This is a genomic window from Microcoleus sp. AT3-D2 (assembly GCF_036705715.1).
GTDB lineage: Bacteria > Cyanobacteriota > Cyanobacteriia > Cyanobacteriales > Microcoleaceae > Microcoleus.
Genome location: NZ_JAUBVE010000011.1, coordinates 1 through 57,671, shown reverse-complemented (window position 1 = coordinate 57,671; position 57,671 = coordinate 1). Strand labels below are relative to the sequence as shown.

Genomic DNA, 57,671 nt, shown 5'->3' with positions numbered 1-57,671 from the left:
ACGCAAACTTTTATTTCTTCTAATTCATCCAAAACATCTAGTTTGGTAATTGCCAGACAGTCAAGGCCGTTGATGCGGACTGCGTAGCGGCCGATTACCGCATCGAACCAGCCGCAGCGGCGTTTGCGACCGGTTGTCGTGCCGAATTCTGCACCTCTATCGCCCAAAATTGCGCCAATTCCATCTACCATTTCGGTAGGGAATGGGCCTTCTCCGACGCGGGTTGTATAAGCTTTTGCTACGCCAATTACGCGATCGATCGCTGTCGGGCCGACTCCGGTTCCAACACAAGCCCCACCAGCGATGGGATTGCTGGAAGTAACGTAAGGATAAGTACCGTGATCTAAGTCTAATAAAGTGCCTTGCGCGCCTTCAAACAGAATATTTTTCCGCTTGTGAAGTCCCTCATAAATCTTCAGGGAACTATCTACTACGTGCGGCCGCAAACGTTCGGCATAAACTCGATATTCATCAATTACATCTTGGGGATTTAGAGGTGGCAAATTGTAGAGTTTTTCGAGAAGGACATTTTTACAATTAATCGTCCATTCCAATTGTTCTTGCAACCCTTCCAAGTCCATTAAATCGAGCATCCGAATGCCAGTGCGTTCGGACTTGTCGGCGTAAGTAGGGCCGATGCCGCGTCCCGTCGTCCCGATTTTATAATTTCCCCGCTGGGTTTCCGATGCTACATCAATTAATCGATGATAGGGCATCGTTACGTGAGCAGTTTCCGAAATCATCAGCGAGGCCGTCGAAATATTCAGTGCCTCTAGCTGGTCTAACTCTGCAATTAAAACTTTGGGGTCAATGACCGTGCCGCAGCCGATGATACACTCTTTATCAGGGTAGAGAATCCCGGACGGAATTAAGTGCAGCTTGAAAGTCTGACCGTTTACTACCACGGTGTGACCGGCGTTGACGCCCCCTTGGTAGCGGACAACGATATCTGCGGATTTGCTGAGCAAATCGGTAATTTTGCCTTTTCCTTCATCGCCCCACTGGGCGCCGATCACAACTACGTTAGCCAAGGGTTTCTCGCGTTCAGTTCAGGTTGACACAATCTCCGATTATGTATGAATGCGTCCTAAATGTCAAATAAATTTTTGTTACAATTGAAAGACTTGAGGCTGTATTGCTCTGATCAACCCACTTCCAGCACTATCGGGGGACTTGGGAAAGGAGAGCCCGATAGGGGGAGAATGGGAGAGGGGAGAATGAGAGAGGATTTGATGAGTTTTTATGGGAATCCAATGTGCAGCTTAAATGTGGAACAGTTTACCTGCTGGAGGTTGTTGGCTGGTATGTGGGAAAACCCGGTTTCTGGCCACTGATGCGTATAGGACTAAATTACAAATTCTTCAATCCTTCAATTCTTCAATCCTTCAATTCTTTCAATCTAAAATCTAAAATCTAAAATCTAAAATCGCATGACTTTACACGCTGAGTTGCACCGCCATCTGGGTGGTTCTGTCGTTCCTAGGGTGCTGTGGCGGTATTTCGATCGCCACAATGCTGAGATGGTTAATCGATTTCAAAAATACTCGGAGTTTGAGGAGTTCTACACTCGTCCGCGCAATACTCTCAATGAGTATTTGGAACTGCACACGCTGGTAGAAAGCGTTCAAACTGTTGAAACTTTGCCTTATTTTATCTATCGGTTGATGCGGGGCGCTTACGTGTTTGAAAATCTGGCTTATTTGGAGTTGCGCTATACGCCTTATTTGCGGACTCCAGAACATTTGGATCAGTCAGAACGCATTGATTTGATGGCAGAAATTGTACAGGTTGTGGGCAAGGCAAGTCAAATTAGCGATTGTCCGATTGTTACTAGCCAAATTTTGTGTATGCACTCGCGTTTACCCTATGAGGTGAATCGGGCGATCGTAGATTTGGCGGCCGGGATGGGAGAATATGTTTGTGCGATCGATATAGCTGGTGGCGATGATTGTATTGGCGAGCGTTTGGAGGAGTTTGTCGGATTGTACCAGTACGCGAGGTCGATCGGCATCAAAACCACCGGACACCTCTACGAAACTACCTCTGGCTGTTATCCCGAACTTCTGCCCTATCTAATGCGTATCGGCCACGGGATTCAAATTCCCTTAAAATATCCCGAATTGCTGCCAGAAGTCGCGCGCAGGGGTCAATGCTTGGAAGTTTGCCCGACTACCTATCTCAAAACGGGGACGTTGCAAGATATGCGCGAATTGAAGGTTGTGTTCGATCGATGTTTTGAAGCTGGTGTCGATATTGCCATTTGTACTGACAACGCCGGATTGCACAACGTGCGATTGCCTTTCGAGTACGAGAATTTGTTAACTTTGGATATCATTGATTTTAGGCAGTTGCAAGCGTGTCAAGAAGCTGCTTTCCGCCATGCTTTCGCGTGGCCCTACGGGGAACGCCCTGTGAAAATGCTGACAGGTTTGTTGCAGCATGAGTCTGTCGGTGCGATCGTGAATTAGCTATCTAAGCTTCTCTCAATGGTTCGTAGTGAGGAATGCAAGTCCTTATTCATAGAGAGGACTTACATTCATTACTATGAACCGACTAATTTTTCAATCAAAAACGGGTGGCCACAAATCAGAAATTGGCAATTCCCAGCCAGGGAAAAACTCTGGAATTGTCAATATGTCTCCATCTCTGAGAACTTCCGGCTCGGCTCCTGTTGTACGATATACTGTGAGAGTTAATCTGTCCGGGTCAATCAATATTCCCACTTCGGTTCCTAGACTCAAAAATGATTGTATTTTTTCTTTGATAAGTTTGATGCGATCGGTTTTAGATTTAATTTCCACCATCAAGTCAGGAACCAATTCTACAAAATCCCGCCGACTCCGCTTCAGCTTTTCTGCTTTGACAAAAGATACATCGGGTGCGCGCAAGTCACTATTTGGTAAAATAAAGCCAGCGCTGGAACCCGTTAATCTACCCAGCTTGCGTGGCAGTACCCAGATTCCCAAAAGAATAATTAACCGAGAACCAATTTCATCTGAGGTGTAATCGCATGGGCCCATTGCAATGATATTCCCCTGTATTAACTCTAGTCGCCATTCAGGATGTTCGGCTTGTACTTTTTCTAAGTCTTTGACAGTTAGTGACATGATCGAGTCTCCGTCTAATACCTAAGTCTATCATAAACTAAGCTTTAATTAAAAGAGCCAAGAGATATTTGTAAAATTATAATAACTGTCGGGCGATCTGCAATCGGTAGCAAGTTATAGTTTGAAGGTAGAATCATCAATATAAAAAGATAAAAAAACAATGACAAATATGGACGCTTACTGGATGCCCTTCACTGCCAACCGACAGTTTAAAGCGAATCCGCGAATATTGGTTTCAGCCAAAGATATGCACTTTACAAGCGATGATAACCGCTCAATTTTAGATGGTACTGCGGGGCTGTGGTGCGTGAATGCAGGACACGCCCGCGAGACAATTGCCGAAGCAGTTAAACAGCAGGTTTTGCGTTTGGATTACTCGCCGGCTTTTCAGATGGGACATCCGGGGGCTTTTGAATTGGCGGAACGTTTGGTAAAGATGATTCCGGGCAATTTCGATCGCGTTTTCTTTACTAATTCTGGTTCGGAATCTGTAGAAACTGCTTTGAAAATTGCGATTGCTTATCACCGGGTGAAAGGTGAAGGAACTCGCCAACGATTAATCGGTAGGGAACGCGGCTATCACGGCGTTGGTTTTGGGGGAATTTCTGTCGGCGGTATCGGTACAAACCGCAAGTTTTTTGGCAGTTTGCTGACGGGAGTAGATCATTTGCCTCACACTCACAATCTCGAACACAATGCTTTCAGTCGCAAACAACCGGAATGGGGAGCGCATTTGGCGGATGAATTGGAGCGGATTGTTGCTTTGCACGATGCGTCTAATATTGCAGCGGTAATTGTGGAACCGGTGGCTGGTTCTACAGGTGTTTTGATTCCCCCGAAAGGTTATTTGGAGAGGCTGCGGGCGATTTGCGACAAATACGGAATTCTGCTAATTTTTGATGAGGTTATTACCGGCTTCGGGCGACTCGGCTCTAGTTTTGCAACGGAATATTTTGGGGTGGTTCCTGATATTGTGACGGCGGCGAAAGGGATAACAAACGGTACGGTGCCGATGGGGGCGGTGTTTGTGAAAGAAGGCATTTATGAGGCTTTTATGAATGCTCCTGAAAATGCGATCGAGCTTTTTCACGGTTATACTTATTCTGGTCATCCTCTGGCTTGTGCGGCTGCTTTGGCGACGCTGGATATTTATGAGGAAGAAAAGCTGTTTGAACGAGCCGATAAGATGGCTGGTTACTGGGAAAATGCAGTGCATTCTTTGAAAGGGGTGCGCCACGTAATTGATGTTCGCAATCTGGGACTTGTGGCAGGTATTGAGTTGGAATCTATTGCTGGGAAGCCGGGGAAACGGGCTTTCGATTGTTTCTTGCAGTGCTATGAAAAAGGGTTGCTAATTCGGACTACGGGTGATATTATTGCTTTGTCGCCACCGCTGATTATTGAGAAGGAACATATCGATCGCATTGTGGAAATTTTGACAGCGGTTTTGCAGGAGATGGAGTAGGATTTAACGAACCGCGAAGGCGCGAAAAACGCGAAGGAATAGCAAAAAAAAGATAGGTAGATGTTTTCAGGTAAAGACTCTAGTTGAGAAGGAGAAAAACCTCTCTCTTTTATTCCTTCGCGCTCTTTGCGTCTTCGCGGTTCGTTCAAAAAATTAAAAAGCGCTATAATAATTGACAACTAACGACGAATGACGAATAACTATGGTGCAATTAACTGCAAAAATCTCTGCTAACGAGTTAGCAAATTTGGCTGTAGATTTGATTCGGGAAACAGGTTGCGAGTACGGTGATGTGCGTTTTTGCAGTTACCGAAGGCAGAATCTTTACGCGCGCGATCGATCTTTAAGTCAACTGTCAGATAATGTAAGTTCCGGTTTTGGCGTGCGAGTGCTTCTAGACGGCGCTTGGGGGTTTGCCGCCAGTCACAGCAAAACACCTGCAGAGGTTGCAAGAATAGTCGCTTTGGCTGTAGAAATCGCTAAAGGCAGCCGCCTAACTCAGAAGGAACCGGTGCGGTTAGTGCCTGTAGAAAAATATGTCGATACCTACATTACTCCGATCGCCATCGATCCTTTTTCTGTACCCGTTGCTGACAAAGCCGAACTGCTGCTAACTATCAACGAGCGGCTGCTAGCACACGGCGCACAAGGCATCAAAAAAGCTTCTTCTTTTTTGCAGTTCAGCCGCGAAGACAAGGTTTTTGCTTCTACAGAAGGCTCGCTAATCGAACAAACAATCTACCGCAGCTATCCGGGTTTTGACTGTACGGCAATTGCGGGCGGCGATGCCCAAAGTCGCAGTTACGAACGCCCGCCGCTGAATATCGGTTACGAACATATTAATCCCGATGATTTGTTGAGTCAAGTCGAAAGAGTTGCGGCCGAAGCTATTGAGAAAGTCCACGCTCCTAAAATCCCTGCTGGTATTTGTAAATCCCTGATTCTTAAGCCGACAAATTTGTATTTGACAATCCACGAATCAGTCGGGCATCCAACTGAATTAGATCGGGTTTACGGCTACGAATCTAATTTTGCTGGCACGAGCTTTGCTACTACTGATAAGTTAAATAAACTGCAATACGCTGCACCTTGGGTGAATTTTAAGTGCGATCGCACTCAACCAGGTGGCCGCGGTACAATGGGTTACGATGATGAGGGCGTAAAATCACAAGAGTGGTACGTTGTCAAGGATGGAATTTTAGTTGATTATCTCACTGACAGAGAGACGGCTTATCGCCTCGGACGCGGTAGCAGCAACGGTTCTGCTTACGCTGACAGTTGGTCGAGCGTGCCGATGGTGAGAATTCCCAATTTGGGATTGGAACCTGGCCCGGATGGCGGCAGCCATACTGCTACTTTGGCAGAGATGATTGCAGATACGGAAGACGGGATTTTAATCGACGGTATGGGTAGTTATTCGATCGACCAGCAGCGGCGCAATTTTCAATTCGGCGGCGATGCTTTTTGGAAGGTGGAAAAAGGTAAAGTTGTCGGTATGTTGAAGGATGTAACTTATCAGGCGATGACTACTGATTTCTGGAATCAAATAGATGCGATCGGGCCGACTTCGGAGCTGGTTCAGTGCGGTACTCATATATGCGGAAAGGGCGAGCCGATGCAGGTTGCTCAGATGACTCACGCTTGTGTGCCGGTGCGAGTGAGGGATATTCAAATTGGGTAATAGGGCATGGGGCATGGGGCATGGGGCATCGGTTCTTAGTTATTAGTTAATTGCTAACAATGCCCAATTCCCAATGCCCAATTCGCAATGCCTAATTACCAATGCCCAATTCGCAATGCCCAATTCGCAATGCCTAATTACTAATCATGATTGTAACAACATCTCCCGCACTTTTAAGTGAAGACCAAGCCTTATCTTTACTAGAAAAAGCAGTCAAACTATCCAAAGCAGAGGAAGTATTTGTCAGTCTCTCTACTGGCGAGGAATCTCTTTCGAGATTCTCGGAAAATCAAATCAGCCAAAATATCAGCAAAACAGTATTTAGCCTGAGCATTACTAGCTATTTCGGCAACAAAAGCGCCTCTGCTGCTGTTACAGAATTTGATGAAGATGCGATCGCCTCTGCAGTCAAGCGATCGGAAGAATTGGCCCGAATTGCGCCGGCAGACCCCGAATGGATGCCGCTGCTGCCGCCTCAAACCTACGATTTGCGATCGCCCGCCTTCGACGCAGCAACGGCAACTGTATCGCCTCTAGCACGGGCCGAAATGGTGCAGCAAGCGTGCGCCAGATCCTCCGAGGGGGGCGCTCATGGTTCGGGCACTTTGAGCACTGAGGCGTCGCTGTACGCGATCGCCTCGTCAACCGGACTCCGCGCCTGCAACCAGTCTACAGACGCGGATTTCAGCTTTACTGCTCGCGTTGAAGACGGTTCTAGTTGGGCTCAGAGCACTGCTTGGAGTATCAACGAATTGCCGATCGCCCAATTAGCAGAACAAGTGCTCGATCGCGCGATCGCATCTCGCAACCCGCGCCCCATCACTCCCGGCGTTTATCCGGTAATCCTTGACGGCGCTGCTTTTGCGGGCTTGCTACCGTGGGTGATTTGGGGGCTGGATGCGAGGGCGGCGGATGAGGGGCGATCGTTTATGTCGATCGCGGATGCAGAGGGAAAACCAGCGGGAAACCGTGCGGGGGAACAACTTTTTAGCCCGTTAGTGCAAGTGCAGCGCGATCCGGCTCATCCTTTGCTGCGATCGAATACTTTTTTCGGCGACGGATTGAGCAATAACTATTTGGAAATCATCAAAGATGGCGTCCCTCAAAGTTTGTCTTATTCCCGCTACTGGGCCGCACAAAAAGGCAAAGAGGCGAAAGGTGCTTATTACCCGATCGTGATGACAGGTTCCGACCAAAGTTTAGCAGATTTAATTGCTCAAACCGAGCGAGGGATTTTTGTCAGTCGAGCTTGGTACGTGCGCTACGTTAATCCGAAAACATTGGAAGTAACGGGGATGACTCGCGACGGTACTTTTTGGATTGAAGATGGCAAAATTGCTTACCCGATTAAAAACCTGCGTTTCAATCAAGTTTTACCTGATATGTTGCGCGATGTGGATGCAGTTAGTGCGGTGAAGCGTTACGGCGGTAGTGTCGTGCCCGGAGTGCGCGTGAAAGCTTTTAATTTCACGAGTATTACTGACAGTTTGTGACTTGCAGCGGTGAGGTGCGCGGAGGCGCACCCTCTGGGCGTTAGTTTTTGTGCCGATAAGGTAGATTGGGCGCGGGTTGGGGCGATCGCCTGTTGACAAAACTGTTCGGAAAATTAGTATTTTTTTTACCGAGACATCTAGCTTAAGGTAGAGTATTGTTTGTGAGAGTTAGGATTTAAACCAGCTACTATCTAAATTTAGAGCGATCGAGAAAAACCAATTCCCAATTACCAATTACCAATTACCAATTACCAATTATCAATGAACCAATATTTTGCTACAGTTGCGCGCGGATTAGAAACTATTGCCGCCCAAGAATTAGAACATTTAGGGGCCCAGGATGTTAAGCCAGATTTTACAGGGGTTTACTTTGCGGGCGATCGCGCTTTATTGTACCGCGTCAATCTTTGGTCGAGAACTATTTTTCGAGTGCTAATGCCGATCGCCGAATTCCGGTGTTACAACTCGGATATGCTCTACCGCGAAGTGCAAAAAATCCCTTGGGACGAATACTTAGATCCCGACAATACTTTAGCAGTAAACTGCACCGGTGGCAACGAAAAGTTGAACCACACTCACTTTACAGCTTTGCAGGTCAAAAATGCGATCGCCGACCAACAGCGCCTTCAATTTAACAAGCGTTCTAATGTCGATGTAGAGCATCCCGATTTGCTAATTAACATTCACATTCATCAAGATAGAGCTATTTTAAGTTTAGACAGTTCGGGCGGCAGTTTACACCGCCGGGGATATCGACCGGCGATGGGGCTTGCTCCCCTCAAAGAAACCCTAGCTGCGGCTTTGTTGGAGATGGCAGAATGGACGCCTGATTTGCCGTTTTTAGACCCGATGTGCGGTTCTGGAACTTTGCCTTTGGAAGCGACTTTAAAGGCATTGAATATTGCACCGGGATTGTTTCGAGAAAAGTTTGGATTTATGACTTGGCGGGATTTTGACGAACCTTTGTGGGATCAATTGTGGGCGGAAGCGGAAAACAGCGAATTACCGGAACTTAAAGAGGTTGTTGCAGGGTGCGATCGCGATTCCGATATGTTAACTCAAGCTCGCACGAACGCGCAGCAAGCTGGTATTTCCGGTAAGATTCAGTTTGCTCAAACCGAGTTATCTCAGTTGGAAGCACCCGCAGACAGAGGCGTTCTGATTTGTAACCCTCCCTACGGAGAGCGCCTGGGAGATGCTAGCGAATTAGGAGATTTGTACAAGATGTTGGGCGATATTTTCAAGAATCGTTTTAAAGGTTGGAATGCGTTTATTTTGACGGGAAATAAGGAGTTGGGTAAAAAGGTGGGACTCAGGACATCGCGGCGAATTCCTGTTTTCAATGGCTCGATTCCGTGTACTTTGCTCAAATATGAACTGTATTAAATATTTAGAGAACATATCTCACTAAACTTGACAAGAGCCAATATTAATTGGAAGAGGCTAGGCTAAATGAAAATCTTTGAAATTGACGACCACCAACTCATCTTAGGAGATGTGTTAGAAGTGCTTGGCAGTGAAATCCAAGACAACTCAATAGATTTAATTTTTGCAGATCCTCCCTATAATATTGGCAAAAATTTCAATGGTTTTAAAGACAAGTGGGAATTTGAAAGCGATTATTTAGAATGGAGTTATAGTTGGTTAAACTTATGTATTAAGAAGCTCAAGCATAACGGCAGTTTGTATCTAATGGCGTCAACTCAAAGTATGCCCTACTTTGATTTATATTTGCGCGATCGTTTAACAATCCTTTCTCGAATAGTGTGGTATTATGACAGTTCGGGCGTACAAGCAAAAAAATTTTACGGCTCTCTTTACGAACCAATTTTATATTGCGTCAAGGACAAACGAAATTATACATTTAATTCCTCAGATATTCTGGTAGAGGCGAAAACCGGAGCTGTTAGAAAACTAATTGACTACCGCAAGGCTACACCATCAGTATATAATTCTAAAAAAGTTCCAGGTAATGTGTGGGAGTTTCCGAGAGTGAGATATCGTATGCCTGAGTATGAGGAACATCCTACCCAAAAACCAACATCATTGTTAGAAAGAATTATCAAAGCCAGTAGTAATGAGGGCGACGTTGTACTAGATATATTTTCGGGAACTTTTACCACATCATTTGTTGCCAAGCAGCTTAACAGAAAGTCAATCGGTATAGAATTACAAGAAAAGTATCTACAAATAGGATTGCGGAGGTTGCAAATTACCCCGGATGAGAGTGAAGAGGCTCTCATGTCTGAAGTCAACTCCGGTGAACTTTCGCCACAGCAGCTAACACTAAACTTACAACTCTAATAAAAATGGAACATGAATTTACAAAAATAATTAAGACCATTTTAGAGGATAAGTTTGGCGACGTGGGGTATCAAATATTGCGTGAAAGCCAGCTAATTTTATATTTGAATATCAAGACTAAATCTTCAAATAAAGGCTCAAAATCAAGAGGAAGTTTTGCCAACTTATACGCAATCTATGTTTTAGTTGAAGATTATTTGGTGAAAAATTTTGATCGGACAGGAATGTATTCAGATTATGAAGGTGCAGTTTATACGAATCTTTTTAAGAGACAGCGTGAATTACCATTCGGGCAAAAGCTTCAAAATCATGGCTTGAACCATAGGATGAATGAAGAATTTAAAAAATATTTTCCCACTTGTGAGTTCATCCCAATTTTGAGAAATCAGAAAAATAACAGGTATTGGTTTAACGAAAATTTATTAAAAGTCACAATCAATGAGAATGAACACAATATAGCAGAAACAGTAATCCACATCATTGATGCTTACGTTGAAGCTAAGAGAGATAGCTTTGAAAAGTTTATTCAAATTTGTAAAGATGCTCAAAGATTGACAGAGGTTCAAGTCAGAGAATTTATAAAACAAATGGTAGCGCCAAATGTAGATGCTCGAATTTTCGAGATAGTCAGCTACAGTATATTAAAATACTACTACAATGACCGAGTTATTTATTGGGGTTATGCACTAGACAGACTCCAGCCAGAAAATTTAAAGCTGTTTAAAACAGGTAGGACAAATGCTAATGATGGGGGAATTGACTTTGTAATGAAACCCCTAGGACGTTTTTTTCAGGTGACTGAAACTGTAGATGTAAATAAATATTTCCTAGACATTGATAAAATTGAAAGGTATCCGATAACATTTGTAGTTAAATCTTTAGATTCAGATAGTGAAATTAAATCAAAGATTGAAGCACAAGCTCAAAAGCTGTATTCAATAAATGCTATAGTATCTCAGTACATGGAATGTATAGAAGAAATAATAAATGTTCCTATTCTGATAGAAAGATTTGAACAAGCTGTTGCGAAAGGGTACTTAAGCAATATATTGAGCGAGATTATTAAGCAGAGCAGATTAGAATTTAATTATGAAGATCAGGATGAAAGTCGGGAAATTGAATTATTAGACGTTGCTCTAGAGGATGAATGATTCAGTCATAAAGTCCGCCTGCTTTAGACAATTATTGTTTCCTTACCTTTAACATCTACACCGGCAACAAAGAAACGTGAGCGGAAACAATCTTCCACCCTTGAGGAAACTTCCGCCACATCTGACTCTGCCGCCCCAGCCGCACCACTCCATCCATTACACGGCGAAATTCCAGCGTCACAACCGCCGTGTCTGCATCGAATGTCACGACTTTGAGGTTGAACATTTCTCGATCGACATTTACAGGCGATCGTCCTTTGCGAAAAGCCCTCACCTCATCACTCCCGTACAGGTTCTCCGTCACCCCAAACCGCACGACTTCCGGCGCATCCCAGAACAAATTATCGAGAGTTTCAATATCATTCGTACAAAGAGCTTTTTCGTATTTTAAATATAGTTCAGTTAACTCAGCCACCACAGCATAATCATTGATAACAGTCATAAATTGTAGATTTTAAAACTCTTAACTTCCACAAGTTGTGTTTGCAATAAGGACTAAAATCCTTACTACAAACACAACTAATTACTGGAAATTAATGCTCAATTTTGAGCGAAATAATCTTGTCACCTTGGCGGATAGCATTGACGACAGACATATCCTCAGTTTTGCCAAAAGTTGTGTGAACTCCATCTAGATGAGACTGAGGAGAATGGCAAATAAAGAATTGGCTGCCACCCGTATCGCGGCCTGCGTGAGCCATCGATAAAGTTCCTGCCAAATGTTTGTGGGAGTTGATTTCGCACTTGATTTTGTAGCCGGGGCCGCCCGTTCCATTGCCTTTTGGACAGCCACCTTGAATCATAAAGTTAGGAATGACTCGGTGAAAGGCTAATCCATCGTAAAAACCTTTTTCCGCCAAGTCAACAAAATTCTTCACTGTGTTAGGCGCATCCGCATCGAACAATTCCAAATTGATTGTGCCTTTGTCGGTTTCCATAATAGCGCGGGTCATGATTTTTCCTTGCTTCCTAAAATGAGTGTGTTGCCTGCGTGTTAATTGCGGACTTCGCTTTTATAGCGACAGATTCAAACTGTCGTTATATTGTGGCTTTCAGAAGTGTAGCATATTCCGGCAACTCTCATAAGACTTATGTGTGCTTTCTGAGGAAACCCGGTTTATTGCGAGATTTCTGGTTAGCAAAGCCAATATTTTCGGAGACACCGGGTTTGTTACCGTCAGTCATATTTTAATCGTTGGTCACTTGCGGGTGCTCGGGTTCTTCCTGAATATCGCTCATATTAAAAATGAAAGGAACCCGACTCGAACCTGCACCCATCACCAACACTTTTGGCATCTGAGCGCCGCCGCTTCTCCAAGCTTCGATCGCCTCTTTTTGCAGCACTAAATCGCCGCCTTGAGCCTTCAAAGTTTCAGCCAAAAGTCTTTGAGCTTCCGCCCTACCTTGAGCGCGGTTAATATCAGCTTGAGCCTGTTGTTCTGCTTCCTGAGCCACATAAACAGCCCTTTGCGCTCGCTGTTCAGCAACCTGTTTCTCCTCAACCGCTTTCGCAAAATCTGTCGAGAATCGAATGTTAACAACGCTCGTATCGAGCACGATTACATCATACTTTGATAGCCTTTCCTTCAGCGCAGTATCAAAGTCTCGCTTCAGTTCACTTCTTTGAGTAATAGATTGTTCGGCGGTTCTCAGTGCAGCCGCTGTTTTAAATGCTTCTTGCGTCTGAGGAGCAATAATTTTTGAAACTATATTCTCCAATGTTCCTTGAGTCCTTCGGACATCAACTATTCTCGCAGGATCGAGGCGAAAGTTGATCGCAAAACTAGCATTTAAATCCTGAAGGTCTTTAGTAGCACTCTGGGCGGGAACTTCAAATTTTTGCACTGTTACATCGTACACATCTACCTTGGAGATCAGCGGGGGTCTGAGGTGAAATCCCTCTAACAATGCTCCATCTCTGGCTTTTCCTAAAACGCTGACAACCCCTGCTTGACCTGGATTGATCACGACAAAAGAGTTTAAGCCTAGGAGTAGCGCGCCTACTAATAGAATCCCAGCGAATGCTGATGATATGCTCTGGAAACTTTGACTTTTCAACTTACACGCTCCTTTGTGATCATTCCATTATAATGGTTAAATGGATTGGGCAGCCTCTAAAGTCTAAAATCTAAAATTAAAGCTAAAATGGATGGGGTCGCCTCTCAAATCTCAAATCTAAAATGGATTGGCTGATGCTCAAAATTGTTAAATATCCTAGAACTTATCACATCGAAGGTTCGCGTTTCCAGCCGGGTGATGAAGACCTCGACAGCGTGCCATTTAGCGCCTTGAGCGATCGCCCGACAGTGATTGAAGAAAAGGTAGACGGCGCTAATACAGGCATCAGCTTCGCACCAGATGGACAAATGCTGCTGCAAAGTCGCGGCCACTATCTCACCGGCGGGCCGAGGGAAAAACATTTTAACTTATTCAAACAGTGGGCTTTCAGTCTCAGCGGGACGCTGGGAGAAGTGCTAGGAAATCGCTACATTCTTTACGGCGAATGGCTTTATGCCAAACACACTGTTTTTTATGATTTTTTGCCGCACTATTTTATGGAATACGATGTGCTGGACTTAGAAACCAGTCAATTTCTGAGTACAGAATCCCGCCGCAAGTTGTTAAGCGGACTGCCGTTAGTGTCCGTTCCCGTGCTGTTTTCGGGAGTGCTGAAATCGCCCAAGCAAATGATGCAGTTTGTGGAAAAATCTAATTTTATTCAACCGGGACATTTGGATCGGTTGCGTTTGTACTGCGGGGAATTGGGATTAGATGAAGAACGATGCTTGAAAGAAACTGACAAGAGCGATCGCATGGAGGGGCTGTACCTTAAAGTCGAAGAAGATGGCATAGTAAAGGCGCGTTACAAATACGTGCGTGCTAGCTTTGTGACGGCTATTAAAAATGCCGAAGGACATTGGCTAAATCGCCCCATTATACCCAATATTCTGCGTCCCGATGTGAATTTATTTAATTTTAGTTAACCAGCAGGTGAATTTATGAATGCACTGTTATCGCCCTCGGCCACTTGGACTTTTCCCTTTTGTCCCGAACCGCCCCATTGGTTTTTGGATTGGGACAGCATTCAAAATCATTTCGATTGGATTCAAAACTTAAAAGGATGTCAGCAAGACCCGATTTATCACGCCGAAGGAGACGTTTTAATTCATACCAGAATGGTCTGCGAAGCATTAATCTCATCCCAAAATTGGCGTCAATTACCCGTGCAAGAACGATCGATACTTTTTGCCGCCGCTTTGCTGCACGATGTCGCCAAACCAGCCTTTACAAAAATAGAAGCCGACGGCAGAATTAGCTCAAAAGGTCACGCACGCCAAGGTGCGAGGATGGTTAGACAAATTTTATCCCAATTCGAGCCGCCTGTGCAGTTTGAGATTCGCGAAACAGTTGTGGCGATCGTCCAATTCGGCAGTTTACCCATCTGGCTGATCGATAAACCCAACCCGCAGCAGTCTGTAATTAAAGTCAGTCAAGTTGTCCGCTGCGATTTCCTCGCACTTTTAGCCGAAGCAGACGTGCGCGGCCGACTGTGTAGCGACAGACAAGAACTGCTCGATAAAATAGAACTATTTCGGGAGTTTTGTCAAGAAAATAATTGTTTGGATTCTCCCCGACAATTCCCATCACCACACAGCCGATTTATCTACTTCCGCAAAGAGAATGGAAACCCGGATTACTTCGCATTTGACGACACTAAATGCGAAGTAATTTTGATGTCGGGCTTGCCAGGAAGCGGTAAAGATTATTGGATTCGGAAAAATCTCCCAGATTTGCCAGTAATCTCGCTGGATGCACTGCGAAAAGAGATGAATGTCCCTCCCGACGAAACCCCTGGAAATGTGGTCACAGCCGCCAAACAAAGAGCGCGCGAATACATAAATGAGGGGCGTTATTTTGTGTGGAACGCCACGAATACCACTAAACAAATGCGGCAGCAATTAATTAATTTTTTTGCTGCTTACCAAACGCGCATTCGCATCGTTTATCTAGAAGTACCTCTAGAAGAAATATTGCAGCGGAATCGATCGCGCACAGCAACTGTACCGGAAGCAGTCATTCGCAAATTAGCTGCGCGGCTGGATATTCCCGATCGCACAGAAGCCCATCAGGTAGAGTGGATTGTGAGCGATCGCGCTTAATAGTGGCAATCCACCCGCTAGCGCCCGTATTACTTCAACGCGCTACTAATTCCGGCGTTGCTGAATACAGCTATGAATTCAAAATTTCCCAATTGCGACAAGCCCTCGGAGTCCGCTACTTTTGCCTGTTAGCTGGAGCGCGTGGTTAGGCATTAGGGGTGGACGATGGAAGTGGACAGACTTCCATAGCTTGAATCAAGTTGTATTCAAGGGTGAATCGATGGCCCACGTGCTCATCGGCAAGAACTGCTCCAGCCAAGTCACGCACGACCTGATGCACATCGACCAAAATGCGCCCGGCCTCCTCCGAGTAAAAGGAAACCGGCTCGACGTGCGGATTGATTTCGCTCCATTGCTCCGTCCAGTAAGCGCGAACTTCTTCAGACCCACGGACAAAACCACCTTTGAACGCTTTCGGCCAAGCCACGTCCGGAGTCATGAGGGCAAGGGCAGCGTCAATGTCTCGCGCGTTAAAGGCTGCGTACGCCGCACGGAGCAGTTCGATTTCTGCTGCAGGTTGATCTGACATAAAAGGTATGGTGAAAGAGATGCAGTAAGGACTAATAATTTAGTGTACAGAGTTTAGGTGATTCGCCCATCTAGACATTGCTAGACAAAGCGCTAAAATTTCAAAAGAAATATTGGCGTTGCTGATTCATCGTATGAATTAACTTTTCGCTTGATGTTACAAAACCCACCCTACTTGGCTTATAGCCATTCCGAAAACTTGAATCCATACCTGTATTCAGCAACGCCCTAATTCCTTTTTCCCTAAAATAGAATCGTCATAATGCGCCAACAAATCAGCAGGGTGATCGTAAATTGCCGCAGCATTTGCCAGCGAAGCATCATCGAAACCTCCGCACCGAAAAGCAATTACTGGCACCCCGCACTTCCCCGCAGCTTCGATATCGTAAGGAGTATCAGCTAACATCACAGTCTGACTCGCTTCCATCTGCAATTTGCTCAAAGCAGCTTCCACAATATCCGGTTCCGGTTTAGAAGCTTCTGCATCGCTAGATGTAGTGGCTTGATCCAATAAATCCTCAACTTGTGCAGCTTTCAGCAAACCGGAAAGTTCTTCAGTGGTAGCTGAAGTAGCAATAATTAGCCGCAATCCTTCTTGCTGCATTTTTAACAGCAAATCCCGCGAACCGCGGGTGGGAGAAAGGTCGGGAGAAAAGCGGTTAATAATCAGTTCTTTGCGCCGCTGTGCAATCTTTTTCCCGTCGCCTGCTTCGTCGGAAAGTTCTGATACCATTTGGGGTATAACTTTGTCGCCTCCCATGCCAATTAGCGGGCGAACTTTCTCGAATGGCACCTCGTAGCCGTAAGCCACAAATGCCTCTACCCATGCTTGAGCGTGGGCGTCATTGCTGAGCGTCAGAGTACCGTCAATATCGAGAATTACTGCTTGCAATTCCATAAGCTATTTGCTGTTAGTTATTAGATTTTTTGCCAAAACTTGGTTTGTAGTAAGGACTAAAGTCCTTAACTAATTAATTAGCCAATCATGTAGTAAATTTCTTACTACGAACTTGTGGCTCGTAGTAAGAACTTTGGTTTTTTCTGAGGTTAGTAGTAAGGACTTTAGTCCTTAATTACTTAATTAGTCAATCGGGGACTGGTCAGCTTACTATTAACTTTTTGATTGGCTATTTCATGCCAGTGCCGTGCAATTTTGGTTCGGGCGGCGGCGGTACTGGTTCTGGCCCTAACGGTTGGGGATTGGCTACATATTCAAACTCGCCTTTGCCGTCCATTGATTTGCCTTTCGCCCAGCGTCCCTCGCTACTTTCGGAACCTTCAGAATGATTCCAAAACTGATAAGCAAATTCTGACTTTTCCAACTCCTGCGGGAAGGAACTCGGAACGGGGGTTGTTTCTATTCCCGAACTTTCTAAATCTTCGATCGCCGCCAGCCACAAATTTTGGTGCATCGTGTCGCGGGCGATCATAAAACTCAGGGTGTCTTTCACGCCCGGATCGTCTGACATTTCATACATCCGCACAGCCTGCAATCTTCCTTGCGATTCGGCGTGCAAATTCGAGCGAAAATCTGCTAAAAGATTGCCACTAGCAACGATATAACGGCCGTTCCAGGGATACCCTACACTGTCGCTAGGAAGTGCGCCCAAACCCGAGACAATTGCGTGCTGCGGATTCATGCTGGCGGCGATCGCATCTCGCGGGCTGTTTCCACCCATCACAGCACCCACCACAGCATCCTTGAAACCTTCTTCTTGCATAGATACAGGAGCTTTATCTAACAAGTGAGCAATCATAGTTGCTAGCATCTCGATATGCCCGATTTCTTCTGTACCGACATCAAGCAGCATATCGCGATATTTCGCTGGGCCTCGGCAGTTCCAACCTTGAAATAGGTACTGCATCATCACGGTCATTTCGCCAAATGTACCGCCAATTAGTTCTTGTATTTTCTTGGCGTAAACGGCATCTGGTTTTTCTGGTCTTTTGTAATACTGTAGTGGCTTCTTATGGTAAAACATGGGGAATTCCTCCCAAGGGGTTTTTGATTAACTTTCATTAGTTTTAACGCTGCCACCGATGGAGGGGAATCAGCTTTTAGTCATAAAGAAATTAAATCCAACCCGGTTATCTTTATCACTTTAGTTTAATGCGGTTTCTCGCGCCCGCGAACTAAAGACTATATTAAATTTGGTCGATCGTACATTCTATTTAAACAAACACAGCGCTGTGTCCTCCGGGTGTCAAAAAACACGTCAAAACCGCCCTCCTGCAGGGGTATCAACCCCTATTGGAGAGCGGTTTTTCGGGTTTAGCGGACACTTATGTGCTGTGTCCATCCCCCTAGCTTCGAGTCCCCCTCTTGTTAAACGGGATGGGGAGAATCAGTGGAATCAATGAGTTTGATAATTTTCCTCAGTCCAACAGCGCGGCAGAGCTTCACCGGAAGGAAACACTAATTTACTTTTTGGAAAAGTTGCTGTCTCTTGCTCTTCTTGACCAGCTTGATTTTTTCCCGGCACTTCATTTTTTGTAGGGCTGATTAAAGCATCTACATCGAGGATTTCAATCAAGTCGCCTGATTCTTTTTCTTGTAAAAGCATAGTTTTTCCGTGAAGGGTAAATGCGAATTAGGGTTTGAGGACAACTTTGATGCAGTTGTCTTTTTTCTGTTTGAAAATATCGTAGGCGTGGGGCGCTTCATCCAATTTCATTCGGTGCGTAATTACGAATGACGGGTCAATTTCGCCTTTTTGAACGCGATCGAGCAAAGGTCGCAAATAGCGGTGAACGTGCGTCTGTCCCATTTTCATGGTCAAGCCTTTGTTGAAAGCTGCACCTAATGGCACTTTGTCAACGAAGCCGCCGTAAACGCCGGGAATTGACACTGTGCCACCCTTGCGACACGCGAGGATCACTTGTCGCAGGGCCGTAGGTCGATCGCTCTCCAACCGCACGGCTTGCTTGGCTTTGTCGTACAAAGCGTCGAGACCGGTGCCGTGGGCTTCCATCCCCACCGCGTCGATGCAAGAGTCGGGCCCGCGTCCCCCGGTCATTTCGGTGACGGCTTCCCCGGCGTCTATTTCTTCGTAATTGATGATTTCAGCTTTGGCCGCGGCCGCCATTTGCAAGCGTTCCGGTACGCGGTCGATCGCAATTACTCGATCGGCCCCCAGCATAAACGCGCTTCTGATTGCAAATTGTCCGACTGGCCCGCATCCCCAAACTGCTACAGTATCCCCCGGCTGAATGTCGCAGTTTTCGGCCGCCATGTAACCAGTAGGAAAGATATCGGTGAGGAACAATACTTGTTCGTCAGAAAGTCCGTCGGGAATTTTTAAAGGGCCGACATCTGCAAACGGAACCCGCGCGTATTCTGCTTGACCTCCTGCATAGCCGCCCGTTAAATGCGAGTAGCCAAACAGTCCCGCCGGCGAATGACCGAACATTTTTTCAGCTAGCCCAGCATTGGGGTTAGAGTTGTCGCACAGCGACCACAAATCGCGGTTGCAAAAGAAGCAACTGCCGCAAGAAATAGTAAAAGGAATGACGACGCGATCGCCCTTTTTTAAGTTCTTGACTTGGCTGCCGAGTTCGACTACTTCCCCCATGAATTCATGCCCCATGATGTCGCCCGATTGCATTGTCGGGATGAAGCCATCGTAGAGGTGTAAATCTGAGCCGCAGATTGCTGTAGACGTGATTTTAACTATTGCATCGCGCGGATTGATAATTGTTGGGTCTGGTACATTATCAACTCGCACATCATTTGCTCCATGCCAGCAAAGAGCTTTCATTATTTTTTTTCCTCTAGTTAACTACTAGCTAGCAGATTTTTGATTGTAAATCTTAAACTTACTACGCCGATTAATTACTAACTTGGATTTCTTTGATTTTAAGCAGATAAAATATATTTTATCTCTATCCAAGGTATAATTTATAAATCTATCTTCCGGCTGTTTTCAATAACAAAAATGTAAAGTTTCTCCCCCGGCTAAAGTGCGGGAGATTTCACATTCTTCTGTTAAGCCCCAACAGTTATAGCAACCGCACCAGACGGTTAGAACATTCTTAATTGCTGAAACCGTTGCCGAAGATTGCTTCTTCCTTCTCTCATAGATAACTAAAGCCTTCTTCCTTCTCTCCTAGATAACTAAAGCCTTTTTCCTTTTTCCTTTTTCCTTCTTCTTTCTTCCTTCAACATCTGCTATAACAGCTAACAACTACATAGCTGAGATTGTTTTTGTCGATCGCCCATCGCTCCCCTCTCACAATAAATAAAAATTTCGCACTTAATCTCACTATAGCGGAGGCTTAAGCTCACATTAGATAAAAGGCGACCGAAAAATTCTCAAGTACAAGCGGGTTTATCAATTATTAAGTAGGGTGCTTGACTTTTGTATAGCTCAACACCATGCCCCAATATTGAGAATCACGCACCCTGCTTAAGGAGGAATAATCGTCAAATATTGTATCATTAGTTATAGCTAAAAGCCGAGCTTGCGCTAAAGTTGTTAAAGATTAAAATTTATCGATCGCCTTTTATGCCTTACACTGCATCTACCCCAACAGACCCCACTCAACCCAACATCCGCAATGCCGACCACCGCTTACTAGAATTCACCAAGCTAACGCCGATGATGCAGCGGTATGTGGAAGTGAAAGAACAGTATCCCCACGCACTTTTGTTATTTCGAGTGGGAGATTTTTTTGAGTGTTTTTTCCAAGATGCAGTTACGATTTCTAGGGAGTTAGAACTTGTTTGTACTAGCAAAGAAAGCGGCAAAGAAATCGGTCGAGTGCCGATGACAGGAGTGCCGCACCACGCCCTCGATCGCTACACGTCAATGTTAGTAGAAAAAGGCTATGCTGTGGTAGTTTGCGATCAAGTTGAAGATGCCTCGATTGCTGCTAAAGAAGGCCGCCAAGTCAAGCGAGAAATTACCCGCATTCTCACTCCCGGAACTTTGACTGATGACGGAATGCTCAAACCCAGACAAAATAATTTTTTAGCAGCAATTGTGATAGCGGGGGAACATTGGGGATTAGCTTATACAGATATTTCTACAGGAGAATTCGTCACTACCCAAGCAGACACTTTAGAACAATTAACCCTCGAATTGCTGCGTTTGCAACCTTCGGAAGTCTTGGTACCGACTAATGCGCCGGATTTGGTGACTATGTTGAGGCCCGGAGAGAAATCCGAGCATTTACCCGATTGTTTGCCGAATTCGTTTTGCTATTCTTTGCGATCGCAAATTCCGTTTACTTTGCCCGAAGCAAAACAAAGAATCCTGCAAAAATTCAAAGTGCGATCGCTTGAAGGTATGGGATGTGGCCATTTGCCCCTCGCAGTGCGCGCCGCCGGCGGTTTGCTGCAATATCTCGAAGAGACTCAAAAGGAAAAAGCAGTTTCTTTGCAAAGATTGCACACTTACACTCTCACCGATTTTCTCATACTCGACTACCAAACCCGCCGCAATCTCGAAATTACTCAAACAGTGAGAGATGGGGTTTTTCACGGTTCGCTGCTGTGGGCGATAGATAAAACCAGCACCGCAATGGGAGGCCGCGCTTTGCGCCGCTGGGTGCTGCAACCTTTGCTCAACATTAAAGGCATTGGCGCCAGACACGACACGATCCAAGAATTAGTAGAAAATAACGGTCTGCGCCAAGATTTTCAGCAGTTGCTGCGCCAAATTTACGACATCGAAAGACTGACAGGCCGCGCCGGTTCGGGAACAGCTAGCGCGCGGGATTTGGTCGCTTTAGCTGATTCTCTGGGAAAACTGCCGGAATTAGCTTCGATCGCAGCGCAAGGGCGATCGCCCTATTTGAAAGCGCTGCAAAATGTACCGCCAATTTTAGAAGAATTAGCAAGTAAAATTCACGCTCATTTAGTTGACGAACCGCCGATTCATTTAAAAGAAGGAGGTTTGATTCGATCGGGAATCAATGCCATGCTTGATGAAATGCGCCACACTGCATCAGCAGACCAAGAATGGATTGCAAATTTAGAAGCAACTGAGAGAAAGCGCACCGGAATTTCTAATTTAAAAGTAGGCTACAATAAAGCTTTCGGCTATTACATCAGCATTACTAAATCGAAAGTAGACCAAGTGCCGAACGACTACACCCGCAAGCAAACTCTCACCAATGAAGAACGCTACAGCACTGAAGAATTAAAAGAAAGAGAAGTGCGAATTCTGACAGCGCGGGAAGATTTAAATCAATTGGAATATGATATTTTTGCTAAAGTGCGATCGGAGGTAGGAGAACACGCCGAAATTATTCGCAACGTTTCCCGCGCGGTGGCGGCTGCGGATGTTTTGTGCGGTTTAGCAGAAGTTGCAGTTTACCAGAATTACTGCCGCCCGACTATGACAGAAAGTCGGGAAATTAAAATTATTGAAGGTTGTCATCCTGTGGTGGAAAAGTCTTTGCCGCCGGGATTTTTTGTACCTAATTCTGCTTTTTTGGGTCGGGAAGAATCGCTAAACCGCCCAGATTTAATTATTTTAACCGGGCCGAATGCTAGCGGGAAAAGCTGCTACTTGCGGCAGGTGGGTTTAATCCAGTTAATGGCGCAGATGGGCAGTTTTGTGCCGGCGAAAGCTGCGAGTTTGGGAATTTGCGATCGCATTTTTACCCGCGTCGGCGCAGTAGATGATTTGGCAACGGGTCAGTCTACGTTTATGGTGGAAATGAACGAAACTGCAAATATTCTCAATCACGCGACGCCGCAATCATTGGTTTTGCTAGATGAAATTGGCAGGGGAACGGCGACGTTTGACGGACTTTCGATTGCTTGGTCTGTGGCAGAATATTTAGCAACTGAGATTCGGGCGCGGACGATTTTTGCGACTCACTATCACGAGTTAAATGAGTTAGCTTCTATTTTAGATAATGTCGCAAATTATCAGGTGACAGTGAAAGAATTGCCGGATCAAATCGTATTTTTGCACCAAGTTCAGCCGGGAGGTGCTGACAAATCTTACGGAATTGAAGCGGGGAGATTAGCTGGTTTACCGCCGTCGGTGATTGACAGGGCGAGACAGGTGATGAAGCAGATTGAGAAACATAGCAAAATTGCGATCGGGCTGCGGAAAGGTGTTAAAAAAGATGGCAAAAAAGAGTCTGAGGACGAACAGTTGGATATTTTTGAGGATTAAATTTACGGTGGGAAAAAAATTTGGATTAACTTCTATATTGCACCATTTTCAATAAGCCTTTCAGAGGCGGGCAGGATGCCCAACCCCTACTCCCCACAAGAAAATTAAATTTTTGTGGAACAGGCATCCTGCCTGTTCTTGAGCATGGTGCAATATCTCAGTTACTACTTTTACTACCAACCAGGAACTCTCCAGCAACTCTAACGCCCATTTTGCAACTTTCTTACCTCTTTGTGCACGCTCATCCCAATTTCCAAAGCTTCATTTAGCAACCGCCCGTATTCAGTCGCCCGATCGCTCACATCCAGTGCCATCAAAGCAGCCAAATTACTTTCAATATTAGCAAATAACTCGTAACGGCGGCCGATAAATTGCTGATTTTCCCTGAGAATCCTCTCTGTTTTCAAAGCACAGACTAAACTTTCTCTAGTAATTTTTAATGCTTCAATTGCATCTCCTCGGTTAATTAAATTGGCTTGTAAATTGCCAGCAGCCGTTAGGCGATCAATAATATCTAAAGCCTGAATCACCTCATGATACTTCTCAACTTCATCCAGCAGGCCCGCCAGCGTTACCAGAGGTTTTGCCTTAACCCATTTATAGACATTCCAAGCAACAGTAATCGCCAGCGACAAACCCAAAGTTATTTGTAGAACCCGGACAAATATCTCACCATCGCTAAATGAACCAACATTATGTTGATTAGCCAGTAAAGCAACAGGCAGCGAAACAACTAATGTCAAGCAAAATATCAGCAACTCATTCAACAAAAGAGAAAACAGCTTTTTCCCGTCCCGTAATGCAGCAGGTCGGTAAAAATCCGCTGCAAAACCGTCGCTCAAAGCTATTCCGCTCAAATCCTCCAACTCCTTCTCAGGAATTTTTAACTCATCCAAATCCGCTTGTATCACTCTTTAAAATCTCCTTAAATAGGGATTGATTACGATCCTCCCAGAGACATAATTGATTGCCACAGACTCATATAAAAATTGCTTTCTCGGTTTCGGAAGAGTTGAAAAGCCATTCCCGACGACCCAAAAAACGGTCTCAGCGTCCATCCCAACTGAGTGCCAACAAACGCATAAAGTCCCAACCAAAAGCGCAAAATATTTAGCCTGATGTCTTTGCCTTCCGCATCTTGTTCGGACAGAAAGTGCATTCCTTGATAAATGAAACTTACCCCCAAAAATCCTGTGATTGCCATAATAGCAACATTCAACACCAGAAAAAAATTGTAATTGGGACTGCTCAGAAGAAAAAACAGACTGACAGGTGCAAATCCAAACAGTAAAACGCTAATCATCGCCATCGCTGTCATCAACAATGTCAAATACTGCTCAAAAGTTCGTTTTGAACCAAACATGACATTAAAAAAGTACAGTGTGGGAAAGCAGATAATCAGCGTCAGCAAGTAAAGTGCTGGCAACTTAATTGCTGAAACCAGACATTGCATCCACGTACTAGATGCACCTAATATAGCTCCGTAAATGCCAAAAAATACGGTACTAGAAATCAACAAACCGAAAATTTTAGATTTGAGCTTGACACCTTGGCGAATTTCTTCGAGAAACTGTTGCCGTTCCCGCAGCAAATACATTACTACTGAAAAATATTTCACGGGCTCTCCTTGTGACTGATGCAACTCCGAATCAGTCATAACTCAAGCTGAGTGCGCTTGGCAAGCTTGGCAAATCAGGGCACTCTATGTTAACTAATTATTCTTGTACCCAGCTCACCACAAACTCAGATGTGGAGGCGTTTTGAGAGCTACTTGCAAAGCTAAACGGCTCAAACTGAATATAGGTATGCTTTGTATTCAATTTGTATTCATTTGTCTCCAAATTGTCTCCAAAAAGGGCGATCAGGTAGTCATTGGATACTCAGTTGATACTCAGTTTGGTCGTTCCGTAGTCAAATTGTCTCCAATTTCTAGTCAATTTCTAGTCAACTAGACCCCTTGAAAACCGAAAAAATCAGCAATAAAAAACCTCAAACCGTTGATTTATAGTTGGTTTGAGGTTTTTGTAGGCGCAAGCGGGCAGCGGGAATCGAACCCGCATAGTTAGCTTGGAAGGCTAGCGGACTCACAGTGGGAATCCTTTTGTATGCAGTGGTTTGCGGGTTTTGCCTTAGTAGGTGTCGGAGGATTGTATCCAATCTGTATCCAAAAGGTGTATCGTGATGGTGTTGAGTTGGTAATCAGCCATGACTAACCTGCCACCGCTTAAAGCGAAAAAAGGCTCTGTTGTTGTTCAAACCAATGAAGGGAGATTGCGCCTTCAAATGCCTCGACACCTTTACGGGGGAAACCGAAAGTTTCTTTACCTCAACTTGGCAGATACCCCTGAGAACTGGGAACTGGCAGAGGCTAAAGCACAGTTGATTGAATCTGACATCAAGTTTGAGCGGTTTGACCCCACACTCAAGAAGTACAAAACGCAGACTCACCTGACTGTTATTGAGACAGTCAAGCCTAAGCCAGAACTGACACTGACTAAGCTGTTTGCTAAATACTTGGAATTCAAGAAACCAGCACTCAAAGCGACAACTTTCAATTACTTGGTGACGGGCATTCAAGGTTATATTGACCGTTGCCCTCACCAGCCTCTATCAGAGGACTGTGCTTTGCAGGTACGCGCGTGGCTGTTGGAGGATACGACTAACAGCATGACTAAAAGGATTTTGACTCACCTAAATGCAGCGGTAAAGTGGGGGATTAAGTTCAAGATTGTTAAGGGTTTAACCGTATCGCCGTTTGAAGGGATGGCAGCAGAATTGCCTAAGCACAACTGGGAAAGCGACCCGGATCCAAACGCATTTACAGCTCAAGAAAAAGAGCTGGTATTGGAGGCTTTCAAGAACCACAGAGGTACTTGGAACGGGAGGGGAGAAACCGGACAAAAGTTTTGCTTTTACTACCCGATGGTGCAGTTCTGGCTGCTGACTGGATGCCGTCCATCTGAAGCTGTGGGCTTGAGGTGGTGTGACATCGCTCCTGACTTTTCTCACATTGTGTTTAACGGGAGTATACAGCACCCAAGCGGTAAGGAGACAAGGGTTGACGGCAGTAAAAACAACAAGCGGCGTAAATTTCCTTGCAATCAAGAATTGATTCAGTTGTTGAAAAGTATCAAGCCACAAAGTCTGACTGACAAAGATAGGTTGGTTTTTCCATCACCTGTTAAAGGCGGGGCGATTAATTACAACAATTTCACTAAGCAGGTGTGGCACAAATTAGTTGACCCGATTACTGAAAACGCCCGCCAACATCAACAGGATTGCAAGACAACTACGCCCTATTCTTGCCGGGATACTTTTATCAGCGAACAGGTTGGCAAGGGTGTACCCAGTGCGGTTGTTGCTAAGTGGTGCGATACGTCGGAAAGAGTGATTAATGCTGTGTATTTAGACGGCAAGATTTTGGAGCATTTACGCCCGCTTTGATACTGTTAGGATGTTGATTCTAGGGGCAACTTTTGGGACACAAAACTTTACAGCTACCTATTGACACGGTGGCTGTAAACCTGCACTCTAAAGGTAAGGAAGATTGATGCGCGACTGACAAGCACTTCCAATGCTAGCCAAGTCACGACTTCCCCAAACGTTCAAACACAACGGTTGGAGCTTAACAATTATGCCAATTTCGGCGCGGTTTCCTGATGGGCGATCGCAACACTTTACATTTTCCCGGCGCGAACTTTTGCAGAAAGTTGTGTCGGCTGCTTTGCTATTTGCGGTCAAATCAGCTACTGAGCCAGCCAAACCAGTGGCTAAGTCAGCCGAAAAAAAATACCCACATCCTGTCCCAGCTTTTAGTGTTGGCGACAAAATCCGCAGTCCTTGGCTAGATGAAGACTTAGACGACGAAGATGCGGAAGGTGAAGAAGTTGAAGACGAACTTGGCGAAGTAATGGGAGCCTGCTGGCATCCAAGTCGCCACCGCTGGGAATATCTCATCAATTGGACTGGGGGCAGTGCTTCTGAGATTTGTTACCCCTGCTTTGATGAAAACATGATATCGGGCGATGATTTGAGACTTGTCACCGATGTCTAAGCCTCCTGTCTCTTGCCGTCGTATTGACCACCTAAAAACTGTTGCTTATTCCTGTGGTCTTTGTGATAGCGAAGCCCGAAAGTTTGGCAAGCTCACTGCTACTAAAACGTGGGAAGCATTACTAAATTCACACGGTCTAGAGTTCGATCGCAAACCTGAAATCACATCTATTGACGCCTCGATTGTTTCCACTGAAAATTCGCGCCAGATTAACTTGCTGGAATGGGTTGATTTTGGACAAGCCCTCGCTCTGGCTCTTGCGTCGGTTGGTTTCGCCGTGCTGATTTTAGGAATGTTTCCACGCATCAATCCACTTAATCTTTTACCCGTAAAAATCACAATTCAGGTAGGTAAATAATGGGAACAATGACCCGACTATTCGGCGGCGAAAGCAGTGATGCTATCAGCAGCAAATCTGAGAAATTGACCGCCCCGACAGATGCCAGCGTCATCACACCGCTCAATCCCGGCAACTTTGCCAGCATCCGCACTTCGCCCGTCGTTGACGCACCTCGCTATTTTGACAAGGAAGAAGCTGACAAGCTCAAGGAGCTGGCAAAGGAAAAAAACCGAGGGCGCTCGGTACGCTAAAAAAGCTTACAAATCGCTGACCCAGATTGAGGAGGCGGACGCAAAAGTGCATAAAAGCCATCGCAAATATGAGGGAGCGGTAGCCACAAACGAACTCACTAAGAAAAAAGCTGATGTGGGTTTGGCGAAGACATTGCACGGCTTACGTCCCGGTTATGCCCGGTTAGGTATCGGACTTGAGAAGGCAGAAAATCGCGCTACTGAACGGATTGAGGCTATCAAGGCGAAATTACTGGGAGGCACGGACAAATGATAAAAGCGATCGCACTTGGCAACAATTTTCTGCTGACTGCGATTGCCTCCAGCTTCCTTTGCTGGCTGGCATCGCTCCATCATTCCCTACTGCTATTTGTGCAAGCATTGTTCGCGCTCAAACTCATTGTTAGCGCTAGCGCTTGGCTGCTAGATGACGCAATTATTGCCATCTTGAAAATCAATTTACTGCAATTTAGGTTCAGATTGATTGCCACTACGATCGGCGCTTTAGTCGGGGCGGGGGTGATGTTATGTCGCTCTTAAAGGTGTCGGTTTTGTCTCTATCGGGGCTTACTCTCTGGCTAGCTCCGCCATTCATTTTTTCCCGCAAGATTCCCCTGCATAATTTCATGCAAGGTATCGCCCTGGTGTCGGGTTTCGCTTGCTGCTTTGAAGGTCGCCGATGTGCCCTCAAGGTTGCTAAAGAGGCTGATTTCGAGGCGATGAAAGAGCGGGCGATCGACGCCGATGTCGCGGACGAGCTTAGCACTTCGATCTATGTTGCTGAGCAACAGCGACGGAAGGAAGCTGAAGCTATCCTTGCAGCTTCCGGCGAGGAAGTGGAAGCGGCGCGGGAAGCCTTGGAAGTCTTGTACAGCAACGACTTACAGCCTGAAGCTTCCGCTTCCACTTCCGAAGAAGATGCTAATGATTTAAAGCTTTGGTGGAAAGTGGAAGCGGCACAGGTTGAGGGCAAAACTCCGACTTGGATTATCGAGAATATTCTCGGCAAAAAGGGGCGTAAATTTTCTGAAGGTAAAAAGCAGCTTGAGGAATTGCTCAATAAATTTGGTGGACAGGAACCATGACAACGTGGGCCGGGAGGGGGCTGGCTTATGGCCTGCCTTCCGGCCGCGAGTTCGCACCGGGATTAGTGAAACCCGGTAACACAAAGAGAAGCAAAAAATTAGTAGTGAGGAATAAAAGTTAAACCCTATAGGGTTCGATTTTCTGTAATGACAAGTAGAGGCTACTACCTATAGGTCAGGATTTTTTGTATACGCTCAAACCCATAGAGAATCAGGGTTCTGAGTTTGACAGCAAATATACCCCTTGAATAGGTCGAGGCGATGTGCTAGCGGGGAGAAAAAACGCTCCCCCATTCTCCAAAATATAGCGCTCAAACCCTTGCTATAACTGCCTCTCTACGGCACAAACCTATATAGGTTTGTGTAAATACGAGATTATACGAGGCTAGCGCTCGCAATTCGAGATTTTCCAAAACGCGCTCTATATTCTCCGTGTATAGAGAATGGCGAAACCTATAGGTTTGTAATTTAACCAGTTCAATTAAAAATCAGCCAGAACCCGCATTCTGACGTGCATAGAGAAAATGGAACCTTATAAGGTTCCTGCACAACCAGTTCAATTAAAATGCGCGCACCATCGGGACAACTTCTCGATCCGCAGAGCTAACCTGTCGCCTAGAATATTTGACATGGAGAATAACCCCCCACTAACGCCACTAGAAATTTTAGAAGAACGCCGAATTTGGCGTTGGTGGTTGCGCTGGTTTATAAAATACAATCCCAGATTTAACCCTCAGAGAATCTGTGCGCTCGTCACAGAGTATGACAAAGAGGCGATGCTTCTGGCGATGGCTAAGCATTTAGCGCATCAAGCTCAACTGCTTAAAGCTTTAGTCCTTATCCCTAAATTCTGCAATGGCTTAATCGGTGTCTCGCTCACCGACAGCCTACCCGCACCCGCAATCAACTAGCGGGGCGGTTCCACCTGTTTTAATTTTTCTAAAACCTGTAAACGCCAAAAAACCGCTGCTGACAATTGGAACCTGCTGCAACGGCTTTTGGTAATCAACCTCGCTTGGCGCGAGAAAAATTCATGTACAACAATATTAACTCGAATGGCGGGCAAACTTCAAGTGTCCGTGGCAATCTTGTCAAAGTTTCAAAATCTAACCCTTGCCCGCACTGTGGCAAGCCTGACTGGTGCTACTCCATAGGTGAGTTGTCAGTCTGCAACCGCGACCAACCGCCCGCTGATGGGTGGGAGGCAACCTCGAAAGCTGACAAGGACGGCAAAATTTTCTATGCCCGCCCTCAAGAGAAAAAAGCAATCCGTCCCCGCCAGACTCGTTATTGGGAATATCCCGCCCGCGACGGTTCACCCTTGGCGCGTGTCGTGCGTTTTGATGACGGGAAAGGTGGCAAAAATGGTAAAGGTGAGGCTGACTGGCATCAAGAACATTGGGGCAAGTGCAAAGCTTCCCGGCAGATTGGCTGGGTAGTAGGGACTAAGGATGTACCTCGCGATAATATCCCTGTTTACCGCTACGCCGAAATCCGAAAGGCGATCGCAAATAATGAACTTATTTTCATTGCTGAGGGGGAATCCTGCGCTGATACTTTGTGGAATTTAGGTTTGGCCGCTACCTGCAATATTGGCGGTTCTGAAAAGTGGCGAAGCTCTGACACAGGCGATTTGGAAGGTGCAAAGGTTGTGATTGTTCCCGATCGCGATGAACCGGGAATCAAACACGCTGAACTATTGCATCAAGAATTTCCAGATGCCCTCTGGCTTTATCCCTACCCAAACTCTAAAGCTTGGGAAAACTTACCTAAGAGTAAAGGGCTAGATATTGCCGACTGGATTGAGCAGCACCAGATAACGGCAGAGGACATTAGAGCGGCGATCGGAGAGAAGAAGGTTTTCAAAACCTCCCCGCAGGTAGCGGCAAAAGTTGTCCGTCCTGAACCATTTCAAGTTCCCCACATCTCCGAGTTGGGGCGAGAGATTGAAGAACTGCTAGAGTCCGACCTCAAGAAATCTCAGCTACAGCTTAAGATTTCTGAGCTTGCCCAAAAATACCGCCTCAACTCTGCCGATGTCTGGAAGATTTATCGCGAGCTTGAGCAAGAGTCCGAGCAAGAAGCCAACAAGGAAGACACGAGAATTGGGGTTGAGCAACTACTTGCCTCTAAGTCTGCCAGTGTCAAACTCTCAGAAATCTTCCCCGTATCTTTAGCAGACCCGATCGAAGAAGTAGCGCGACGCATGAACCTCAAGCCTGAGTGTTACGCGCTAGCACTGATTTCCGGTGTCTCAAGATTCTTGAAAAATGGCAGCAGCACAATGCTTGTGGAGGAATGGAACAGGTATCGGTGTCGGACTTTTGGCTACTTCGGAGCTCTTATCGCAGAGTCAAGCCAGATGAAGACTCCGGTATTGAATGCCATGATTACAGACCCGCTGGCAGCAATGCGGCAAAAGAATCAGGAGAAGTTCAATGCCCAAGAAAAAGCCTACAAAGAGGAGCTTGAACAATGGAAAAACAGCAAGGATGAGGACAAAGGCCCCGCGCCTGATGCCCCTGTAGAGACAATCCCCTACATCACTAAAGCTACATGGGAGGGGATAGCAGGGATGGTAGGTCGGAATCCCAGTCAAGGTATTCTCTGGATAAGCGATGAGCTTGCGGGATTCTTCAAATCAGCCAACCAGTACCGCAGTGGCAAGGGAAGTGACAAAGAGGACTTGCTGGAATGTTGGAGCGGTAACGGTGCTGTAGTGGCACGTGCAGCCGGCACTACCGTCAACGTCGGTGCTGTCTCCCTTTCTATTTATGGAAACATTCAACCCAAGGTCTTAGAACCCTTTCTGGGAGATGGCAGTGACGATAACGGAACCTTTGCCCGATTTGACTTTGTGCAACAGCCACCAGTCTTGACCCAGATAACTTTAGGGGTGTCAAAGATTGACATCAACCCCATGCTGCAAGCGCTCTACGAAAATGTGGACACTATCCCAATGATGCAGTTCGAGCTAGATGAGGAAGCCCGAAAGTTGTTTGTGGACTATTACAACCACTGCCAGCGACTCCGGTTAAATCATCCCAAGCAAGGGATGCGGGCGATGTTAGGCAAGGCTGCTGAGAAAGTTGGCCGCGTCGCAACCATCCTGCACTGTATTTACGCTGCACACATGGGGATTGAGGTTTCTCCCAAGATTCCTGCTAGTCAAGTTGCTGCTGCTATCAAGTGGGTTGAGTACACGACACAGCAAGCTTTGAGCATAAATATTGAGGCTTCCAGTCCCGATGCACTTGAAAGTAATCTCGCGAAAATCATCTCGCTGGCAGAACGCAATGGTGGCGCGGTATCAGTTCGCGAAGTAAGTAAGACATTCAACGGAAAGCACCGAAAGTCAAATCAAGAGATTCAAGAGTGGTTCACGGAATTAGTAACCATGAATTACGGAGAGGTTACAAGTAAAGGGCGAAGTATTTTATTCTCTCTTACTTATGTGTCCCCAATGTCCCCAATGGGCTACAAGTTAGACACCGCAAGCGTTACAGATGGGGACACCCCTGTCCCCACTATGTCCCCAATACCCCCATTAAGTGACACAGTGTCCCCATCAAGTCAATCTAATGGGGACAATTGGGGACACATTGGGGACACCCCTGTCCCCAATTCCAAAACCATGCCAAGTATAGAATTGAGCTCTAATGGGGACATTGGGGACACTTTTACGCCTTCTCCTAAAACCTCTCAGTCCTCAATGATGAGCTGTACTACAGAAACCGCTAAGCCTGCTGCGACCTCTACCAAGAAGCCCAAAACTTTTGAGATAGGTCAGCGCGTTGTGGTCAAGGATGTAGGCGGCATTTACCAAGGTGCTCGCGGGGAGATTGTGGACACTTTGTACGGTCGCAGTGGCGCGAGCTATCTCGTCAAGTTTGACAAGCCGATTAAGAATATTCGGCAGTCTGAATTTGAAGGCTCCGACTTGATGAAGCTCTAACTTACTCAATGTTTCTGTAACCCTTGACAGTTACCTATAAGTTACCTACGATAGTTACATAGCTAAATATGTAACTCGTATGTAACTTATGGCAATTCCATCGGTAGTGCAGGGGATGGTTGAGGCGGAGGATGGCAAGGTATTCGAGCTAGATTCCTCCAAGGGTTCCATCTGGTTGGAATCAATAACTTCATTTAGGTTTGAGCCGACAGAGGCAAGCAAGCCCTACACAGTACGCAAGGAATCAGGAAAGGGAGGGGACTATTGGTACGGTTACAGAAAGGTGGCGGGGCGGTTACATAAGAAGTATGTTGGCAAAACCTCGGAGTTAAGCACCGCAAAGCTTGAAGAGATTGCAGGGGTTCTAAACACTCCCCCACAACCACGGGTTACAGATAAAGTTACAGAGACAAGCAATCGGGAAGTTACAGACAAAGTTACAGACACCCGCGTTGTTGACAGATTGACAGCTTTAGAATTGCAGGTAAAGGCTTTACAGGAATCCTTGGAAGCGTTACGGAGTGTAATGCCGGGAAAGTCTGAAAGTCTGAGTGATTCCCCTGAGTTACTCACGCCTGATGTAGGGGTTACAGATAAAGAGTTACAGAGCATTATAGGTAACTTGCAGGCAGAGAATGAGACTTTGAAGGCAGACTACGCCAAGCTTTTAGAATCCAGTACCCAAGTAACCAATAAGCTCCGGCAAGAGGTGCAGGAATTGCGATCGCAACTTGAGGTAGAGAAGACTCGGTGGGATGAATTGCGGGAAGAGTTGGACGATCAGGAAGAAACTTGCGCTGAACTCCGATCGGAAGTCTCCGACCTAAAACAAAAATCAGTCACTGTCAGCGAGTTGCCAGAAGCGGCCGACTTGCTCAATCAGTTAAAAGGGCAGCGCAAAAAGTCGAGGGCGGACTTGGCGGACATCAACGCTATTCTGGGACTCCTAGCGGATGAGAACGGCTCAAACCCAGTCTAGGTATGGATTGTATCCAATTTGTATCCAAACGAGGCAAATTGTATTCAATTTGTATTCAATTTCTAGTCAATCCGACCCATTGACAACCGAGAAAATCAGCAATAAAAAACCTCAAACCGTTGATTTCTCGTTAGTTTGAGGTTTTTGTAGGCGCAAGCGGGCAGCGGGAATCGAACCCGCATAGTTAGCTTGGAAGGCTAAAGTTTTACCACTAAACTATGCCCGCGCACAGAAACTAAACATACCACGAGTCTCTGGGGATTGCAATAGGCCTGTGCAAAATTTTTGAATACCTCCCTGACAGTGGCTGAATAGGGACTTGCGGCCCGATCGCCCCCTTACCCCAAAAATCCCCGTCTCGGCTGCTGCGTAAGGCTTTACGGATGAAAATAATCGTAAATTTGCTGCGCCAGACGCGGGCCAATCCCAGAAACTTCTGCCAACTGTTCGGGAGTCGCTAAACGCAGGTAGTCGATCGACCGAAAATGTGCCAACAATTGTTTTTGTCGGTGGTGTCCCAATCCGGGAATTTCATCAAGGCGCGATCGCTTCATTCTCTCGCTTCTTCGATCGCGGTGAAAACTCACAGCAAATCTGTGGGCCTCATCCCGCACCCGGCGCAATAATTGTACCCCAGGCTGCTCAGAATTAGTTGGCAGCGGCAAAGATTCCCCCGGCAAAAATATCTCCTCTCGCTGCTTTGCCAAACTGACAACGCGCAACTCTTCTAGCAAATTCATCTCCCGCAAAACAGCCACAACTGCTGACAGTTGACCTTTGCCACCATCTATCATAATTAAGTCGGGTTTGTCCGAAATAGTACGAGAAACGGAGGATAAATTGCTGAGTTTTTCCTGTTCTTCTAAATCGCTAAATCCATCTTCCATCTTCCCTCTTTCTTCTTCCTTCAATCCTCGAAATCGGCGACCGATAACTTCTGCTAAACTCGCAAAATCATCAGAATGACCCGATTTTATTTCAGGATTTTTAATTTTGTAATGGCGGTAGTGTTGATTAGCGGGCAAACCGTCAATAAATACGACGCGGGAAGCAACGGCGTCAGAACCTTGAATGTGAGAAATATCGTAACCTTCAATGCGGCGAGGAACTTCTGGCAAATCGAGAATTTCTGCTAAATCTTCCATTGCTTGAGAATTGCGATCGCTCAATCTTTGCATTCTCGCCAATTCATACTCAGCGTTGCGTTCCACCATCTCAATCAATTCTGCCTTAGTTTGCCGTTGCGGCGTCAAAATCGTAACTTTTCGCCCCTTACGATTGCTCAACCAATCTGCTAATATTTCCGCTTCTGGCAATTCGTACTGCACTGAAATTTCGCTGGGAATTTCTACAGATTCGACATTTTGATAGTGTTCTTCCAACACGCGCTGTAAAATCGCTCCGGCCTCTATCCCCCCTCGTTCTCCCCCTTGCCAAAGGGGGGAGGAAAGAGAAAGTTGAGATAACTCTTGCCCCTCCTTGGCAACGGGGGGTTGGGGCGGTATTTCCGCCATAAATCCTAATCTTCCGACCAATTGACCGGCCCGAATTTGGAACAATTGAACGCAAGCGTGTTGGGTGTCTGCCGCAAGTGCGATCGCATCTCTGGAAACAGTATCGTCTGGCAAAGACACTTTTTGACCCGCACTCAAAGACTGCAAACCCTTAATTTGGTCACGAATGCGCGCCGCCGTTTCAAAGTTTAAATCTTCGGCAGCTTGTTCCATTTGCGGCGCTAAAATATCGAGTAATTCCTGAGTTCTCCCCTGGAAAATCATCGCTACTTTTTGGATGATTTTATGATATTCCTCCGGCGAAGTTAACCCTTGACAAACGCCGACGCAGCGCCCGATGTCGTAGTTCAAACAAGGACGGTCTTTAAATAGCGGTTGAGGGCGCTGCCGCAGCGGGAAAATCCGTTTAATTAAATGCAGCGTACTCCTCAGTGCCCCTGTATCAACGTAGGGGCCATAGTAGCGGTCTTTTGCACTACCTGCGCGGCGTTTGCGGGTGATAAAAATGCGCGGGTATTCCTCCGACCAAGTTATGCACAAATAAGGATATTTCTTATCATCTTTGAGGAGGACATTAAAGTAAGGTTGGTGCTGTTTTACGAGGTTTGCTTCTAATGCTAAAGCTTCCGCTTCTGTGTCGGTGGCGATGAATTCAATTTCGCGCACTTGCTGCACCATCATCGCGATGCGGGGACTAAGATTTTGGCTTTCGCGGAAGTAGGAACGGACGCGGTTTCGGAGTTTTTTTGATTTGCCGATGTAAAGGATGCGATCGCCCTCGTCTCGCATTAAATATACACCAGGAACCGCCGGAATTTCTTTGAGGCGACTTTCTAGGCGTTCCGAGTCTTTAACTAACGGCAGAGTTTTTGTGGATGGCATTGCAAGCTATCTCAGCAAAATAGAGACTGATTGTACACTCTTTTATTCTACCTTAATTGTGCCGATTTTTACTGCTGCTAGCGTCGCAAAACCCACCGACTACACTTTAAAATCAGTTACAATATCTGAGATAAAAACTTGCGCGTGCGTTCTTCCTTCGGATTCTGAAAAAACTCTTCCGGCTTCGCTTCTTCAACTAAAACGCCGCCATCCATCAATACAATGCGATCGGCAACTTCGCGCGCAAACCCGACTTCGTGAGTCACCACCACCATTGTAATTCCAGTTTGAGCCAAATTTCGCATTACATCTAAAACTTCCCGCACCATCTCCGGGTCTAATGCTGATGTCGGTTCATCAAACAGCATGATTTTAGGCTGCATTGCTAGAGAACGTGCAATAGCGACCCGCTGCTGCTGTCCCCCAGACAACTGTCCGGGATATTTTTGTGCTTGTTCCAAAATTCCCACTCTTTCTAACAGTTGCATCGCCACTTCTTCAGCTTTTTTCTTGGGCCAGCGCCGCACCCATACTGGCGCTAGCATGACGTTTTGCAAAACTGATAAGTGGGGAAACAGGTTGAATTGCTGAAACACCATTCCTACTTCACGGCGAATTGTTTCGATGTTACGTAAGTCGTGGGAAAGTTCGATTCCGTCGATCGTAATTTTACCTTGTTGGTATTCTTCTAATGCGTTGAATGTGCGAATAAACGTCGATTTTCCTGAACCAGAGGGCCCCATCACGACAACCACTTCACCTCGGTTTACGGTCATGCTGACACCTCGCAGTACGTGAAATTGTCCGTACCATTTGTGGACGTTTTCTGCTACGATTACTTGTTCTGGGATTGTGGGTTTAGTTTCCATATTTTTTTATTTTTAAACCACTGATGAACGCGGATGAACGCAGATTTTTTTTTTACCTTTGACCTACGCCTAAAGTTCGTTCTATTTTGCGGCTTGCTAGGGACATTGAGTAGCAAAATATCCAATAAATGATGCCGACGAATATGTAAACTTCGGCATATCTGCCGATATAGGATGGATTTGCTAAAACTGCGCGGGATATTCCGATTAATTCTAACATTCCGAATAGAGACAGCAGGGATGTATCCATGAATAATCCGATGAATTGACCGCCGATCGCAGGAATGACTATTCGCAATGCTTGAGGCAGTACAATTAGAATTGTAAGCAGGGGTGTATTGAGCCCGATCGACCTCGCTGCTTCTATCTGTCCCCTAGGCACGGCTTGCAAGCCACCGCGCACGTTTTCTGCCAAGTATGCCGCACTAAATAACGTTAAGCCAGCAATCGCTCTAATTACTCTATCCAATTTGGGATATTCTGGTGGCAAGAAGAGTTGCAGCATTACTTGACCTAAAAACAAAATGCCAATTAATGGTAAACCGCGAATAATTTCAATGTATAATGTTGATAACAATCTCACAACAGGCAAAGAACTTTGTCTGCCGAGTGCTAGCAATACCCCTAAAGGAAAGGAAAGCACAATACTAATAACTGCTAAAAACAGCGTCAGCACTAAACCGCCCCAATCATTTGTTGACACTTCTGTCAAACCTAACCCGCCTTTAATTAACCACAAAACTATTGGGAAAGAAAGAACCCAGATTGCAGGCATCCAACTCATTATTTTAGGGTTAATTTGTCTGCCCGCCCAATAGCTAGCAGCCGCTACAATAATATTGCCTAGCAGGTAAAAACGAGATGTTAAGTCGATCGGCGAAATGACCGCACCTACAACCGCAGCACCAAGTATAATTAGTAAAGGCGGATTCCAAAGACGTTCTTGCCGCTGAATATTTCCCCAAGTTAATCCTCCTAACAAGGCAATTATTGCCGATACTATCCACAGCCGCCAGTAGGATTCGCGGGGAAATCGGCCGGCGAAAAATAGCGGCAAGTTGGCTTCTAATACGCGCCATTGAGCTTTTGTTGTTGCCCAAACGATAATTCCTTTAATAGTTTGGAAGGCGATAATTAGGCAAACTACTGTCAGAATGCTGTTGTACCAGGTACTAAATAGATTTTTGCGCGCCCAATTCCAAGGGGTAGGCGATTCGGTGGCTGGGGGCGGTAATACAGGTATTGTTTCCATTTTATTTGTTGGTTATTAATTATTAATTATTAATTGCACTGGCTAAAATACCTAAAATTTTATTAACCTCGGTGAGGTAATACTCGGTCAAATCTATTTCAATTACTTGATTTTTTAATTGGATAAATTTCCAGGTTGTTCCGCTAGTGACAGCGCCATAAATCGCAGGAATTTCGTTTCCTTGGCGCTCATTAAATATCCTGGCTGCCAACATTTCCGCTACGCACAGTCCCAATTCACTATTGAGATTTTCCGGTTTTGCTTCTACAATTATAATGACTGGTGCAACAACTAACAAAAGTCCTGATGAATTGCCAATTAGAAAATCGCAAGTACCGTCTAAGCCTCTTTCGGAGTCAACATTAAAGTCAATACCGGAAAATAAGCTAATTCGATTTTGTAATTGTTCTCTAAGTTCAATTAAAATTGGTGCTGTAATCATTTCAGCGCGGGATTTCTGGGTGTTACTTGCCAGACCTAACGGTACACTGCGCTTTAGAGTTTCGGCTAGTAGTTGGCTGCATTCTAAGTTGGGTTCTTTGCCAAACAAATCGGCGACTTCCGAATACTTTAATTCAAATGTTTTGACTGCGCCCTCTAAACTAAAATCCCTGTACGCCATTTTTCTATTTCCTTTGCTCGCCGTTGTAAATTTTCCAACATTAACTCTTTATCTTTCCTTGATTTGTACGGTTTTATTGTACCAATTCATGAACAGAGAAACTATCAAACTAATTGTTAGATATGTTACCATGATAATTAACATTGCTTCGATCGCCCTTCCGGTCTGATTTAACGTCGGAGAGCCCACCACAAAGTAAACGTCGGGATAAGCAACCGCAACCGCTAAACTCGAATTCTTAGCTAAATTCAGATACTGACTGGTTAAAGGCGGCACAATCACCCGCAAAGCTTGCGGCAAAATTACCATCCGCATCATTGTTCCCGACTTCAGCCCCAAAGACTTTCCCGCTTCCCACTGACCTTTCGATACTGACTGAATTCCGGCCCGGACAATTTCTGCAATGTAACTGCCAGTATACAAGCTGAGTCCTGTCACCAGGGCTGCAAATTCTGGAGTTAATTTTAATCCTCCTTCGAGTTGCAAGGCTGGTGTCAGGCGCGGGAAATCTAGCCGAAAAGGCAAATTTTTGGTGATAATAAAAGCTAAGATTGCACTCAGCCCGATCGCACCTAGAGCCCAAAACAACTGTCTTCCCGGCTTAGCTTCTTCCAACATCACCCGCGCCCGCCACATCCACAGCGCCACCGCCCCCAAAACTCCGACAGTTAGCAAAATCAACCAAATCTCAAAACCCGGCAAAGCCACAGGCCAAGGTACAGCAATGCCGCGATTTGTCAAGTAAATCGGCCCCCTCATCTGCTGATTGTCTTCGAGTTTTGGCAGGGAAATGAAAACTGCAAAATACCAGAAAAATAATTGCAGCAATAACGGCGTATTTCGCAAAATTTCCACATACAAACCAGCCAAACTTCGCAGCAGCCAATTGTCGGAAAGGCGCGCAATTCCTACGGTCAAACCCGCAACTGTTGCGAAAATAATGCCGATACCCATCACCCGCAGTGAGTTGATTAAACCGACAAAATAAGCTTGCCTGTAACTGTTTTCGGGACTGTAGGGAATGACGCTTTCGCCGATGTCAAAAGATGCTTGGGAATTGAGAAAATCAAATCCAAACGAAATCCCCAGTTGCGAGTAATTGGCACTGAGATTGTCCCAGAGAATGGCAATAACAACTATTACTAAAATTAGGGCGATCGCCTGTCCGGCTATTTTCCAGAACCGATCGTCCCGCAGCAGTTTTGATATATCTTTAAATTTGGGCAATTTCTGCGATTTCCCCGGTTGAGGTTCTGGGTTCATAACTTAAATTATATTTGATAAATCTGCTGGCAAATCCAGGCGAGATTGAGCTTTGGTTCGTGATATCGTTTCCGGTAGCATCGGAATGATTTAACCGCAGAGGGCGCAGAGAACGCAGAGGGAGAGAATACAGAAATGAATAATTCCGATGCTACCGGATTTGATATGACTTGATAGTTACTCGATTGGCGATCGGGATTTTTCAAGTCACGGACTCTACATAGCTTTGGTGCGTGACTGTTAACAGTCAACAGTCAACAGTCAACAGTCAACAGTCAACAGTCAACAGTCAACAGTCAACTGTTAACTAAAATTAGCGGAACGGCGGCGAGTAAAGCAAACCGCCATCTTTCCAGAGTCTGTTTTGACCGCGTTCTAACTTAAGTGTACTTTTGGGGCCGAGGTTGCGATCGTACATTTCCCCGTAATTCCCCACTTTCTTAACAACGCGGACAGCGTAGTCGTTCGGGAGCCCCAAACCTTTACCTAAATCTCCTTCTGTTCCTAGCAAACGTTTGACGCTGGGGTCAGTAGTGCTTGCCACAAGTTGGTCTACATTTCCCGAATTAATTCCCAAATCTTCAGCTTCAATCGCCGCAAAAACGATCCATCTCACCGCGTCAGCCCATTTAGGATCGCCGCTTTTCACTGCTGGGGCTAACGGTTCTTTTGACATCACGATCGGCAAAACAACATTATTCTCGGAATTCGGCAGAGTTGTCCGCTTCGAGACTAGCTGCGATCGATCGGCAGTAACACCTTGACAGCGACCTTCTTGATAGGTAGCAAAAACAGCATTCACATCTTCAAACACCACAGGAGTGTATTTAATTCCTATTTTTCGCATTTGGTCGGACAAATTTTGTTCGGTGCTCGTACCTGTCTGCACGCAGATAGATTTGCCCGCAAAATCTTTTAAACTTTTGATGCCACTATCTTTTTTGACCATGATGCTTTGAGAGTCATAAAAGATCACCGGGGCAAATTCCATTCCGGTAGTGCTGTCCCGACTCGTCGTATAGGTGGTATTTCGGCTGAGAATGTCGATTTCTCCGGCCTGCAAAACTGTAAATCTATCTTTAGCGTTGAGTTTTCGGTACTCGACTTTTTCTGGGTCATCCAATATTGCCGCAGCGACCGCCCTGCACACATCCACATCTAGTCCCGAATATTTGCCTGTTTCGTCTACAAAGCTAAAACCCGGCAGTTCGCCGCTGACGCCGCAAATCAGTTTGCCACGGCTGACAATTGTATCTATCCGGCTGGAACCTTGTTGCGAGTTGCCACCTGCAGTAGTTGTTGCTGTTGTTTGTCCGATTTGTGCCGATCGATCCCTACAAGACGCCAACGGTGCCACAAATAACACACTTGCTAGTAGCAGAAATCCCCATTTACGCATAGATTTTAATAGAACGCTTTCCTGACAATCCTACCTTGTAGCTGTCAGAACTGTGGCGATCGGCGAACTACAACAGCCTCTGGTTTCAAATTAGCCGTTCTGCATCCGGTGCTGCACTGCGGCCACTGCACCGACTACCCGCCTGTTTTTTTTTAGCAAGCTGGGAACCCAGAGTTAGAAACCCGGTTTCTGGTTGGAGGCCTCGTCGTCAAACCCAAGATTTATCCTTGAAACCGAGTTTCTTTCCTGCTATTTCTGCCCAGCGCGAGAGCTCATCGCCCTTCCCTGGAATATTTATCCGATTTTGATTGAATGCGCTCACAGTAGCTCTGGTGCTAGCCGCTGCTCAGCTAAATCGCGGATTAGGGAAAGCCGAGACTGGATGTATTCGTCCAACAAATCTGCTTCTTTGCCATTGAGCGCAGAGTTGGTCTTTAACTGCTTCAGCAGCCACTGTACCAGGGTGGCATCGTCTAAATTGACTAACAGAGTAGCTTGGGTGGTCTCAATTAATGACCAGAGTTGGCGTAACATGACTGGAGTCATAAAACCTCGTTGAGCGTAAATACGCGCTTAATGGGCGGGCCTAGCGAAAAGCTAGTCTTGGTGTTTCAAGCCGATAGACGAAAAGCACCCTCATGTCCATCGGCTTAATGATTATTTTATATTTGACCACAATAACTTAATACAGTAGTGTCACAAGTTACAACACACAAGATGTTATAAGAGTTGCCAATTCCTTCACATTGAGATAAATATCTTGATAAAAGATTAAAAATCTTTACACGCGATCGCTCGCGGGGGCTGCCAAGAGCTGTCCGCGATCGGGCCCGATAGCCCGGTTCGCCAGAAAATTAATTAAGCTGTGGCGCATTTAAATTGTATATTTCAATGCCGTATTCCCCACTCGTCAAATCCTCTACCCCTGTCCTCTTCTCGCTCTCGAACATAGCAGCAAATAACTCCACCACAAATAAGGGAAAAGCCCGGATAGCCTATGTGGCAGTTCGGGTTTTTGGGTTCTTACAGGGGGAAATTTCGGCGATGCTGCCGATCCTAGGTCGGAAAAGTCACATATCCTGACCTAGCTGGAGCTGTTCCTATTTTTTGGTAGCAGCCTGCAGTCGCTTCTGAGCAAGCTTTTCGTAGGATGGCAATTTGTGTTTTTTGAAAAGATTAGCGGCCTGCTGGAAGTCAGCTATAGCTTTGTCCCTAGCTCCCATCCGTTCATGAGCATCGCCACGATTCAAATAGGCGATCGCGTCGTTGGGCGGGAGTATGCCAACTTTTAAGGTTCCGTTAAAACAGTCAATTGCTTTTTCGTACTCCCCAATTCGTGCGTAGCTGCTGCCAATCTTGAAATTAGATTCTGCTGATTTTTGGATGATTGGGCGGTGTTCCTCTTTAAAAGCCTCGGTTTCATCTTTCTTATAGAGGAAAGCGTCAATTTCCATGTTTTCAATACTTCCATCTGCAACCGCCTCATTCATTGCGGCAGCCGCTGCCTCGTTGTACTTTCGGATAGCTTCCTTATGTTTTCCCGCTGTGGCTAATTTGTCTGCTGCGGTTTCCAGACTGTCAGAACTTGCAGTGACTTTTTCTCCTTCGCTTTTAGTTAGTGCGTCTGCGTAGCAAGTTTTTCCCAAACCTATATCAAGCGGAGTTTCTTGGATTGCGTCGTTCAAAATGTCTTCCAGAGTTACTGGAGTTGGGGACGGCACTGATACAGGTACGACCAGGCAGCTCTGGCAAGTTAGAAGTGCGATCGCAAATGCTGTTGTTTTGGCAAGAGTAGACAGGTTAAGGTAGGTGGCCATCTTTTTGGGAGGGAGAGGGGTATCAATATTTTCTCAGAACACTTGACACTCGATTTTTTAACCTAGCTCTGATCCAACTCCGATCCTCAACTTTCTAGCTTCTGTCTCAAAAGCTAGATTGTTAGGGCTGTTTTGAGTTCCAAAATGCCTGATATGTCGTTGTTGCAAAATTCGCCCCAACTTCCAAAAGCTAGACAGTCGAATAGAGGGGCGTAAGTTTAAGCGCTACGGCATACTTTTTAGACTCATCCGTAAAGGCAAAAAAAGCCCGCTATCCTTCGTTCAAAAGTCTAGCGAGGGAGTAGTTGATAAAAACATAATTTTGACTATAACATCTGCTGTGAAATTAGTCATTAAATTAACCCCTTAATCTAGAAACCTAGACATGATAAGGGTTTGAGGTTTGCGAGATTGATATTGTTACTTTTCTTTTTTTATGTATGGCAACGAGGTCGATTATTTGGCCTTAAAAATATTTCAAACCAGAGAAGCCTTTTGAGAAAATCGCCCTAAAAAGCTTGCACCCAACATTAGCAGCATTTTTCGGCGCGACAGTTTAGTAAAATGGTTCATGTTCTGAGATGTGATAGGGGGTATCAATATTTTCTCAGAACACCAGACAAAGCAAAATAGCACTCGCAGCCCGCCAAGTATTTTATTTTGGGCGGGCTGAACATTTAAAACCCTATTATTTAATTTGGCTGCACTTAGGATGCCTCCAGCTTACTCACTAGCCACCAACTTTTCAACCCTCGCCAGAATTATTTCTAATTCAGCAATGATTTTTGTAACCCCCTGCAAATCATTTGATTCGGCCAGACTTTGAAGTTGATCTGCCATATCGGGCATTAACCGCACCGCCGCCGTAGCGCTGACACCTTTAATTTGATGAGCGTGGCGGGCGAGTGTCTCCATATCTCCCGAGGCGATCGCCTCCTTAGCAGCTTCTAAATAACTAGCAGTATCCACCACAAAAGTTTGCAGTATTTCCCGCTCAAACTCTACATCAGCGCCCGCAATTTCGTGCAAACGTGCCATATCGACTACCGATTCGATATCGGGATCAGAATTTTGAAGTTCCTCCCCATTAAACTTGGGAGTTTCAATTTTTAGCTTGGCAGACCAATTTGCTAGTACCGATTTTAACTTTTCGATCGCAATAGGTTTGCTAATATAATCATCCATGCCCGCCGCCAGACACTTTTCCCGATCGCCCTTCAAAGCATTCGCCGTCATCGCAATCACCACCGTCTTTTGATGCGGCTTCATCTTCCCAGCAGCAACATCTGCCGCTTCCCGGCGGCGCAATTCCAGCGTTGCTTCGTAACCGTCCAAAACCGGCATCTGACAGTCCATCAACACAATGTCATACTTTTTCCGAGCAACCATAGATAACGCCTCTGCACCGTTATTCGCGACATCCGCAGTGCATCCCAAAACTCTGAGTTGATTGAGACCAACTTTTTGATTGATTGGAGTATCTTCAACTAACAAAATCTTTAAACTTCCTAACTCTCGGTTGTCAATAGCTGAGGATCGATTGGAAGTTGAATTTGCCAGCGGCTCATCAATCAGCGTCATCGGGGCGATCGCATTCGCCAAGCAATCAAATAGTCGGTGAGCTTTAACAGGTTTAGTTAAATACCCGCTAAAACCGCTATCTACCAAGCGTTTCGCCTCTGCAAGCTGATTCATTGAAGTCAGCACCACCCACTTTGTCTGCTGCATTGCCGGCTCAGAAATCCTCAAGCGTTCGAGACTTCCCGCCACCATTTCCGGCAACTGAATATCAACCAAAACGATATCGTAAGGGGAATTAAGGCTGACAGCTTTGTACAGAGATGCGATCGTCATCCAACCGTTCTCAACCTCCTCAACCTCCATTCCCCACAAAACAGCCATTCTCACTAGCACTTTTCGCACTGTCGGCTTGTCGCTGGCAACTAACATTTTTCGCCCCGCCAGCACAGTTTCAAAATTCACTTCGCACGCTGTGCCGACAGCAGTTAAATTTTCCGTAACTGTCGGCACAGTAAACCAAAAAGTTGAGCCTTTGCCAGGGGTACTTTCCACACCGATTTGCCCCCCCATTAACTCCACCAACTCCTTAGAAATAGCCAGCCCCAAACCTGTGCCACCGTATTTTCGTGTCGTAGAGGCATCAACTTGAGTAAAAGATTGAAACAGCTTTCTTTTGTCTTCGGGAGCAATCCCAATTCCTGTATCTGTCACTTTAAATAGCAGGATCATCGAGTCATTGTTTTCTATTTTTAACGGTTCGATATTCTCTAAAATTTTCTGATTATCACTGGCTGCCAACACCCCAGGATTACTAGCATTAGCAACCTCTATTACCACTTCTCCTGCTTCTGTAAACTTAATAGCATTGTTGATCAAATTAGTTAGTATTTGCCGCAACCGCGCTGCATCACCTTTAATTTGCAGCGGCACGTCGCTGTCAATCAGTGCCACCACTTCTATACCTTTTTCTTGTGCGGGAGTTGCCAACAAATCCAGCACTTCATTCACACAGATACTGAGGTTAAATTCTAGTATTTCTAAGCGCATTTCTCCGGCTTCCAGTTTGGAGAGATCCAGAATATCGTTAATGATGGAGAGTAAATTTTGACCGCTGAGTTTCAGCGTCTGTACAAAGTCAATCTGTTCGGGAGTAAGATTCGTTTTCAGCAGCAAATCAGTCATCCCCATCACTCCATTCATCGGAGTACGGATTTCGTGACTCATATTTGCTAAAAATAGCGACTTCATTCGAGACGCTTCTAGGGCTGCTTCTCGGGCCTGCTGCGCTTGTTCAAAAAGAGTAGATTGCTGAATGGCGATCGCCAACTGCACGCTCAACCTTCCCAGCAAATCCATCTCAGAATTAGTCCAAACACGCGGAGCGCTGCACTGATGGGCAATCAGCAATCCCCACAACCGATGTTGACTCGTTTCCAAACTCCTTCCCGGCAGTTCAATTTGAGTTTCCGGTGAGTATTCTGTTGCCAACCCCTGACTTTCATCGCCTATAAAAATTGGTACAACTACATTAGCCCTTACCTGCAAACTAGCAAGTAAATCTCGGTGTTCCTCGCTCAAATTTGCCGTATAAATATCTGCCATTGCTTGAATGGTTTCTGCACTGTACAGCCATACATAACTTTCCCCAAAAGAGGTTCTTTGAACTTTTCTGCCCAGCAGGGGCATCCAATCATCCCCTACAGATTCCACAACAACAATCGCTGTTTCCTCGGAATCAAAACGATAAATTACCGTGCGGTCAGTTGCCAACAACTGCCGCACTTCATGTACAGCAGTGCTCAGAGTTTGAGTGAGGTTTAGAGACTGCCGGACTCGCTGGGCGATCGCCGAAACCAGTCGTTCTTGTTCTGCTTGTTCGCGCAGCATTCTCTCAGCTTGCTTGCGTTCGGTGACATCGCGAATTACCGCAGCAAAGCACAGCGGTTCGGTGGTTTGAGGGTGCTTGACCAGAAAAGCATTCATCACAACATCAATGGGTTGTCCGTTGCCCAAGTGCTGCATTTGACCTTCGCCTTGCCACTGGCCATTACTGATAATTGTTGGTAAAATTTCTTGACTGAATTTCTGTTGAAAATAGAACCCAATATAATCCCATATCTCCGTATAAAGCACTGCCGAAAGATTCTCTACGCCCACCAGTTTTCGTCCGGCTTCATTGACAAACAGTGTTTTGCCTTTCAGGGTAGCCATACCGATAAAATCGCTGCTGTTTTCAATCAGCGACACAAATTTTTGCCGTTCTTCTTCTCCTTTTTTGCGTTCGGTAATGTCACGCTTGACGCAGACATGACAAATTACATCATCGGCGTTGTTAATCACAGAGTATGCCGCAACGTCGATCGCCAGCGTCTGGCCTTTTTTAGTGCAGTTAGTAATTTCGCCCCGAAAACTTCCTGTTTTCGCTAAACTTTGAGCAATTGCCGAAAAGCGCTCCCCCGCAACCAGCGGCGAAGCTTCTGCATCTAATTCCGCGTCTGTGTATCCTAGAAGCGTTTGGTGAGCAAGATTTTGTTCGAGGAAAAACCCGTCAGCATCAATAATGACGATCGCATCGTTGGAATTTAAAAATATTTCTCGGTAAAGTTTTAATTTTTCCTCAGCTCGCTTACGTTCGCTGATGTCCCTTTTGACATTTACGTAGCAAACTACATCCCCAGCATCATTTAAAACCGCAAAGGCCGAAACCTCCACCTCAACTGTTCCTTCTTCCACAGCCTTAATACAGGTCATTTCGCCTCGATAACTCCCTGTTTCTGCCAAGCTTTGCATTACCGAGGCAAATACCTGTTCTCCCATGTGATTTGCCGGGGTTTTCCCCCACAATTTCGATGTACTGTAACCCAGCAAAGCCGTGTGAGCTTGATTTGTTTCTAAGTAATAGCCTTGGGCGTCTAAGATCGCGATCGCATCGTTGGATTTCAAAAAGATTTGTTGATAAAGTTGCAGCTTCAGTTCAGCTTGTTTCCGGGCGCTAATATCCGTGAACAAGCCGTAGTAAACTATCTCCCCCGATGCTTGGAATTCTGGCTGGGAAGCTCCTTGCACCCATTTAAGTTTTCCCGACGGAGTGACAATTCTTCCTTCCCACCGCCAAGGCTGCAAATTTTCAGCAGAAAGCGTCACCGAGTTGAGAAAATCATCTCGATCTTCGGAATGAATCATGTCAATAATTACATTAAAATTCTGCTGAGCAGCCTCTGGTTCTATTTCATACAATTCTCGGCAGCCCGCGCTCACAAACGAGAAGGCCATCGAGCCGTCTGGATGCAAGTCAATTTGATATACCGTACCCGGTACGCTAGCAGTAATTTTTTGCAGTTTGGCTTGGCTTTCATTCCTGGCTTCATCTGTGGCCTGCAATTGAGCAATCTCCCGAGAAAAACCCAAAACCGCAAATATATTGCCCTCCGCATCGCACAGCGGCAGTTTTTGCGTGTCAAAGATGTGCTGTTTGTCGCCTTCAAAGGCGATCGCCTGGTAGGGATTGCGAACCTTCTCCCCCGCCAGCACAGCTCGATCGTCCTCGCGGATGCCCCTAAGTGGGCTGTTGCGATCGCCAAATACTAATTCGGCTGAAAACCCTAATTCAATATCATCTTTGCCGATAATTTCCTCAACATTTTTCCCCAAATATGCCGCAAAACTTTGATTTACCAAAATGTATCTAAAGTTTCTATCTTTTGCAAAAACTCTGTCCGGCGCACCGTCCATTACAGCCCGCAACAATAGTTCTTGACTTTCCGAATCCCGATCAAAATTATTTTGAGCTTTTCCCTTGACAGTAGTCGTTTTAGCTGCTAAAATAATTAACGATTTGGCACAAATTTGAGCAACTGTGTGGAGCAAACAAAGGTGTTCCAAATTAAAAGCAGTTGCCTGCTCTGCACCAATGAAAAATACTCCCAACAATTCTTCACTTTCATCCTGGTTAGCCGGTGCCATCAAGACCGACTGAAATTGAGCAATTGGTGGCAGAGCGATGTTGTGCGCCCAGTCCCGATTTCCAGCGAGCCATTCAACGCGAGCAGCTTGCAAGCGCCCTTCAATTTCGGATCGGGTACTAGCACTTAACGGCTGTAAGTGTTGCAGGTATAGTCGATCGTCCGGTGGCGTCAAAATTGCGATCGCCTCTGTCGGAATCAGGCGATCGAGATATGCCAGACACGCAGACCAAATTTCATCAGCACTGAGAGCGGCTTGAACTTTTGCAGTAAGTTCGTTGAGAACTTGCAGTTCCAAGGTACGCTGGCGGACTTTTGCTTTGAGGCTGGCGGCTAGGATTTGCATAGTGCTCACCAAACTGGTTTGCTTATATTATAATTATTGATTTTAAAACTTTGGCAAACAATCATCTTAAAATACATCCGGCGAAAAGACAACGGTTTTATATTTATATTACCTTCAATCGCTAAAAAACAATGACGCGATCGGGAGCAAAGAGACACTGCTCGATGCAAGCTCTCGCTCCCGCTGCGACAGAAATTTAAGCTCACACCCAAACACAAATGCAAGCTCCGACTTGGGCGATCGAACTCAAAAAATTTTCGACCAAAGTTCAAACCATCAAATTCATCTCTAGAGTCAATCGAAAATCGAAAATCGAAAATCGAAAATCGATGGACGGTGAAACTACCCCATTAAAATCACGTTATCGATGACGTGGATGACGCCGTTATCAGCTTCGATATCCGCAGTGACAACTGTAGCATTTTTCACCTCAAAACCGTCAGAACAATCAATTTTAATCGGCGAACCTTCTAAGGAAGTAACAAAACCGACTTTTGCCAAATCAGCCTTCATAAACTTCCCCGATACGACGTGAAACATCAAAATCCTGGTCAGTTGGGGAACGTTCTGCACTAAGGTTGTGATAGTTCCTGGCGGCAATTTGGCAAAAGCATCGTCATTGGGTGCAAAGACAGTGAAAGGGCCCGGACTTTTGAGCGCGTCTACTAAATTAGCTACTTGCACCGCCGTTACCAGGGTTTGAAACGAACCCGCACCTACGGCAATATCAACAATATCAGGCATTGTGTTTTACCTCATCTGGGAAAAAAGTTCTATTAAGTATCGTAAACTGAGGCGGGCAACAATACCTACTGTCTTTTTTGAAAAATTGGTAATTCTTTTGTAGTGAAGACTTCAATCCTCAGATTTTTGATGAGGACTTCAGCCCTCACTACAAACCTAATAATATAGGACTTACAGATGGGGGCCCCGAAACCGGGTTCTTTACGAAAAGACGCGTTAAAACTCGCAGATTAGGTAAAAAGCCCTGTTTCGAGGAGTCGGAGTGAGTAAGTCCTGTAATAGTTATTTTACCAGATATAATATTACTAACCGCTTGGCAATTTAACGGCGCGGTGCTTTTCAATTGCTACAAGACTGCTGGCGATTGTGATACCAAAACCTCTGTTTCTAAATCTGCTACTTCAGCATTTAGGTTTTCTCCCTTGTGAATGCTAAAACTGCCGTACAAAATTGAAATTTCAAAAATGTCTGTAGTAATCACCGCAGGCTTGCGGTGTTCGGCATCGCCCAAAGAAATTCCGAAGAATTCAGCTTCCAGTTCGCTAACTGCCTCTTCATCGTGTACAGTCCAACGGATATCGCGACAGTCTTTGAAGGCTAGCATATAAGGCAATCTTTCTTCTGGATTGTAGACGCATTCAATTAATACTTCGTTTCCCCATAAAGATAGGTTGACTTTTGTGATTAAAGATGTAAAACCACCCAATCCAAGCAAGTTATAGTCATCCTTCCAATCACTCATTTAATTTTTCTCCCGTATTGTGAGTACCTGGAATTAAATTACCAAATTCGTCTCTCGTCCGCAATAAATTACCATCTCTATCGAGACGGAAACCTTTGTTGAGATTTCTTCCATCTGATCCATATTTCGGTGCAGGCGTTCTAATCACTTCACCGTTAGGACGGAGCATTACTGTTGACTTATCAAAAAATTTATATGCAACATAACCATCTCTAGTAGTTCTGATTTCTGCACCCAATCCGCGCAAAAAATCATCGACTTCTTGGCGAGTCATTCCGGTTAAGTCTCCAAATTCCGATGCAATTCCATTGCCTCCAACTCCCTGACTGGGCACGCAAGTCTCCTCACAAACCATTGCCTTTTCTAGTTTAGCACATTACCTTTGGCAAGTAGCTACGCAATACCCTTGTGATACCAAAACCTCTGTTTATCAACTCATTCCCAATTCTTTTATCTAAAATCTCACAGCTCAAATCGAAATTACTAAACGACTGCTTGCGCTTGTGATACCAAAACCTCTGTTTCTAAATCTTCAGAATTTAATTTTTCTCCCTTGTGAATGCTAAAACTGCCGTACAAAATTGAAATTTCAAAAATATCTGTATGAATTAAAGCTGATTTACGGTGCGCGTCCTCACCTAAATGAATGCCAATTAAATCAGCTTCAGGATCTTTGACATCTTCAGGATGGAACACCTCCCAACTGATGTCTCGGCAGTCATGAAATACTATGCTATAAGGCAATCGATCGCCTGTCGGATCGTAAATACATTCAAATAAAATTTCATTCCCCCACAAAGACACATTGACATTTGTGATCAGGGATGTAAGTCCACCTAAATTAAGCAAGTTGTAGTCATCGGGCATATTAATTACTCACTTTTTCTCCAGTATTGTGCGTCCCAGGAATCTTATTGCCAAATTCATCGCGTGTTTTGACCAAGCTGCCATCTTTGTCAAGACGCAAACCTTTGTTTATTTTTCGGCCATCTGAACCGTATCTGGGAGCTGGGGTGCGTACAACTTCACCATCAGGACGGATATTGACTCGCGAACGATCGGCAAATTCGTATTCAATATAACCCCCTTCAGTAGTTCTGATTTCTGCACCCAGCCCGCGCAAAAAGTCATTAACTTCTTGACGATTCATTCCGGTTAAGTCTCCAAATTCCGATGCAATTCCATTGCCTCCAACTCCCTGACTCGGCACGCAAGTCTCCTCACAAACCATTGCCTTTTCTAGTTTAGCACAGTTGGAGAAGGGGAGGAAGCAGAAATTCCCAATGACCAATAATCAATTAAAAAAAAATAGGGGCGCAGTGTGACCCCTATTAATCAACTAACTAAAGTAGCAAACAATTATTAGCCGCCGATTTGCACTTTCACCACGCGGTTCTTTTCCGCTTCCGCTTTAGGCAAAGTCAGGTGCAAAACTCCATTTTTGTACTCAGCTTCTACGCTGTCATTTTGCACCCGTGCGGGTAGGGGAATCACCCGGCGGAACGAACCGTAGCGGAACTCAGAGCGAGTCATGCCTTTCTCTTCTGTCTTAGTTTCCGATCGCCGTTCGCCGCTGATAGCAACCGCTTCGGCTGTGACTTGTACGTCTAAATCCTGAGCTTCCATGCCCGGAATTTCTAACTTAAGGTGGATGGATTCGGGAGTTTCATCGAGTTCGGCGGGGGGTACAAAAGCAACACCGTTAGATGCGCGATCGGTTGCCGGTGTCAAGCTATCAAACAACCGATTCATTTCTCGTTGCAAGGAGTCCATTTCCCGCAAAGGTTCCCAACGAATAAGTGCCATAACTAATACCTCGACTATCTGAAGTTTTTTCTGAAGTTTTTAGGGGTTGAGAAACACTTGACTCAACTTGTATTTAATATATTCCAGCTCCCGAAACTGGGGAATTCGGTTTTCCGCAAAAAGGCCGATCGCATTTCCGAACATTCGCGATAGGTCTTGTAAAATCATCCCAGGTACGGGTATCCGATCCAACCCGAACCCAGCAATTTTAGATTTTAGATTCGAGCCAGGAATTCCCATCTAAAATCTAAAATCGAAGGTTCGATTAACTCCACCGCGAATGCTGATAAGAAGCGTAGGTATCAAACAAAGCACCAACCAAACTAAAAGTTAGACCGATTACGAAAAAACCCTGGAGGGGACAGCCACTGCCGAAAGTAGCTAAGAACTGCAAAATCAGGTCTTCTCCAGAACGACCAACTCCTTGGAGAGCAGGCACGAAGCCGATCAGCGAAAAGCTAGTCAATCCCCCGCCGATTAACAATAAGGGGGCGACAAAGCTCAACAGGCCCGTCAGCAGTACAGAGCGAAGAAAATTGGGAAAAATGCTCATAAGAGTCAGTAAATTCAGCTAAACTGCCGAAAGGTACAAGCAAACAAAACTTGTCCTTTTCTACGATAGGCAGCGATCGCCCTCAGTGGCCGGTTCTGTCAGAAATCTTAAATGTTATAGAAAAAACTTGTTTAAGATTTGTAGATAGATTTCATTTTTGGCAGTTGTTCTATACTCGAAATCCCCTTGAGCACCACTACATCTTCGAGCCTCAGTTTGTGGAGTCAGCGGTTGCTGGCAGCAGCTTTATTGGGCGGCCAAGTCATGCTGCACTTGCTGAAGGGCAAAATTCACCGCCGCAACACCCTCGACCAAATGGCAGCAGTCGGCCCGGAATCTCTGCTGATTGCTTTGCTGACTGCGGGTTTTGTCGGCATGGTATTTACTATTCAGGTAGCGAGGGAGTTTATTAACCTCGGTGCCGGCAATGTCGTCGGTGGCGTTTTGGCTTTGTCTTTGACGCGCGAACTCGGTCCCGTTTTAACAGCCGTAATCGTGACGGGACGGGTAGGTTCGGCTTTTGCAGCGGAAATTGGCACGATGCAGGTAACAGAACAGATAGATGCCCTGCTGATGCTCAGAACAGACCCGATCGACTATTTAGTAATTCCCCGCGTCCTGGCTTGCTGCTTGATGCTGCCAATTTTAACCATCATGTGTCTCGTCACCGGCATCGCGGGCGGACTGCTGATTGCTACGACGATGTACGGCATCTCTCAAAGCGTGTTTTTAGAATCAGTCCGCAATTTCCTGAGTCTGTGGGATATTTGCAGCGCGGCAATTAAGGCTGTTGTATTCGGTGGCTTGATTGCTGTAATCGGCACTAGCTGGGGTTTGACAACCACCGGCGGGGCAAAAGGCGTCGGTCAATCGACTACTACGGCGGTGGTGACGGCTTTACTGGCTATTTTTATTTTTAACTTTTTGATGACATGGCTGATGTTTCAGGGGACGGGCTCTAGCGTACTCCAAGGCTTGTAAGCTAAGAAACGGATAAAATATGAATAATTGGCAACATTAGTTTACTACCCTTGATTTAAACCCGTGAGTACAACAGCCTCTTCGACTGCGCCGACAAGTACGATCGAACTCGCCCCGAGTTATGCGATTCCCCTAGTCCTGGTACTGGCGGCCCTACCGCTGCTGTTCGTGCAGAAGTGGGCGAGTTTGCCACTTTCGCTGTTCGGCTTGTTTCTGATGTACCAAGCCGCCACCATCCGGCTACAATTTACCCCAACCGATTTGGACATTTATCGATCGTCCAACTTAATCCGCCGCTTTCCTTACCGAGAATGGCAAAATTGGCGGATATTTTGGCCCGCTGTGCCGATTTTGTTCTATTTCAAAGAAATTAACAGCATTCACTTTCTGCCGGTTCTGTTCGATCGTAAAATGCTACAGACCTGCTTAGAACAGCGCTGTCCCCGTCAAGACTAAAAAAAAAGTTGTTAATTTTTAATTTTTAACTTTTCCGTGCCCTACGCCGAACAAAATTTCCCATGAATTCAGACGAATCTCCAACCCAAGAACCGCAACCACAACCAGCCGCCCCAAGCGGTGACGGCGAAGCCGATTTACCCGTGAATGAGACGGAGTACCAAGTTCTATCTCAAACACAAGATTTGTGGATCGACGAAAAAGAACTGCCAGCCCAACTCCCGGCAGAAACAGACCCGCCTCTGGACGAGGAAGATGCCGAAATCGCCCAATTCGTGGACGAAGCAGGCGCACTCGCCCAAATTGGGCCCAACACCGACGATGGCGAATCAGAAAGTCCGATCGCTCAAATCGAGCTTCCCACAGACTCCCAGCCAACAGCAACCGCAGAAACGGTAACGCCCATCCCAGAAAATGTTACCGAACAGTTGGCCCTGAGAGTCAAAGAATTGCAGCAGCAAGAACAAGCTTTGACTGAAAAAATTGCCGCCTTGGAAGCCGACAAAGCCAATGCTATAGAAGCGTTGGGGCAGGCTCAAGCATCGATCGGGCGTTTGGTACAAGACGGCTTGATTCAACTAGATCAGCGCAAACAAGCGCTACAAATCGAAGTAGAAAAACTAGAACGCCGGCGCGATCGAATTCAAAAGGAAATGCGAACCACTTTTGCCGGCGTTTCCCAAGATTTAGCAATTCGAGTCCAGGGTTTCAAAGACTATTTAGTAGGCAGTTTGCAGGATTTGGCCGCTACCGCCGAACTCTTAGATTTGACACCGCCAGTGCAAGAGACACCACAGCGAACTGCTGCTGAGGAGTCTCAATCCTCAGCACCGGTAAATCCCAAATTTGCCGAACAGGGATTTCAAGAACAAGCCAAACAAATTCGCCGCACCCTCGATCAATACCGCACTGTCCCCGACTACTACGGCCCGCCTTGGCAACTTCGCCGCACTTTTGAACCCATCCACGCGGAACGAGTTTCTAACTGGTTTTTCACCCAAGGAGGAAGGGGTGCTTTGCGGACTATGGGTTCGCGCTTGCAAAATATCTTGATTACTTCGACAATTATTTCTGTACTCAGAAGCGTCTACGGTGGACGGGTGCGGACTTTGGTGCTCGCGAACAGTCCCGAACGTTTGGGAGAGTGGCGCCGGGGTTTGCAGGACTGTTTGGGCATTACTCGCAGCGATTTTGGCCCGGAAAGGGGAATTATTATGTTTGAGTCTGCGGAGGCTTTGGCTCAAAAAGCCGATCGACTGGTTAAAGATGGCAAATTGCCACTAATTGTCATTGATGAAACTGAGGATTTAATTAGTTTGTCAATCCTGCAATTTCCGTTATGGCTCGCCTTTGCTGCCGATCCGCAAACTTTGATGGCTGCTAAGGATTTTTGATTGGGTAATTGGTAATTGGTAATTGGTAATTGCTAATTAGTAATTGCTAATTGCTAATTATGCTAAGGGAAAGGTTGCAAATTTTAAAAGTACACGAAATCTCAAATTAAAAAATGGCTAGCTGGATAATTTTAAATGGCGCACTGTTAATAGCAGCTTATCTGCTGGGCTCGATTCCGACTGGGTACACCTTGGGGAAATGGATGCTGGGAATTGATATTCGAGAGGTTGGTTCGGGCTCGACGGGTGCGACTAACGTACTGAGAACTTTGGGGAAGTGGCCGGGGTTGGGGGTGTTGTTGGTTGATGTGTTGAAGGGGGTAGGTGCGATCGTCCTAATCCGCTACATTTACTCTCTCACTTTTACCAGCCAGCTAGCAACCGCAGCAGGTTTAGAAAATACTGCAACTGTTATCCCTTGGATGGCAACTTTGGCGGGTTTCTCTGCTGTTTTGGGGCACAGCAAATCAATCTGGCTGGGGTTTACCGGCGGTAAATCTGTGGCTACGAGTTTGGGAGTTTTGCTTGGTTTGTACTGGCCAGTTGGTTTGGGAACTTTCGGAATTTTCGGGATAGTATTTGCGGTGTCGCGAATTGTTTCTTTAAGTTCGATTATCGGGGCAATTAGCGTTCCTGGATTGATGTTTGCTTTACATCAGCCGCTGGCTTATGTATTGTTTGGACTTGCGGGCGGCGTATTTGTAATTGTGCGACATCGGAGCAATATTCAGCGGCTGTTAAATGGTACGGAACCCAGGATTGGAGAGAAATTGGAAACAGCAGCTAGCGATTGAGCGGTAGAATTGTTGTACCGCTGGTTGCAGATTACTATTTCTCTGTCCAATCTTGGATTTAAGCTTTTGGAGGAGGCTTTGCAGCGCATTCTACAGCTTAGAATCCCTGAGCAGAGATAATACTCCCTTGAATCTCAGCCACACTTACATTTGCCACAAAGCCTACTATGTCGCCGGAATTCCTAACTTTAATTAGAGTGCCTTGACTCTGTATCGGTTGAGGATCGAATACACCGGGCGCGAAAACTTGATTGAAACTTTCTGGTGCATCAAACCCCAATAAGAGTGTCACGTTTGTCACGTATTGCAAGTCTACATCGCTAGCAGTCAAACCGCCTGCCAATCCAATTCGATCGGCACCTACTCTGAAACCGGCAATAGCATCGGCATTATTGACATCTGTAACTCCGGGTTCTGCTTGGAGGACGTACAAGTTGCTGCCCCCGATTTTGATTGAATTATTTTCATTCAAGGCGGCTAAAAAGTCGCGACCCAAACCTCCCACCAGAGTGTCATTTCCGTTACCGCTGGCTAAGAAATCATTGCCTCTACCGCCCAAGAGAATATCGTTTCCCGCATCACCCGTAAGCAAATCTGCATCTTGACCGCCGCTGAGAGAGTCATTTCCCTCATTTCCATCAAGTAGATCTATTCCTTTTCCCCCAAATAAAGAATCGTTGCCCAACTCCCCGCTGATAAGATCTTCCCCTTCATTGCCAAATATCAAATCATTAGTTGTTGAGCCGGTGACTAGATCGTCACCTCCGAGCATCCAACCTCCCAAAGGAAAATTAGTTGCATCTGCGATCGACAAAGTAACGACTTCGGATGTATTGTCGCCAATTAATCGCCGCTGTTCTGACGGATCGGGTTTTAAAGCCATAAAAAATCTCCGCGTAAAATCTCAGATGCCAAGATTATTAAATAAGCCGCTCTCAAAGTCAATTCATATATTCATAATTTTGACTTCATAAAAGTCATAACCTTGAGTTCATAAAAGTCATATTTGTGGCAGGGTAAACGCATCTAAATTAATTTGACAAACACCTAAATTTGTGCATTACTAAATAACTAAAAAAACTTTTAAAA

General features: G+C 45.7%; 53 protein-coding genes and 1 tRNA gene (1 of these 54 running past the window's edge). 24 read left to right on the top strand and 30 right to left on the bottom strand.

Going from position 1 to position 57,671, the window contains the following annotated elements; all coding sequences use genetic code 11:
* Window positions 1-1,031, bottom strand: the 5' portion of a protein-coding gene (locus QUB44_RS07290; RefSeq protein WP_333364932.1) for an adenylosuccinate synthase. The gene continues 310 nt to the left of window position 1, outside the view; 1,031 of the gene's 1,341 nt are visible here — the first part of the coding sequence; its start codon is at window positions 1,029-1,031; its stop codon lies off the left edge, out of view.
* A 399-nt stretch (window positions 1,032-1,430) separates the two neighbouring features.
* Here QUB44_RS07290 and QUB44_RS07285 point away from each other — a divergent pair, with 399 nt between their 5' ends.
* Complete coding sequence (locus QUB44_RS07285) at window positions 1,431-2,468, top strand: adenosine deaminase (protein ID WP_333364929.1); 1,038 nt, start codon at window positions 1,431-1,433, stop codon at window positions 2,466-2,468.
* A gap of 93 nt (window positions 2,469-2,561) precedes the next feature.
* Here QUB44_RS07285 and QUB44_RS07280 read toward each other — a convergent pair whose 3' ends face one another.
* Window positions 2,562-3,107 (bottom strand): Uma2 family endonuclease, encoded by a 546-nt coding sequence (locus QUB44_RS07280; RefSeq protein ID WP_333364926.1) that lies wholly within the window; start codon window positions 3,105-3,107, stop codon window positions 2,562-2,564.
* Between the two features lie 160 nt (window positions 3,108-3,267).
* On the opposite strand from QUB44_RS07280, the gene QUB44_RS07275 reads away from it, so the two are divergent.
* The 6 genes from QUB44_RS07275 (at window position 3,268) to QUB44_RS07250 (ending at window position 11,201) form a co-directional block, all read left to right on the top strand.
* On the top strand, window positions 3,268-4,572 hold the full coding sequence (locus tag QUB44_RS07275; protein ID WP_333364923.1) for an aspartate aminotransferase family protein: 1,305 nt from the start codon (window positions 3,268-3,270) through the stop codon (window positions 4,570-4,572).
* A gap of 202 nt (window positions 4,573-4,774) precedes the next feature.
* A complete protein-coding gene (locus tag QUB44_RS07270) occupies window positions 4,775-6,253 on the top strand; it encodes a TldD/PmbA family protein (protein ID WP_333364919.1) in 1,479 nt (492 codons plus the stop codon).
* Between the two features lie 146 nt (window positions 6,254-6,399).
* Window positions 6,400-7,746, top strand: a complete 1,347-nt coding sequence (locus QUB44_RS07265) for a TldD/PmbA family protein (protein ID WP_333364916.1) — start codon at window positions 6,400-6,402, stop codon at window positions 7,744-7,746.
* Window positions 7,747-8,007: 261 nt separating this feature from the next.
* A complete protein-coding gene (locus QUB44_RS07260) occupies window positions 8,008-9,132 on the top strand; it encodes a THUMP domain-containing protein (RefSeq protein ID WP_333364913.1) in 1,125 nt (374 codons plus the stop codon).
* A 66-nt stretch (window positions 9,133-9,198) separates the two neighbouring features.
* The gene (gene yhdJ / locus QUB44_RS07255; RefSeq protein ID WP_333364910.1) at window positions 9,199-10,050 is read left to right on the top strand and encodes an adenine-specific DNA-methyltransferase; all 852 of its coding nucleotides are present in this window, start codon (window positions 9,199-9,201) and stop codon (window positions 10,048-10,050) included.
* 5 nt (window positions 10,051-10,055) lie between these two features.
* The gene (locus QUB44_RS07250) at window positions 10,056-11,201 is read left to right on the top strand and encodes a restriction endonuclease (RefSeq protein ID WP_333364907.1); all 1,146 of its coding nucleotides are present in this window, start codon (window positions 10,056-10,058) and stop codon (window positions 11,199-11,201) included.
* 55 nt (window positions 11,202-11,256) lie between these two features.
* Here QUB44_RS07250 and hpxZ read toward each other — a convergent pair whose 3' ends face one another.
* The 3 genes from hpxZ to QUB44_RS07235 all read right to left on the bottom strand — a co-directional run bounded on the left by hpxZ (window position 11,257) and on the right by QUB44_RS07235 (window position 13,259).
* Window positions 11,257-11,643: an oxalurate catabolism protein HpxZ gene (gene hpxZ, locus QUB44_RS07245; protein ID WP_333364904.1), complete on the bottom strand. Its 387-nt coding sequence runs from the start codon at window positions 11,641-11,643 to the stop codon at window positions 11,257-11,259.
* A 91-nt stretch (window positions 11,644-11,734) separates the two neighbouring features.
* Window positions 11,735-12,154 carry a peptidylprolyl isomerase gene (locus QUB44_RS07240; RefSeq protein WP_333364901.1) on the bottom strand — a complete coding sequence of 140 codons (420 nt, stop codon included), beginning with the start codon at window positions 12,152-12,154 and terminating at the stop codon, window positions 11,735-11,737.
* Window positions 12,155-12,389: 235 nt separating this feature from the next.
* Window positions 12,390-13,259, bottom strand: a complete 870-nt coding sequence (locus QUB44_RS07235) for a prohibitin family protein (protein WP_333364899.1) — start codon at window positions 13,257-13,259, stop codon at window positions 12,390-12,392.
* Between the two features lie 122 nt (window positions 13,260-13,381).
* On the opposite strand from QUB44_RS07235, the gene QUB44_RS07230 reads away from it, so the two are divergent.
* Window positions 13,382-14,185: an RNA ligase family protein gene (locus tag QUB44_RS07230; protein ID WP_333364896.1), complete on the top strand. Its 804-nt coding sequence runs from the start codon at window positions 13,382-13,384 to the stop codon at window positions 14,183-14,185.
* A gap of 15 nt (window positions 14,186-14,200) precedes the next feature.
* Window positions 14,201-15,361 carry an AAA family ATPase gene (locus tag QUB44_RS07225; RefSeq protein WP_333364894.1) on the top strand — a complete coding sequence of 387 codons (1,161 nt, stop codon included), beginning with the start codon at window positions 14,201-14,203 and terminating at the stop codon, window positions 15,359-15,361.
* 145 nt (window positions 15,362-15,506) lie between these two features.
* On the opposite strand, the gene QUB44_RS07220 is transcribed toward QUB44_RS07225, so the two are convergent.
* From QUB44_RS07220 to QUB44_RS07200, 5 genes are all read right to left on the bottom strand, one after another.
* Entirely contained in the window at window positions 15,507-15,890 is a 384-nt protein-coding gene (locus QUB44_RS07220; protein WP_333364891.1) for a nuclear transport factor 2 family protein, read from the bottom strand.
* 216 nt (window positions 15,891-16,106) lie between these two features.
* On the bottom strand, window positions 16,107-16,787 hold the full coding sequence (locus QUB44_RS07215) for an HAD family hydrolase (RefSeq protein ID WP_333364888.1): 681 nt from the start codon (window positions 16,785-16,787) through the stop codon (window positions 16,107-16,109).
* A 229-nt stretch (window positions 16,788-17,016) separates the two neighbouring features.
* Entirely contained in the window at window positions 17,017-17,871 is an 855-nt protein-coding gene (locus QUB44_RS07210; RefSeq protein ID WP_333364885.1) for a manganese catalase family protein, read from the bottom strand.
* 372 nt (window positions 17,872-18,243) lie between these two features.
* On the bottom strand, window positions 18,244-18,453 hold the full coding sequence (locus QUB44_RS07205; RefSeq protein WP_333364882.1) for an acetyltransferase: 210 nt from the start codon (window positions 18,451-18,453) through the stop codon (window positions 18,244-18,246).
* Between the two features lie 27 nt (window positions 18,454-18,480).
* Window positions 18,481-19,647, bottom strand: a complete 1,167-nt coding sequence (locus tag QUB44_RS07200) for a zinc-dependent alcohol dehydrogenase (protein WP_333364880.1) — start codon at window positions 19,645-19,647, stop codon at window positions 18,481-18,483.
* A 747-nt stretch (window positions 19,648-20,394) separates the two neighbouring features.
* Between QUB44_RS07200 and mutS the strand changes: the two genes are divergently transcribed.
* Window positions 20,395-23,022, top strand: coding sequence for a DNA mismatch repair protein MutS (gene mutS / locus QUB44_RS07195; RefSeq protein ID WP_333364877.1), 2,628 nt, complete (start codon window positions 20,395-20,397; stop codon window positions 23,020-23,022).
* Window positions 23,023-23,222: 200 nt separating this feature from the next.
* Here the strand turns inward: mutS and QUB44_RS07190 are convergent, their stop codons facing one another.
* Together QUB44_RS07190 and QUB44_RS07185 are read right to left on the bottom strand one after the other, a co-directional pair.
* On the bottom strand, window positions 23,223-23,933 hold the full coding sequence (locus QUB44_RS07190; RefSeq protein ID WP_333364874.1) for a hypothetical protein: 711 nt from the start codon (window positions 23,931-23,933) through the stop codon (window positions 23,223-23,225).
* A gap of 29 nt (window positions 23,934-23,962) precedes the next feature.
* Window positions 23,963-24,679, bottom strand: coding sequence for an actin-binding WH2 domain-containing protein (locus QUB44_RS07185; RefSeq protein ID WP_333364871.1), 717 nt, complete (start codon window positions 24,677-24,679; stop codon window positions 23,963-23,965).
* Window positions 24,680-25,227: 548 nt separating this feature from the next.
* Between QUB44_RS07185 and QUB44_RS07180 the strand changes: the two genes are divergently transcribed.
* The 10 genes from QUB44_RS07180 to QUB44_RS07135 all read left to right on the top strand — a co-directional run bounded on the left by QUB44_RS07180 (window position 25,228) and on the right by QUB44_RS07135 (window position 33,665).
* Window positions 25,228-26,466, top strand: coding sequence for a tyrosine-type recombinase/integrase (locus QUB44_RS07180; protein WP_333364868.1), 1,239 nt, complete (start codon window positions 25,228-25,230; stop codon window positions 26,464-26,466).
* 130 nt (window positions 26,467-26,596) lie between these two features.
* Window positions 26,597-27,076, top strand: a complete 480-nt coding sequence (locus tag QUB44_RS07175) for a hypothetical protein (RefSeq protein ID WP_333364866.1) — start codon at window positions 26,597-26,599, stop codon at window positions 27,074-27,076.
* Complete coding sequence (locus tag QUB44_RS07170) at window positions 27,069-27,434, top strand: hypothetical protein (RefSeq protein ID WP_333364863.1); 366 nt, start codon at window positions 27,069-27,071, stop codon at window positions 27,432-27,434. The genes QUB44_RS07175 and QUB44_RS07170 overlap by 8 nt, the downstream gene beginning before the upstream one ends.
* A gap of 8 nt (window positions 27,435-27,442) precedes the next feature.
* Window positions 27,443-27,667: a hypothetical protein gene (locus QUB44_RS07165; RefSeq protein WP_333364860.1), complete on the top strand. Its 225-nt coding sequence runs from the start codon at window positions 27,443-27,445 to the stop codon at window positions 27,665-27,667.
* 46 nt (window positions 27,668-27,713) lie between these two features.
* Complete coding sequence (locus tag QUB44_RS07160; protein WP_333364857.1) at window positions 27,714-27,920, top strand: hypothetical protein; 207 nt, start codon at window positions 27,714-27,716, stop codon at window positions 27,918-27,920.
* Window positions 27,917-28,186 carry a hypothetical protein gene (locus QUB44_RS07155; protein ID WP_333364854.1) on the top strand — a complete coding sequence of 90 codons (270 nt, stop codon included), beginning with the start codon at window positions 27,917-27,919 and terminating at the stop codon, window positions 28,184-28,186. Before QUB44_RS07160 ends, QUB44_RS07155 begins: the two co-directional genes overlap by 4 nt.
* On the top strand, window positions 28,174-28,731 hold the full coding sequence (locus tag QUB44_RS07150) for a hypothetical protein (RefSeq protein ID WP_333364851.1): 558 nt from the start codon (window positions 28,174-28,176) through the stop codon (window positions 28,729-28,731). Before QUB44_RS07155 ends, QUB44_RS07150 begins: the two co-directional genes overlap by 13 nt.
* 629 nt (window positions 28,732-29,360) lie before the next feature.
* Window positions 29,361-29,642, top strand: a complete 282-nt coding sequence (locus QUB44_RS07145; RefSeq protein ID WP_333364848.1) for a hypothetical protein — start codon at window positions 29,361-29,363, stop codon at window positions 29,640-29,642.
* Window positions 29,643-29,764: 122 nt separating this feature from the next.
* Entirely contained in the window at window positions 29,765-32,686 is a 2,922-nt protein-coding gene (locus QUB44_RS07140) for a DUF3987 domain-containing protein (protein ID WP_333364844.1), read from the top strand.
* Between the two features lie 88 nt (window positions 32,687-32,774).
* Window positions 32,775-33,665: a hypothetical protein gene (locus tag QUB44_RS07135; protein WP_333364841.1), complete on the top strand. Its 891-nt coding sequence runs from the start codon at window positions 32,775-32,777 to the stop codon at window positions 33,663-33,665.
* 155 nt (window positions 33,666-33,820) lie between these two features.
* Here QUB44_RS07135 and QUB44_RS07130 read toward each other — a convergent pair.
* From QUB44_RS07130 to QUB44_RS07050, 17 genes are all read right to left on the bottom strand, one after another.
* Window positions 33,821-33,891, bottom strand: a tRNA-Gly gene (locus QUB44_RS07130).
* A gap of 151 nt (window positions 33,892-34,042) precedes the next feature.
* Window positions 34,043-36,061 (bottom strand): excinuclease ABC subunit UvrC, encoded by a 2,019-nt coding sequence (uvrC, locus tag QUB44_RS07125; protein WP_333364838.1) that lies wholly within the window; start codon window positions 36,059-36,061, stop codon window positions 34,043-34,045.
* A gap of 116 nt (window positions 36,062-36,177) precedes the next feature.
* Window positions 36,178-36,930 (bottom strand): amino acid ABC transporter ATP-binding protein, encoded by a 753-nt coding sequence (locus tag QUB44_RS07120; RefSeq protein ID WP_333364835.1) that lies wholly within the window; start codon window positions 36,928-36,930, stop codon window positions 36,178-36,180.
* Window positions 36,931-36,982: 52 nt separating this feature from the next.
* Window positions 36,983-38,182, bottom strand: coding sequence for an amino acid ABC transporter permease (locus tag QUB44_RS07115; RefSeq protein ID WP_333364831.1), 1,200 nt, complete (start codon window positions 38,180-38,182; stop codon window positions 36,983-36,985).
* Between the two features lie 22 nt (window positions 38,183-38,204).
* A complete protein-coding gene (locus QUB44_RS07110) occupies window positions 38,205-38,804 on the bottom strand; it encodes a hypothetical protein (protein ID WP_333364828.1) in 600 nt (199 codons plus the stop codon).
* 48 nt (window positions 38,805-38,852) lie between these two features.
* Entirely contained in the window at window positions 38,853-40,067 is a 1,215-nt protein-coding gene (locus QUB44_RS07105; RefSeq protein WP_333364824.1) for an ABC transporter permease subunit, read from the bottom strand.
* A gap of 313 nt (window positions 40,068-40,380) precedes the next feature.
* The gene (locus tag QUB44_RS07100; protein WP_333364821.1) at window positions 40,381-41,466 is read right to left on the bottom strand and encodes an amino acid ABC transporter substrate-binding protein; all 1,086 of its coding nucleotides are present in this window, start codon (window positions 41,464-41,466) and stop codon (window positions 40,381-40,383) included.
* Between the two features lie 318 nt (window positions 41,467-41,784).
* Window positions 41,785-42,012 carry a hypothetical protein gene (locus tag QUB44_RS07095; protein ID WP_015178453.1) on the bottom strand — a complete coding sequence of 76 codons (228 nt, stop codon included), beginning with the start codon at window positions 42,010-42,012 and terminating at the stop codon, window positions 41,785-41,787.
* 554 nt (window positions 42,013-42,566) lie between these two features.
* Window positions 42,567-43,283 carry a tetratricopeptide repeat protein gene (locus QUB44_RS07090; RefSeq protein ID WP_333364818.1) on the bottom strand — a complete coding sequence of 239 codons (717 nt, stop codon included), beginning with the start codon at window positions 43,281-43,283 and terminating at the stop codon, window positions 42,567-42,569.
* Between the two features lie 723 nt (window positions 43,284-44,006).
* The gene (locus tag QUB44_RS07085; protein WP_333364995.1) at window positions 44,007-49,112 is read right to left on the bottom strand and encodes a PAS domain S-box protein; all 5,106 of its coding nucleotides are present in this window, start codon (window positions 49,110-49,112) and stop codon (window positions 44,007-44,009) included.
* A gap of 342 nt (window positions 49,113-49,454) precedes the next feature.
* Complete coding sequence (locus QUB44_RS07080; RefSeq protein WP_333364815.1) at window positions 49,455-49,856, bottom strand: fasciclin domain-containing protein; 402 nt, start codon at window positions 49,854-49,856, stop codon at window positions 49,455-49,457.
* Window positions 49,857-50,202: 346 nt separating this feature from the next.
* Entirely contained in the window at window positions 50,203-50,598 is a 396-nt protein-coding gene (locus QUB44_RS07075) for a hypothetical protein (protein WP_333364813.1), read from the bottom strand.
* Entirely contained in the window at window positions 50,591-50,953 is a 363-nt protein-coding gene (locus QUB44_RS07070; protein WP_333364811.1) for a hypothetical protein, read from the bottom strand. The genes QUB44_RS07075 and QUB44_RS07070 overlap by 8 nt, the downstream gene beginning before the upstream one ends.
* 128 nt (window positions 50,954-51,081) lie before the next feature.
* On the bottom strand, window positions 51,082-51,465 hold the full coding sequence (locus QUB44_RS07065) for a hypothetical protein (protein ID WP_333364808.1): 384 nt from the start codon (window positions 51,463-51,465) through the stop codon (window positions 51,082-51,084).
* 1 nt (window position 51,466) lies between these two features.
* Window positions 51,467-51,829, bottom strand: a complete 363-nt coding sequence (locus tag QUB44_RS07060; protein ID WP_333364805.1) for a hypothetical protein — start codon at window positions 51,827-51,829, stop codon at window positions 51,467-51,469.
* Between the two features lie 131 nt (window positions 51,830-51,960).
* The gene (locus QUB44_RS07055; RefSeq protein ID WP_333364802.1) at window positions 51,961-52,404 is read right to left on the bottom strand and encodes an Hsp20/alpha crystallin family protein; all 444 of its coding nucleotides are present in this window, start codon (window positions 52,402-52,404) and stop codon (window positions 51,961-51,963) included.
* 265 nt (window positions 52,405-52,669) lie between these two features.
* The gene (locus tag QUB44_RS07050) at window positions 52,670-52,957 is read right to left on the bottom strand and encodes a hypothetical protein (protein ID WP_333364798.1); all 288 of its coding nucleotides are present in this window, start codon (window positions 52,955-52,957) and stop codon (window positions 52,670-52,672) included.
* Between the two features lie 186 nt (window positions 52,958-53,143).
* Between QUB44_RS07050 and QUB44_RS07045 the strand changes: the two genes are divergently transcribed.
* The 4 genes from QUB44_RS07045 to plsY all read left to right on the top strand — a co-directional run bounded on the left by QUB44_RS07045 (window position 53,144) and on the right by plsY (window position 56,582).
* Window positions 53,144-53,938, top strand: a complete 795-nt coding sequence (locus QUB44_RS07045; RefSeq protein ID WP_333364795.1) for an MlaE family lipid ABC transporter permease subunit — start codon at window positions 53,144-53,146, stop codon at window positions 53,936-53,938.
* 63 nt (window positions 53,939-54,001) lie between these two features.
* Complete coding sequence (locus tag QUB44_RS07040) at window positions 54,002-54,394, top strand: DUF3119 family protein (protein ID WP_190734358.1); 393 nt, start codon at window positions 54,002-54,004, stop codon at window positions 54,392-54,394.
* A 62-nt stretch (window positions 54,395-54,456) separates the two neighbouring features.
* Window positions 54,457-55,788 (top strand): DUF3086 domain-containing protein, encoded by a 1,332-nt coding sequence (locus tag QUB44_RS07035; protein ID WP_333364792.1) that lies wholly within the window; start codon window positions 54,457-54,459, stop codon window positions 55,786-55,788.
* Window positions 55,789-55,901: 113 nt separating this feature from the next.
* Window positions 55,902-56,582: a glycerol-3-phosphate 1-O-acyltransferase PlsY gene (gene plsY, locus QUB44_RS07030; protein WP_333364789.1), complete on the top strand. Its 681-nt coding sequence runs from the start codon at window positions 55,902-55,904 to the stop codon at window positions 56,580-56,582.
* Between the two features lie 97 nt (window positions 56,583-56,679).
* Here the strand turns inward: plsY and QUB44_RS07025 are convergent, their stop codons facing one another.
* Complete coding sequence (locus QUB44_RS07025; RefSeq protein WP_333364786.1) at window positions 56,680-57,465, bottom strand: calcium-binding protein; 786 nt, start codon at window positions 57,463-57,465, stop codon at window positions 56,680-56,682.
* Window positions 57,466-57,671 lie beyond the last annotated feature (206 nt).

What these genes read in the sequence shown, in the direction of transcription:
- QUB44_RS07215 (WP_333364888.1), bottom strand. Translation starts at nt 16,787, where the DNA reads ATGGAATTGCAAGCAGTAATTCTCGATATTGACGGTACTCTGACGCTC.
- QUB44_RS07230 (WP_333364896.1), top strand. Translation starts at nt 13,382, where the DNA reads ATGGATTGGCTGATGCTCAAAATTGTTAAATATCCTAGAACTTATCAC.
- mutS (WP_333364877.1), top strand. Translation starts at nt 20,395, where the DNA reads ATGCCTTACACTGCATCTACCCCAACAGACCCCACTCAACCCAACATC.
- QUB44_RS07095 (WP_015178453.1), bottom strand. Translation starts at nt 42,012, where the DNA reads ATGACTCCAGTCATGTTACGCCAACTCTGGTCATTAATTGAGACCACC.
- QUB44_RS07085 (WP_333364995.1), bottom strand. Translation starts at nt 49,112, where the DNA reads ATGCAAATCCTAGCCGCCAGCCTCAAAGCAAAAGTCCGCCAGCGTACC.
- QUB44_RS07055 (WP_333364802.1), bottom strand. Translation starts at nt 52,404, where the DNA reads ATGGCACTTATTCGTTGGGAACCTTTGCGGGAAATGGACTCCTTGCAA.
- QUB44_RS07155 (WP_333364854.1), top strand. Translation starts at nt 27,917, where the DNA reads ATGATAAAAGCGATCGCACTTGGCAACAATTTTCTGCTGACTGCGATT.
- QUB44_RS07185 (WP_333364871.1), bottom strand. Translation starts at nt 24,679, where the DNA reads ATGACTGATTCGGAGTTGCATCAGTCACAAGGAGAGCCCGTGAAATAT.
- QUB44_RS07250 (WP_333364907.1), top strand. Translation starts at nt 10,056, where the DNA reads ATGGAACATGAATTTACAAAAATAATTAAGACCATTTTAGAGGATAAG.
- plsY (WP_333364789.1), top strand. Translation starts at nt 55,902, where the DNA reads ATGGCTAGCTGGATAATTTTAAATGGCGCACTGTTAATAGCAGCTTAT.
- yhdJ (WP_333364910.1), top strand. Translation starts at nt 9,199, where the DNA reads ATGAAAATCTTTGAAATTGACGACCACCAACTCATCTTAGGAGATGTG.
- QUB44_RS07065 (WP_333364808.1), bottom strand. Translation starts at nt 51,465, where the DNA reads ATGCCCGATGACTACAACTTGCTTAATTTAGGTGGACTTACATCCCTG.
- QUB44_RS07070 (WP_333364811.1), bottom strand. Translation starts at nt 50,953, where the DNA reads ATGGTTTGTGAGGAGACTTGCGTGCCCAGTCAGGGAGTTGGAGGCAAT.
- hpxZ (WP_333364904.1), bottom strand. Translation starts at nt 11,643, where the DNA reads ATGACTGTTATCAATGATTATGCTGTGGTGGCTGAGTTAACTGAACTA.
- QUB44_RS07075 (WP_333364813.1), bottom strand. Translation starts at nt 50,598, where the DNA reads ATGAGTGATTGGAAGGATGACTATAACTTGCTTGGATTGGGTGGTTTT.
- QUB44_RS07105 (WP_333364824.1), bottom strand. Translation starts at nt 40,067, where the DNA reads ATGAACCCAGAACCTCAACCGGGGAAATCGCAGAAATTGCCCAAATTT.
- QUB44_RS07100 (WP_333364821.1), bottom strand. Translation starts at nt 41,466, where the DNA reads ATGCGTAAATGGGGATTTCTGCTACTAGCAAGTGTGTTATTTGTGGCA.
- QUB44_RS07280 (WP_333364926.1), bottom strand. Translation starts at nt 3,107, where the DNA reads ATGTCACTAACTGTCAAAGACTTAGAAAAAGTACAAGCCGAACATCCT.
- QUB44_RS07145 (WP_333364848.1), top strand. Translation starts at nt 29,361, where the DNA reads ATGGAGAATAACCCCCCACTAACGCCACTAGAAATTTTAGAAGAACGC.
- QUB44_RS07060 (WP_333364805.1), bottom strand. Translation starts at nt 51,829, where the DNA reads ATGGTTTGTGAGGAGACTTGCGTGCCGAGTCAGGGAGTTGGAGGCAAT.
- QUB44_RS07275 (WP_333364923.1), top strand. Translation starts at nt 3,268, where the DNA reads ATGACAAATATGGACGCTTACTGGATGCCCTTCACTGCCAACCGACAG.
- QUB44_RS07220 (WP_333364891.1), bottom strand. Translation starts at nt 15,890, where the DNA reads ATGTCAGATCAACCTGCAGCAGAAATCGAACTGCTCCGTGCGGCGTAC.
- QUB44_RS07115 (WP_333364831.1), bottom strand. Translation starts at nt 38,182, where the DNA reads ATGGAAACAATACCTGTATTACCGCCCCCAGCCACCGAATCGCCTACC.
- QUB44_RS07175 (WP_333364866.1), top strand. Translation starts at nt 26,597, where the DNA reads ATGCTAGCCAAGTCACGACTTCCCCAAACGTTCAAACACAACGGTTGG.
- QUB44_RS07035 (WP_333364792.1), top strand. Translation starts at nt 54,457, where the DNA reads ATGAATTCAGACGAATCTCCAACCCAAGAACCGCAACCACAACCAGCC.
- QUB44_RS07240 (WP_333364901.1), bottom strand. Translation starts at nt 12,154, where the DNA reads ATGACCCGCGCTATTATGGAAACCGACAAAGGCACAATCAATTTGGAA.
- QUB44_RS07120 (WP_333364835.1), bottom strand. Translation starts at nt 36,930, where the DNA reads ATGGAAACTAAACCCACAATCCCAGAACAAGTAATCGTAGCAGAAAAC.
- QUB44_RS07150 (WP_333364851.1), top strand. Translation starts at nt 28,174, where the DNA reads ATGTCGCTCTTAAAGGTGTCGGTTTTGTCTCTATCGGGGCTTACTCTC.
- QUB44_RS07080 (WP_333364815.1), bottom strand. Translation starts at nt 49,856, where the DNA reads ATGCCTGATATTGTTGATATTGCCGTAGGTGCGGGTTCGTTTCAAACC.
- QUB44_RS07050 (WP_333364798.1), bottom strand. Translation starts at nt 52,957, where the DNA reads ATGAGCATTTTTCCCAATTTTCTTCGCTCTGTACTGCTGACGGGCCTG.
- QUB44_RS07285 (WP_333364929.1), top strand. Translation starts at nt 1,431, where the DNA reads ATGACTTTACACGCTGAGTTGCACCGCCATCTGGGTGGTTCTGTCGTT.
- QUB44_RS07140 (WP_333364844.1), top strand. Translation starts at nt 29,765, where the DNA reads ATGTACAACAATATTAACTCGAATGGCGGGCAAACTTCAAGTGTCCGT.
- QUB44_RS07205 (WP_333364882.1), bottom strand. Translation starts at nt 18,453, where the DNA reads ATGCTTTTACAAGAAAAAGAATCAGGCGACTTGATTGAAATCCTCGAT.
- QUB44_RS07260 (WP_333364913.1), top strand. Translation starts at nt 8,008, where the DNA reads ATGAACCAATATTTTGCTACAGTTGCGCGCGGATTAGAAACTATTGCC.
- QUB44_RS07135 (WP_333364841.1), top strand. Translation starts at nt 32,775, where the DNA reads ATGGCAATTCCATCGGTAGTGCAGGGGATGGTTGAGGCGGAGGATGGC.
- QUB44_RS07200 (WP_333364880.1), bottom strand. Translation starts at nt 19,647, where the DNA reads ATGAAAGCTCTTTGCTGGCATGGAGCAAATGATGTGCGAGTTGATAAT.
- QUB44_RS07180 (WP_333364868.1), top strand. Translation starts at nt 25,228, where the DNA reads ATGACTAACCTGCCACCGCTTAAAGCGAAAAAAGGCTCTGTTGTTGTT.
- QUB44_RS07210 (WP_333364885.1), bottom strand. Translation starts at nt 17,871, where the DNA reads ATGTTTTACCATAAGAAGCCACTACAGTATTACAAAAGACCAGAAAAA.
- uvrC (WP_333364838.1), bottom strand. Translation starts at nt 36,061, where the DNA reads ATGCCATCCACAAAAACTCTGCCGTTAGTTAAAGACTCGGAACGCCTA.
- QUB44_RS07025 (WP_333364786.1), bottom strand. Translation starts at nt 57,465, where the DNA reads ATGGCTTTAAAACCCGATCCGTCAGAACAGCGGCGATTAATTGGCGAC.
- QUB44_RS07110 (WP_333364828.1), bottom strand. Translation starts at nt 38,804, where the DNA reads ATGGCGTACAGGGATTTTAGTTTAGAGGGCGCAGTCAAAACATTTGAA.
- QUB44_RS07090 (WP_333364818.1), bottom strand. Translation starts at nt 43,283, where the DNA reads ATGGCCACCTACCTTAACCTGTCTACTCTTGCCAAAACAACAGCATTT.
- QUB44_RS07225 (WP_333364894.1), top strand. Translation starts at nt 14,201, where the DNA reads ATGAATGCACTGTTATCGCCCTCGGCCACTTGGACTTTTCCCTTTTGT.
- QUB44_RS07270 (WP_333364919.1), top strand. Translation starts at nt 4,775, where the DNA reads ATGGTGCAATTAACTGCAAAAATCTCTGCTAACGAGTTAGCAAATTTG.
- QUB44_RS07170 (WP_333364863.1), top strand. Translation starts at nt 27,069, where the DNA reads ATGTCTAAGCCTCCTGTCTCTTGCCGTCGTATTGACCACCTAAAAACT.
- QUB44_RS07165 (WP_333364860.1), top strand. Translation starts at nt 27,443, where the DNA reads ATGACCCGACTATTCGGCGGCGAAAGCAGTGATGCTATCAGCAGCAAA.
- QUB44_RS07265 (WP_333364916.1), top strand. Translation starts at nt 6,400, where the DNA reads ATGATTGTAACAACATCTCCCGCACTTTTAAGTGAAGACCAAGCCTTA.